The organism is Stenotrophomonas maltophilia group sp. RNC7 (assembly GCF_030910085.1).
Classification (GTDB): Bacteria; Pseudomonadota; Gammaproteobacteria; order Xanthomonadales; family Xanthomonadaceae; genus Stenotrophomonas; species Stenotrophomonas sepilia.
On sequence record NZ_JAVFVN010000296.1, the window covers coordinates 56,089 to 104,493 of the forward strand.

A 48,405-nucleotide genomic window follows, 5' to 3' on the forward strand; every position below is an offset into this window, starting at 1 on the left:
CACTGTCGGACTGAACGATGGACGCCACCGAGGCCGCTCGACTGGAAGCAGAACGCCTGCACCGTGCGAACGTCGCGGCCGGCGGAGATCCGACCCGGCCTTTAGTGTTTGCGCTTCAGGAGGCCTCAAATCGCGGCTTGGATGTGTACGCGCTGCGAGAAGGAGACCCACAGCTTAAGGGAGGCAAAGCCACGTTCGACTGTCAGGCTGGAGGCATCCTCTACGAGGATCGTGGATCAGACTTCGAGCGCGCGTTTTTGATTGCACACGAACTCGGCCATGTCGTGCTGGAAGGTGGCACGCTCGATGTGGTGACGGTGGATGTCGAGCCCGACCGATCGCTGGAAGACGCACCGGTGGGCGTCGATCGTGTCCTTGACTACGGGGCGCGTGAGCGACGTGAAGTGAAGATGGACCTCTTCGCGCGCGAGTTCCTGCTGCCGCGTCCTGTGTTGCGCGAGTTGCATGTCAACGAAGGACTGACATCCGACGCGATCGCGATGCGCTTCGGCGCGCCGCTCGCTGTGGTGCAGCAACAGTTGCTTGATGCACTGCTGCTGCCAGCGGCCGAAGAGCCGAACCCCGTAGGCGCCGGCGCCGTGGCAGCTCCGCTCACCCCAGACCCCACGCAGGCTCAGGCGGCAGCACATCGTGGCTTGGCGTTTCAGCTGCAGGCAGGGCCGGGTACGGGCAAGACGCGGACGCTTGTTCGTCGCATCGAAGGGTTGCTTGCGGACGGCGTCGATCCCACCACGATCCTGGTACTCACCTTCTCCAACAAGGCGGCCAATGAACTGTGCGAGAGGATTGCCGCGAGCAATCCTCTCGCGGCGGCGGCGATGTGGATCGGCACATTCCACGCATTCGGGCTGGACATCGTTCGCCGCTTTCACGACCGACTGGCGCTGCCGCCGGACCCACGATTGATCGACCGGACGGAGGCCATTGAACTCCTGGAGGACGAGTTTCCGCGGCTCGACCTGAAGCACTATCGCAACCTCTGGGACCCGGCCCTGGATTTAAGCGACATGCTGAGCGCGATCTCGCGCGCCAAGGATGAGGTTGTCGATGCAGCAGGCTATCGCGCCCTCGCGCAGTCGATGGCGGATCGAGCAGGGACCGACCAGGACGCGAAGGTTCGTGCGCAGAAGTGCCTGGAGGTCGCCACGCTCTTCGAGGCGTACGAACGGCTGCTGACCGCGCGCCAGCTGCTGGACTTCGGTGACCTGGTCGCGCTGCCGGTTCGTCTTGTCGAGGGCAGCGCCGAGGTAAGGGATGCCCTGCGTGCTCGCCATGAGCATGTACTGGTAGATGAATACCAAGATGTCAACCGCGCCTCGGTCCGGCTCCTGAAGGCCATCGTCAGCGACGGCCGCAACCTGTGGGTTGTCGGCGATGCACGCCAATCCATCTACCGCTTCCGCGGCGCCTCTGCGACGAACATCGCGCGCTTTGCGATCGACTTCCCCGGCGCGCAGGCCGCACAGCTGGGCGTCAACTATCGCTCCGACGAACGGATCGTCGATGTGTTCACCGAGTTCGCGCGCGGCATGCAAGCATCCGCCGGTGCGTTGCCGCTGAACCTGCAGGCCGACCGCGGCTCCACAGGAGAACGGGTTGAGCTTCGCGTTGCCGGGTCGGCTGACGATGAAATCTCCGCGCTTGCCGCGTCGATCACGGCCCTGCACGAGCAGGGCATTGCCTATGGTGGCCAGGCGGTGCTGTGCGCGTCCAATGCGCGCCTGAACGCCATTGCAGAAGGTCTTGAGGCCCGGGGCATTCCCGCGCTGCACTTGGGCAGCTTGTTCGAGAGGCCGGAAATCAAGGATCTGCTGGCCTTGCTCTCGCTGGCGACCGACCCGCGGGCGGCCGCGATGGTGCGCGTGGCAACCATGGCTCGGCACCAAATGCCCTTGAAGGATGTCATGCGGGTCATTGAGCGGCTGCGGACGACGAATCCAGCTTCGCTGGATTGGTTGGCAATACATGCCGGAGTGGATGGCCTGACAGACTGCAGTCGAGAAGCGCTATCTCGCCTGTCCGCGCTCTTTGCAGGTGTGAACGCATCGACTGACCCCTGGCTCTTACTTGCTGGATGGACGATTGATGGTCTCGGACTCGCGAAGACGCTTTATTTGGCTGGTGATCCGCAGAGTCGCATGCAAAGTCTGGCTGTCTGGCAGTTCTTGAACTTCTGTCGCCGGCAGCCAAGAGGCCAAGGCATGCCAGTGGTTCGCCTGCTTGATCGCGTCAGGCGGTTAGTTCTGCTCGCTGAGGATCGTGGATTGAGCCAGTTGCCCCGCAGTGCCGAGAACATCGAAGCAGTGCGCTTGATGACCATCCACGGAAGCAAGGGGCTGGAGTTCGATGTCGTTCATTTACCTGGCATGGTAACGTCCGGCCTACCGCGCAACAACGTGCCGCCGCGTTGTCTTCCTCCGGACGGTCTGATCCATGGTTCGGAGGGGCTGACCGGCATCGAGGCGGTGAAGGCCGGCCACGACGAGGAAGAAGAGTGCTTGTTCTTCGTAGCGCTTTCGCGAGCGCGCGATAGGCTGCAGCTGTATGCCTACGCCAGGCAGGCAGATGGTCGTACGCGTAGCGCCTCCAAGTTTATCGCCCCGATCGACCGACTCCTTGTTCGTCCGGTACCGGTGCCGTTGCAAGCCGGCTCGACATCGACGGGCACCCCGCTCGCCATCACATGGCAAGGGCGTCCCCAATGGACCGACATCCAGGTCAACCTCTTCGAGCGGTGCCCGCGCCGCTTCTTGTACACGCACGTGCTGAGGCTTGGAGGTCGACGAACTGAAACCGCATTCATGAAGATGCACAACGTCGTGAGCGACGTGTTCGATTGGTTGAAACGGGAGCACGAGACGACAAGTCCCACGGTCGACGAGCTGGCTGCACGCTTCGAGGAGGCCTGGTGCTCCAAGGGTGCGACAGAGCATGGATATGCGGAGGACTACCGCCGCATCGGCAAGCGGCTCGTCGATTTCCTCATCGAGAGCCGGAATCGTGACGTGGCCGCGCCGGCGCCACCGATCTCGCTGGGTTGGGCCGAGGGCGAGATCCTCGTAACCCCGGATAGTGTAGCTCACGGAGCCGGTGGCCGGGTCACGGTGCGGCGCGTCATGACGGGCAAGCAGCGCTCGAACGCCTTCGATGATATTGAGTACACAATTCTCCAACTCGCCGCCGTCCAGGCTTATGGACCACATGCGCAGGTCGAGGTGACCTACCTTACCAGCGAAACCATCCAGCCGATGGAAATCACGTCGCGCAAGCTGGAATCCAGGCGCGAGAAGCTGCAGGCCTTCCTTCAGGCAATGCAGGCCGGGCAGTTCCCCTCTAAGCCCGAGGCTCGTAGCTGTCCGCGCTGCCCGCACTTCTTCCTCTGCGGCGAGTTGCCCGGAGGGGGGTGGGTACAAGAAAAACTCTGATCGACCTTTCCGGTCTGCCGCTGGGCTGCGATTGACCAAGTAAGGGGCTAGAAAACCTGCAATCCCGCAGATGACGGCTCCCTATGAGGCAATCAAATGCAAACCCAGACCACCAGCGGTGATGACCGCTTCGATGTCGAAGATGTTGCTGCGGCGATCCGCGAAGGCCGCAGCCTGCGGCCAGCAGCGCTCTACCGGATCGTCGTCTTGGACGACCAGCTCCACGAACGTCACGTCGATCTCTCCGATCCGGTGCCGACCGGGCGCCAGATCCTTCAGGCCGCCGGATCGCGCCCGGCCGATGAGTACAGCGTTTATGCGATTTTGACCTCTGGCGAGTTCGAGGACCTGCGTCTGGACGAAACCTACGATCTGCGCGGCCGCGGTGCGGAACGTTTCGTCATCTTCCAGACTGATCGCGCGTTCAAGTTCACGATCGATGACCGGCAACTGGAGTGGGGCAAGCCCAGCATCAGCGGCCGCGTGCTCAAGGCGCTGGCCGGTGTCCCACCAGAGACCTACGACGTCTATCTCGAAGTGCGTGGCGGGGGCCAGGACATTCTGATCCGCGACGGCGACCTGATCGATCTGGGTAAGCCGGGCATCGAGCGCTTCATCACGCTAATCCGTGACACCACTGAGGGGCTGCTCACGCTGCCCGAAGCGGACCAGCGCTATCTGAGCAGCCATGGCGTGGCTTTCGAGATGGTGAGCGACGGCGCGCACACGGGCGTCATCTTCAAGCAGTTGCCGCTGCCCTCCGGAAAGCTCAACCACGCCACGGCCGATGTGCTCGTTCTCCTGCCGCCGGGCTATCCCGATGTTGCGCCGGACATGTTCTATTGCGACCCGTGGCTGACGCTGCAAAGCGTTGGGCGCTACCCGACCTGCGCTGACCAGGCCCACGCGTTCCAGGGCCGCAGCTGGCAGCGCTGGTCGCGCCACAACACAGCGTGGCGCCCGGGCATCGACGGCCTGCACACTATGCTCAAGCGCATCGAGCACGCCCTGGCGGAGGCGAAGTGATGTCGCCGGCCGCTCTGGACATCGTCCTGCTGGAGCCGCACGAGGCGGCCCTGCGCTTGCTGCTGCAAAGGGAAAACGGTGCCGAGGCGTCCGCCTACGTGCTGTTCGGCAAGGCTGACATCTCGGCAGACCCCTGGTCGGGAGTGCCTCGCACCAGATTGATCTCGCACGAAGTCATCCCCGTCGCGGCCGATGAAATGGTCTCCGCATCGCCTGTCCATGTCACATGGTCCACCCGAGGCTTCATGCGCATTCTCGGCATCGCGAAAGAACGGGGCTTGGTTGCGGGCCTGGTACACACGCATCCGAACGCGGCAGCGTTCTTCTCCGACCAGGATGACCGAAACGAGTCGGAGCTGGCCCGGACGACGTTCAACAAGGGCGTTTCCGGCCTAGCCAGCATGGTGTTCGGCCGCGATGACGCCATCGCGGGCAGGCTCTGGACTGCCCCCGGCAAGACGGTCATGGCATCCTCGATCTCGCTGGTAGGAAGCCAGATCAAGATCGCGCGCAAGGTGGCTGCGGCTGACGAAGATCAATTCCTGGCGCGGCAGGCCGCGCTCTTCGGCCAAGGGTTCAATCCAGTCGTGCGCGGGCTGCGGGTGGGTGTCGTAGGGGGCGGCGGCACGGGCAGTGCTGTCGCGATGCTATTGGCGCGGCTGGGCGTCGGCTTTCTGGGGCTGATGGACAAAGACACCATTGATGTCACCAATCTCAACCGCGTGCATGGCTCGCGCACCGCAGATGTGGACGCCGGCTTGGCCAAGGTGGACATCCTCGCGCGCGAGATTCGCGCCGCGGGTCTCGGCACCCAGGTCGTCACCAAAGACGAGTGGGTCGGCCATCCTGATCTGCGCGATCTGCTGCGCTCCTGCGACGTGCTTTTCGGCTGTACCGACGACCATCAGGGGCGGCTGACGCTTAACCGCTTGGCGCACTACTACGGCATCCCGCTGATCGATGTGGGCCTGCGCATGCGCGCGGCACGCAGCGGCGCGGACTTCGACATGACGGGGCGCGTGTCGACGATTGGGCCCGGCAAACCTTGTCTCATGTGTCTGGGAGTAGCCGATCCGCGCCGCGCTGCGGCCGAAGGACTCCGGCGCAGCGACCCGGCCGAGTTCGAGCGGCGTAAGGCGGAAGCCTATGTGGACGGCGGCGGCGACCCGGCGCCTGCGGTGGTCACGTTCACCACGGCCATCGCCTGCGCGGCCGTCGATGAGCTCATTCAGGGACTGACCGGTTTTCGCGGTCCTGCGGGCATGTCGCACAACAGGATTCGCCGCTTTGACCGCGTAGTGGATCGCACCATGACCTGCCGACCCTTGGCGTCTTGCCCGGTTTGTGCCAGCCAGGCGAGCTGGGGACGCGGCGATGTCAACCCATTTCTTGGGGTGATCGGATGACCATGAAGCGACTTATCGCGCGAGCGCTGCGCCGGCTCGGGTGGCTGCAGTACAACCTGCTCGTTTACCCGGTTGCGCAGCATCCGGGCAATAATGCCGTGCCGCCGGGAGAGCTGTGGCTGGTCATCGACACCGGCGTCAAGAAGTGGGCTTGCATGAGCTGCCCCGGCGGTTGTGGCGTGCAGATATCACTTTCCCTTAACCCGGATCGACGACCCCGGTGGTCTGTCGAAACAGACTTCTGGGGGCGACCAACCATGTCGCCCTCCATCCACCAGCATCGGGCATGTTCCTGTCACTTCTGGGTAAAGAAGGGTTTGATCGAGTGGTGCCGGTAGAGACCCACCCGGCACCATGTCCGGCCGATACGCAATCGACGCTGTCGTCGGCAAAGGTGCAGCCTTTGCCAAGCTCCGGGAGAAATCCACCATCCGCTGGTCGACTGCTGTTTAATATCAGATTCCGAATATTCGTCCTTGCGGTTCAGTGACTCCAACTCATACGAGCTCTTGATTGCATCGTCAGGCTTTGGCGGTGCGCTCATAGAAGTGGCTGCCGATCTGCCATTCGAGCTGGCGCACCGCGCGGCGCCTCGGCCTCGTAAAACCGACGGGTATGGTCATCCTTGACCGCCAGCAGCCGGACATAGGCCGACCACAGCAACCTGAAGACCAGGGCCAGTTCGGAGAGGTCAAATTTCCGAGACAGCGTCTTGGAAATTGCCTCAAGGGGGTAAGCGGCAAAGAAGCGCCGCATGTTTTCCAGGTTGTCCGGGCTGAACCCGCGCCCAAAGCGCGCCGTCAGACCGGCGGACAACCGCGCCATCAACTGCTCGCCGTAACCAGCCCGCCGCCTGCCTTTCTGCTCGGCTTCCACGATCCGGCGGCCAATCTCCCAATAGCTGGTCGTCATCAGCGCATTGACACTGCCCGCCGCTGCTTGGCGCGCGGCATCCAGCAGTTCCACGATGCCGCCCTGGATGCCAGCATATCCAGCCCCGGTAAGGCGGCGGATTCCCCACTGCTGCGGGCGTCTTCCTTGTCATGCTGTCACCTCCATAGAACGGGACGCCCCGGTAATCGCCAGCCGCCGATTCGCCACCAGCTCGGCGGCATCTCGCACCGGCTTGTCCTCGGTATGTACGTAGTGCATAAACATCGCAACGGTCTTGTGACCTGTGAGCTTCATGCCCACTTTGGTTGGCACGCCTGAGTTGGCAATGTCGGTCGTCGCTCGATGGCGGATGCCGTGCGTGCCGACGTGCGGCACGCCCGCGGCCTTGAGCACGCGCTTCCAGCCGCCATAGTGTTCGCCATGCGTCAGATGCCGGGCCGGGTCGTTGGGCGACGGCAGGACGTAGGGGGAGCCCTCCCGGCGCGGCGCCGTCGAAAGCAGCCGATAGGCTTCCTCGCTCATGGGTTTGGAAATGCCGCCGGTCTTGCTGTCGGGCCAGACGACGCGGCGCTTTTCCAGATCAACCCAGCCCCATTCGAGCGGGCAGATTTCGGAGCGGCGGGCGGCAAACTCGAATTGCAGGCGGATCGCCAGCGGGATGACGTAGTTCTCCAGTCCCTCGGCTTCCAAGTGCTCTAGGTGACGGAAGATCCGCACCAGTTCATCGTCCACGATGAGCCGGGTTTCCTTGCCGGGCGGAAACATCGGGACGTGGCGGCACGGGTTTGTGCCGTCCGGGCGCAACCCCCACACTTCGGCCAGGTTGAACATCTTGCGCAACACGCCGAAGGTGCGGTTCGCCTCGGCCGGCTTGTGGGCCAGCTTCTTCATCAGCGCGGCCACGTCCGGGCGCTTCACGTCCTGCACCTTCATCCGGCCCATGATCGGGATGATGCAGCGGTCGATGACGCCCTGATAGCCGCGCTGCGTGCTGGGCTTGTTGCGCTGCTTGGAGTAGTCCTCCATGAAGGTGTGGCAATACTCCTTCATGGTCTGTGCCTTGCGGGCGGCGGCCTTAGCCGCGCTGGGGTCGCCGCCCCGGCGCACCTCGGCCAGCCACTCCTGCGCCATGACACGGGCCTGCTCGACGGTCAGTTCGCCGTACTGGCCCAGGGCCGGCTTGCGGCGCTCGCCGGCGTTCGTCCGGTACTGGAGCATGAACACCTTGCGGCCGGCCGGGGTGATCTTGCACAGGAAGCCGGGCACCACGGTGTCCCGCAGTTCGATGGCCTGCGCCTGGGGCTTGGCGGCATCGACAGCGGATTTGGTGAGTTTGATTCTTGCCATGATGACTCCTCGGAAACCTCGGTTTCCAAGAGCCACATGGGAGCCACGCGACCGGAAGCCGGGTCAAGTTTCGGAAAGCACCGGCATATGATGGACGCGCCTAAGTCCTTGATAAACCTGCTGTAGCGGGCCTGGGCGCAGTCCAGCGAAGTGCCGGGCTGGAGTCATCGTCAAACAAAAAAAGACCTGCATCTCTGCAGGTCTCGAAAGATGGTGGCCGAAGACGGAATCGAACCGCCGACACGGGGATTTTCAATCCCCTGCTCTACCAACTGAGCTACTCGGCCAAACTGTGTGGCAACCACGATCAACCGTGATTGCCGAAAAAAAGACCTGCATTTCTGCAGGCTGTCGAACGTGGTGGCCGAGGACGGAATCGAACCGCCGACACGGGGATTTTCAATCCCCTGCTCTACCAACTGAGCTACTCGGCCACGTAGTTCATTGCAGCGAGGTCGCTGCCAAGGACGCGCATATTACGGAGGTCAGCCGCCTACGGCAAGCATTTTGGCAAAAAACCTTCACATTGCCGTCTGCGCAGGCGCAAGTACTTGATCCGCCGTCGCGGAGCGGGGGCGCGCTGGATGCCGATTCAACCGGGCGCGGCGGCGCGGTGATCATCGCGTGCGGCGGAATTCAGCGGGCCACGGTGATCGACAAACGCGGCGTGGCGCGGCCTGCGCGTGGACGGCACCGATACCGGACATGGAACGCTGTTTTCGTGACCGCCATGGGGGAACGCTGCAGCGTAGTGTCCGCGTTCCTTTCCTGATGCTGGCAACAGCAGAGACCGTCGTCATGTCCGACTCATCGACCACCGCCCGCATCGTGCTGGCGTCGCGTCCGCAGGGGGCGCCCACCGCAGCCAATTTCCGCCTGGAGCAGGCCGCGCTGCCGCCCTTGGGCGACGGCGAGGTGCTGCTGCGCAATCGCTACCTCTCACTGGACCCGTACATGCGTGGACGCATGGATGAGGGACCGTCGTATGCCGCGCCGGTGGCAGTGGGGGCTGTGATGGAAGGCCAGACCGTGGCCGAGGTGGTGCAATCCAGGGCCGAGGGGGTCGCAGTGGGCGAACGGGTGCTGGCGCCGGGCGGGTGGCAGACCCACGCCGTGCTGCCGGCCAAGGCGCTGGGCCGCCGCCTGGACCCGGCCGGGCTGCCGTTGAGTACGGCGCTGGGGGTGCATGGCATGCCGGGCTTCACCGCCTACTCCAGCCTTCATGAAATCGCCCGCCTGCAGCCGGGAGAGACGCTGGTGGTGGCCGCCGCAACAGGGCCGGTCGGCGCGACCGTGGCGCAGTTGGCCAAGCTGCAGGGCGCGCGCGTAGTGGCTATCGCCGGTGGCGAGGCCAAGCGTGCCTATCTGCAGACGCTGGGCGTGGACGTGGCGCTGGATCATCGCGCGGCTGATTTTGCCGAGCAGCTGCGCGCGGCGGTACCTGCGGGTATCGACGTGTACTTCGAGAACGTCGGGGGCCATGTACTGGACGCGGTGCTGCCGTTGCTCAACGACTTCGCCCGCATTCCGGTGTGCGGCACCATCGCCACCTACAACGATCGTGGTGTCGCGCAGCCTGGCCCGGACCGCCTGCCGGCGCTGTTCAGCCAGATCCTGCGCCAGCGCCTGATCGTGCGCGGTTTCATCGTGCACGACTTCAAGCACCTGTGGCCGGATTTCGAGCGCGAGATGCAGCAGTGGCTGCGCGAGGGCCGCATCCAGTACCGCGAGGATGTGGTGGAAGGGCTGGAAAATGCACCGGAGGCGTTCTTCGGGCTGCTGCAGGGGCACAACTTCGGCAAGCTGGTGGTGAAGCTGGACTGAGGGCTTGGCCGGTGCCGGACAAGGTCGGCGGCTTGCGGGTCGCGTCAGCCGTTGGCGACCTTTTCCCGGCGCAGCAGTTCGCGCTTGCGTGCCACGCCCCAGGCATAGCCGGACAGGTCGCCGTCGCGGCGCACCACCCGGTGGCAGGGCACCGCCACGGCCAGCGGATTGCTTGCGCAGGCGCGTGCCACCGCGCGGCTTGATCGCGGCGCGCCGATACGCGCGGCGATTTCGGCATATGAGGCCGTCTGTCCGCGCGGAATCTGCTGCAGCGCCTGCCATACACGTTGCTGGAACGCCGTGCCGCGGATGTCCAGCGGCAGCGTGGCGCCTCGCGAGGGATCCTCGACCAGGCCCACCACCTGTGCCACCAGTTGCTCATAGCCGCTGTCGGCCCCGACCAGTTCGGCCTGGCGGAAGCGGGGGGGGGGGGGGGGGGGGCCCCCCGGCGGGGCGGGGCCCCCCCCCCGCCCGCCCCCCCCCCCCGGCCCGCGCGGCCCCCCCCCCCCCCCCCCCCCCGGGCCCCCCCTGTGGCCCCGCGCGGGGGCCGCCCCCCACTCGTCGGGCCGGGGGCCGGGGCGGCGCCTGCCCCGCCCCCCCCGCTTCCGGATCGTCGCCGAGCAGGATCGCGACCACGCCGGTGGCACTGCTGGCCACCAGCACGCTGCCCAACGAACTTTCGGCAAGCGCGAAGTGGATGACTTCGCCGCGACCACCGGCACGCCATTGCTTCGGCGTCATGCCCAGCAGCTTCGGCGCGTTCTCGTAGAAGCGTCCGCTGGAGCCGAAGCCGGCATCGTGGAAGGCGTCGGTGATGCGTTCCTTCTGCTGAAGTTCGCTGCGCAGGCGATCGGCGCGCAGCGCTGCAGCGTACTGCTTCGGGGTCAACCCGGTCGCCTGCTTGAACAGGCGATGCAGCCGGGTCGGGCTGCAGCCGGCGATGGCGGCCAACGCCTGCAGCGAGGGCTCGTCGAGGCTGGCCTGCAGATGGCGGCAGACCCGTTCGACGCGGGCATCGGGAGCGGTGGTGGCGGTGCTGTCCATGGATGGATTCTGGCACGTGCCGGTTCTACGGAAACTCCGTTTCCTGCACCGGGTCGGGAGGCCCGGAAACGGAGTGTCGGCAGGCGAGAGGCGCGGCATCGTGGTGGCCACTCCACAACCGGTACCACCCTCATGCGCCTGAACAACAAGATCGCCCTCATCACCGGTGCCAGTGCTGGCATCGGTCGCGCCAGCGCGCTGCGCTTTGCTGCCGAAGGGGCAAAGCTGGTGCTCAATGCACGACGCCCACAGCCGCTGCAGGTGCTGGCCGAGCAGATCCGCGCCGCCGGTGGCGAGGTGGTGGTGCATGCCGCGGACGTGGCTGATCCGGCCACGGCACCGGCGCTGGTGGAACTGGCCCAGCAGTCATTCGGTGGGTTGGACATCGCGCTCAACAATGCCGGCATGCTCGGGCCCGGTGCACCGGCAGCAGAGTTCCCGGTGGATGCGTGGCGCGAGGTGATGGCCACCAATCTCGATGCCGCCTTCCACGCCGCACGCGCCCAGTTGCCGGCGTTGCTGGCACGCGGCGGTGGCTCGCTGGTGTTTGTCGGCACCTTCGTCGGCCACACCGTCGGCTTCCCGGGCATGGCGGCCTATGCGTCGAGCAAGGCGGGGCTGATCGGCCTGAGCCAGGTGATCGCGGCCGAATACGGCGTGCGCGGCGTGCGCAGCAACGTGCTGCTGCCCGGTGGCACCGATACCGAAATGGGCCGGCAGGCCGCACCGACCGGCGATGCCCGCGACTTCGTGCGCTCGCTGCATGCACTCAAGCGCATGGCCGAGCCGGAAGAGATCGCCAATGCGGCGTTGTTCCTGGCCAGCGATGAAAGCAGCTTCGTTACCGGTACCGCAATGCGCGTTGAAGGCGGCGTGTCGATCACCCGAACCTGAGCGCCGTCACGTGCGAGGCGAGTAGCGGATGCCGCTGCTGGCCATGAATCCCTTCGGGTCGAACCGGGCCCAGGCCTCGCCCCAGCTGAAGCGGGCGTGGCCGCCTGCCAGTTTGCGCCCCAGTGCCGTGGCCAAGGTGCGCCGCATGAAAGCCACTTCGGCATCGATCGCGGCCTGGGTCGGCCAGCCTTCTTCCAGTGTCGCATCAGGCAGATCGACACCCATCGTCACCCTGTCGAGCTGTTGCCCGTGGAAGCACAGGCTGATGCCAGCGGGTGCACCGCCCAGGCTGAGCCGGTGCAGGCTCAGCCAGACGTAGCCGGTGCCGACATCGCGCTCGCCATGCGTCAGCGTGGCGAAGGCGATGCGCGCCTCCTGCAGTGAGAGGCTGGGACAGATCAGGTTCGGCAGCGTGCCGAGCTGGATGCTGCCGTCGGTTGGATTGAAGTTCATCGGCACGGTGGGCGCCGCGTGCTGGGCGGGCGGGGGCATGGGTGTCCGCGGAATTCGTGCTGCATCGGATTCTGGGCGTGCGTTCACCGTCGCAGCAAGTGGGTTCGTGCACACGCTGTTGGCGCGGGACTGACCTGTGGATTACCCGCCGGCCTCTAGCGTGGGGCAGAACGTCGGCCTGATGCCGATGAGGGAGCAATCAGATGAACGAGCCAGACAAGGATCAGGACCCGAAGCAGGGCATCCAGGAAAGCCGCCAGGACCGGAAGCAGGACAACGTGGCGAAGCAGCGGCTGGGCCAGTGCGACCAACAGGTGCGTGATGCGCATTCGCGCAGCCCGCGCCGCAAGGATGGCGGCCAGGAACCCGGCTAGGCGGATTCCAGACAAGAAAAAACCCGTAGATCGCCAGGATCTACGGGTTCTTCTGATTAGTGGTGGAGCCAAGGAGGATCGAACTCCTGACCTCGTCATTGCGAACGACGCGCTCTCCCAGCTGAGCTATGGCCCCACGGCAAGGCTGCAGTGTAGCGCTGCCTGCCGGGCTTGCCAAGCACCGGGCAGGGACGACGCAAGGCCTGGATCCACCGCCGTGCAGGCCGGATTCGGGCCAGTGCTTGGCGCAGCAGGGCGAATTCGACAGAGACCAGGCGTTGCGCAAGGCAATGCCGGGGGCGGCAGCAATGAGCAGTCGTTCCGCGAAGCCGTGGCGCCGTAGAAGTAAAGGCGAGAGCTGGTTTCGCAGCGCGCATGCGGGCGACTTGCGAGGGTCGATGTCGCGCTGACCCGGCTGCCAGGAGCTTCGGGGTCAGATCCGTTTTCCTTGGGAGAACGGAGCTGACCCCAAGGTGGTGCCGGCGGACTGTGCCGAAACCGCTTGTTTCGCCGGGTTCGGGTGCCGCGCAACGAAATCGTAACAATTTGGGGGATAATGGCCGCTTGCGCAGTTTTCCCCCTTTTTGCCGCCCGGCTCGCGCAGGCCGCACGGACGCCTCCTCAGAGCATTCCATGCCCTCCCATTCCGATTCCCGCCGCCTGTCGGGTCTGTCGTCTTCCTTCGCTTCCTTCCGCCGCCATCCGCTGGCCCTGGCCTGTGCCGGCCTGGCCCTGGTCGGCAGCTTCGGTGCCGCCGCGCAGGACAGCGCGCCGACCCCGACCGGCCTGGACACGATCACCGTGACCGCCGAACACCGTGAGCAGAACCTGCAGGAAGTGCCGGTTTCGGTGGGCGTGGTGCAGGGCGAGCGCATGCGCGACTTCACCGCCGGCGGCGACGACACCCTGCTGGCACTGTCCGGCCGCGTGCCGAGCCTGTATGCGGAAACCACCACCGGCCGCATCTTCCCGCGCTTCTATATCCGTGGCCTGGGCAATATCGACTTCTACCTGGGTGCCTCGCAGCCGGTGTCGATCATCCAGGACGATGTGGTGCTGGAGCACGTGGTGCTGAAGTCCAACCCGGTCTATGACGTGGACCAGGTGGAAGTGCTGCGTGGCCCGCAGGGCTCGCTGTTCGGCCGCAACACCACCGCCGGCATCGTCAAGTTCGACACCCTGAAGCCGACCCAGGACTACACCGGCCGGGTCAGCGCCAGCTACGCGACCTACAACAGCGTGTCGATCGACGGCGGCTTCGGCGGCCCGATCAACGACATCGCTTCGTTCCGCGTGTCGGCGCTGTACCAGCACCGCGATGACTACGTCGACAACACCTACAAGGGCCCGAGTGCCGACGGCACGGTCAGCCCGAAGAAGAACGCGATGGGCGGCTTCGATGACCGCAACGTACGCGCGCAGCTGCTGCTGACCCCGAGCGACCAGTTCTCGATCCTGGCCTCGGCCCACGCCCGTGACTACGAAGGCACCTCGACCTTGTTCCTGCGCGGTGCGCTGACCAAGGGTTCGAACAAGACCGACGTGCCGCGCGACCAGGTCGCCTACGACGAAGCCGACAACAACCCGCAGGCCTACAAGACCTACGGCGGCTCGGTGAAGGCGCGTTACGACTTCGGCGCGATCGACTTCACCTCGATCACCGCCTACGAGACCACCTCCGGTTACAGCCGTGGCGACACCGACGGTGGCGCCGCGGTGAACTTCCCGGTGAACGGCGTGCCGAACGGCTACGGCCAGTCGATGGGCCGCATCCGTGACCTGGACCAGTGGACCCAGGAATTCCGCCTGGCCAGCCATGACGACAGCGCGTTGCAGTGGCAGGCCGGTGCCTTCTACTTCAACGGCAGCGACACCACCGACTTCTACCAGCGCGCCTGGTTCCTGCAGGGCGCGGCCCGCAACCCGAACAACTGGGTGCGCCTGCGCAACAAGAACACCTCGTGGGCCGGCTTCGGCCAGCTGAGCTATGCCTTCACCGACAAGTTCACCGTCACGGCCGGCCTGCGCCAGACCCGGGACGAGAAGCACACCCGCCTGCTGAAGACGGCTGACACTGCCGCTGGCGTGGTCACCTACAAGGGCCGCACCGACGTCAAGATGTCCGACACCACCCCGAGCTGGGATCTGAGCGCGATGTATCAGATCACGCCGGACGTGAGCGTCTATGCCAAGGTCGCCCGCGGCTTCCGCGGCCCGACCATCCAGGGCCGCTCGGCCGTGTTCAATGCCGACTTCACCACCGCCGATTCCGAGACCATCCTGTCCTGGGAAGCGGGCGTGAAGAGCAGCCTGTGGGACAACCGCCTGCGCTTGAACGCCACCGCGTTCACCTACACCGTCAACGACATCCAGCTCAACGGCAACGATTCGGACGGCAACGGCGTGCTGTTCAACGCCGACAAGGCCAAGGCCTATGGTTTCGAAGCGGACATGGAGCTGCGCCCGATCCCGAACCTGACCCTTAGCGCCGGCCTGAGCCTGCTGCACAGCGAGATCAAGGACAAGCGCGTCTACGCGCAGGTCTGCGGCCTCAACGGCCAGGTGGTGTGCACGGTGAATGACCCAACCATCAAGGTCGGTGCCAACACCTTCGCGCAGATCGACGGCAACCCGCTGCCGAACGCGCCGAAGTACAACGTCAACCTGGCCGCCCGCTACGACTTCCCGGTCAGCGACGCGGGCACCATGTTCGTCTCCACCGACTGGAACAAGCAGGGCTACACCAGCTTCGTGCTGTACGACAGCAAGGAGTTCAACTCCAAGGGTGATTTCGAAGGCGGCCTGAAGATCGGCTACTCGGGCAACTACGGTGCCTACGAAGTGGCGCTGTTCGCGCGCAACATCACCAACGAGAAGAACCTCAAGGGTGTGATCGAGAACTATATGGCTGCGGTCTACAACGAACCGCGCACCGTCGGTGTCTCGCTGAACATGAACTGGTAAGGCGTTGCCACGGTGGCGGGTCTTCACGCCATCGCACTGCTGGAATGCAAAGGGCGGCCCGGTGATCCGGGTCGCCCTTTTTCATGGCCTTCGACGGTAGCCGGATCGCAATCCGGCGCCGTGCTCGGCGCTTCAACGTGCCGGCAGCAGCGCCTGCAGCCGCGACTCCAGCTCCTGCTGGCGCCAGCCCGCCAGTGCGGCCGGCCATTGGCGGCGCTCCAGGTAGCTTTCCAGATGCTTGCGCGAGGCCAGCACGCCATCCGGCAGGCCCAGCTCGCGGCTGCGCTCGGCAACGGCGTCCTGCAGCCTCTTCAGTGCCTGCTTGTTGGTGTCGTTGGCGGGCAATGCCAGCGGTGCCTCGGCCTCATCGGCCAGCGGCGTGTCCAGCGCCTGCCACACCGCGCCAGCGAGTTTGCGCGGTGCCTTCGGGAACTGTTCAAACAGCGTGGCCAGCGCGGCGGCATCGGCCGGTGGCGTGCGTGCCAGCGTGGCGGCCAGTTCGTTGTCCAGGATCCAGCTGCGCGGGCGGTCGCTGCTGCGTGCCTGCACATCACGCCAGCGCAGCAGGCGCAGCAGGCGGCGCTGCGCGGGAGCATCGAGAAACTGCGCTGAGCGCATCGCCAGATGCGGCCAGCGGTCCTCGTCATTGGCGACGCTGGCCAGCAGGCGCTCGCCGTCGTCGTGCAGCCACTGCTGGCGGCCCAGCGCCTGCAACTTGGCATCGATGGCGTCATGCAGCGCGAACAGGTGCTCAACGTCGTCGGCGGCGTACTGCAGCTGCGATTCCGAGAGCGGACGGCGCATCCAGTCCGAACGGGTTTCGCCCTTGGCCAGCGCCACGCCGGTGATCTCCGCAACCAGCTTCTGGTAACCCATGCCGCCACCGATACCGGCCAGCGAGGCACCGATCTGGGTGTCGAACAGCGGTCGCGGCAACACGCCGCAGGCCCACTTGAAGGCGACCAGATCTTCGCTGGCGCTGTGCATCACCTTGATGATCGATTCATCGGCCAGCCAGGGCGCCAATGCTTCGGTCATGCCGGGAATCAGCGGATCGATCAGCAGGATGTCCTGCCCGACCGCCATCTGCACCAGAGCCAACTGCGGCCAGAACGTGCGTTCACGGATGAATTCGGTGTCCAGGCCGATGCGGGCCGGACGCTGCTGGAAGTACGCATCCAGCTCGGCGGGGGTGGTGATCCAGGTTGCCACGGGTCAGGGCCTACTACTCGGGTTTGCTCAGGCAGGGGAGAATAGCCTAACGTCGGTCCGCGTCCGTGCCGAAGGAGATCCTGCTTGCGTTTTCCGCTGTCGTCCGTGCTGTGCACCGCTCTGGCCGTGGCCCTGGCCGGTTGCACACCGTCGCCCTCGGCGACACCGGAGCCGGGGCCGGCTGCTGGCGAAGACGCGCGGCCGCAGGAAGGCTCACTGGCGGAGCCGACACCGGGGGCCGGGCAGGGCAGCGTCACCATTGCCGGTGAGGATGCCACCGAGGACGTGCAGCGGTGGACACCGCCACGGGTCGACCGGCAGGGCCGCAGCGTCGCCCAGCTGCGCCGCGCAGCCGAGAAGGCGTTCAGCGAAGGGCACCTGTACGAAGACGCCGACGCGGCGGTTCCGCTGTGGCTGGCGGTGCAGGAGGAAGACCCGGATGACCGCCTCGCCCGCAGCGGCCTGCAGCGTGCTCGCCAGCGCCTGCAGCAGCAGGCCGATGCCCTGCTGGTTCGGCCACTGCGGCAGCGCGAGGCGCTGGCCGAGGCGAGTCGCCAGGCGCTGGTGCTGCTGACCCTGGCGCCGAAGGATGAGAAGGTGCGCGCGCTGCAGGGCCGGGTGGAGCTCGCCCAGCGCGTGGTGGCCTATAACCGTGCTGGCGAGGAAGACCTGCGGTCGGGGCGGATCGGTGAGGACGGTGACGGTGCGATCGGCAACTTCCGTGAAGCGCTGGCTCTGGACGAACACAACAGCCGGGCGCGGCAGGGCCTGGCGGCGGCCGAAAGTGGCCTGATCCGCCGGGCCGAGGACGCCGCGCGCGTGCGCGACTTTGCCAGTGCGGGCACCTGGCTGGCCGAAGCCAGCAAGGTCCGTGACTCGTCACCGACCATTGCCGATGCCTTCGAGCGCATCGAGCAGATCCGCGCCGCCGCGCTGCTGCAGCTGCGTGATGAGGGCCTGCGCGAGCTGGCGACGCCGCAGGGGCTGAAGCCGGCGCGCGAAAAGCTGGCCGAGGCCCTGCGCATCGCCTTGCCGGGGGATGCGGTGGTGGCCCAGCTGCGCGAACGCATCGATCTGGCCACCCATTACGGCAGCTTCCGCCCGGGTCAGGTGTTCAGCGACGCGATGCGTGATGGTGGGCGCGGTCCGCAGATGGTGGTTGTGCCGCATGGCGGCTTCCAGATGGGCGCGGGTGATGCCGAGCCCGGCTCCACCGACGCCGAGCGCCCCTCCCATTACGTTCGCTTTGACCGCGGCTTCGCGATGGCGATCACCGAGGTTACCGTCGGCGATTTCGAGCGCTATGTGAAGTCGACCAATGCACGACCACGTGCGACCCGGCGCGGCCACTCGGTGGTCTATGACGAGCGCAGCGGCAATTTCATCCGCCGTAGCGGCGTCGACTGGCGTTCGGATTACGATGGCGCGCGCGCACTGGGCAACTCGCCGGTGATGCATGTCAGCGTGCGGGATGCCGAGAACTACGCGGCATGGCTGTCCGAGCAGACCGGACGCAGCTACCGGCTGCCGAGCGAGGCCGAATTCGAATATGCGCTGCGCGCCGGGAGCAGTGGCCGCTACCCCTGGGGAGACGCGGGTACGCCGCCGCCGGGCAGCGGCAATTTCACCGGCAGCAAGGACGTCTCGCCTTCGGGTCGGCACTGGCACAACGCTTTCATCGGCTATGGCGATGGCTGGTGGGGACCGGCGCCGGTGGCCAGTTTCCAGGCCAATGCTTTCGGCCTGCACGACATGGCCGGGAATCTGAGCGAATGGGTGGCCGACTGCTGGCACGCCAGCTACCGGCGTGCGCCGTCCGACGGTGTCGCCTGGTTCAACCCGGGCTGCCGGTCACGGGTGATCCGGGGCGGCAATTGGGCCAATGCGCCCGAGCAGACCCGTGCGGCCTGGCGGCAATCGCAGGATTCGGACACCACCAATGCGCGCATCGGCTTCCGTCTGGTGCGCGGCATCTGAGCGGCATCGGGCTTCACCCGCTGCTGGCGTCCGCGCACTAAGATTGCGCCGTGCCCGCCAGCCGGCGGGGTCTGCTGGAAGACCACCGATGCGCAACGATCCCTTTTCCCGCTCGCCCCAAGGCCCGCAGCGACGCGGCCTGTTCGGCAACATCCGCTGGTGGGTGCTGCTGCTGGCGGCGGGCTATGCGGTGTTCTACTGGTTCTCCAATCGCACCGTCGATCCCTACACCGGCGAGAAGGTGATGATCGACAGCAGCCTGGATGCGCGCCAGGAGACCGCGCTCGGTCTGCAGGCCTACCAGCAGATCCTCTCGCAGGAACGGCCGATGGATCCGAATGCGCCGATCGCGCGCGATGTGCGCGACATCGCGCAGCGCCTGATCGCCAAGGTCGATGTGGTGGAGACCGCGCTGGCAAAGGAGCACGGCGTGCAGCCGGCGCATTTCGCGCGGGATTTCCAGTGGGAAGTGAATGTGATCCCGTCCGAGCAGGCCAATGCGTTCTGCCTGCCGGGCGGCAAGATGGCGGTCTACACCGGCCTGGTGCCGGTGGCGCGTACGCGTGATGCGATGGCGGTGGTGATGGGCCATGAGATCGCCCACGCGCTGCTGCGCCATGGTGCGCAGCGGATGGCGCAGCAGAAGCTGACCCAGATCGGGCAGATGGCCGGTGCCGCCAGCGGCATGGATGCGCAGCAGCAACAGATGATGATGTCGGCGATGGGCTACGGCTATCTGCTGCCCTATGCGCGCAGCCACGAGACGCAGGCCGACGAAGTGGGGCTGATGCTGGCCGCAGCGGCGTGCTTCGATCCCCGCGAGGCAGTGCCATTGTGGCAGCGCATGGGCCAGGCCAGTGGCGGCCAGGCGCCGCCGGAGTTCGCCTCCACCCACCCGAATCCGGGCACCCGCATCCAGAACCTGCAGGCACTGATGCCGAAGGCGCTCGAGTACCGGCAGAAGTTCTGCGAGCAGGCAAAGTAGGGGGGTGTTCGTCAGGGCTGCGCCCTGCACCTGCCGAAGCCAGAGCAACAGCAACAGCAACAGCAACAGCAACAGCAACAGCAACAGCAACAGCAACAGCGTGCATTCCGTGGGGTGGCGGGGTGGGTCCGGTTGCGGGGGCCGCTGCAAGTCCCCCTCCGGGGCCCGGCCCAGCCGCGGGCGGCTGTGCGTTCGGGCGCTTGCGAAGCAGTGCTTCGCAAGCAAAGCGCCCTCACCCATGTAAGCTCGGTCGCCGCATCCATGCGGCTCACGCCCCCGCAACCGGACCCACCCCGCCTTCGACAGATTTCTGCTGCTGTTGGTAGGTGTCGACCTTGGTCGACACGGTAGATCCATGCGATGCGTGGATGCTTTTCGATCTCGATTTGAAATATTCGATTCCGATGGAGAGTCATCCAGCATGGCGTGGATCTACACGATCGCGGAAAACTGTCAGAGGTGGGGCGGTGTCGGAGTGCGGGGTGTCAGCCGCATGGGCCCGAGGCATGCCTCGGGCGGGTTGGGCAGGACGCCCAACCCCGGTCTGGCCGTGTGCGCAGGAAAGCGCACACGAGCAAGCGGCTGCCAAGCCTACACGGACGTACTTGCGGCGTCCCCGCACTCCGACACCGTCCCGCCAACCCACGGATAGCCCGCTTTTGACGTTGACGTTGATTCTGCGGGTGCAGGGCTGCAAGCCCTGCCGGCCCCCTAGAACGGAGTCGCGGACTCGAACGCGAGTGTTTCGCCCGTCACCGGATGGGTGAACCGCAGGCTGCGCGCATGCAGGTGCACGCGTTGCGCCGGTGCCGCGCCATACAGGACATCACCGACGATGGGATGGCCGAGGCTGGCCGTGTGCAGGCGCAGCTGATGGCTGCGGCCGGTGATCGGTTCCAGCTCCACGCGGGTACGCTGCGCTTCCACCTCACGCGCCATTACGCGCCAGCGCGTCAGCGCCGGCTTGCCGCGTTCGTGATCGACCATCTGCTTCGGCCGGTTCGGCCAGTCCACAATCAGCGGCAGATCCACGTCGCCGGCATCGCCTTCAAGCAGTCCCTCCACGATCGCTTCATAGCGCTTGCCAACCCGGCGCTGCTCGAACTGCATCGACAACGCCGCCTGCATGTCCTTGCCACGCGCATGCAGCAGCAGCCCGGAAGTCACCTGGTCCAGGCGGTGCACGGTCAACGCATCCGGGTACAGCGCCTGCAGGCGCGCGACGACGCAGTCCTGGTTCTCGGCGCTGCGGCCGGGCACGGACAGCAGGCCGGCGGGCTTTTCAGCCACCAGCAGCGCGTCGTCGATGTAGTGCAGGTGGATCATGCGGTTCCAGGAATTCCAAATGAAAACGGGGAAGCCGAAGCCTCCCCGTCTTCTGCGGTGAGCGTACCGACCAACGGTCGGTACCCACCATCGCGGTGGAGGTACCGGCCGTGGCCGGTACCGCCTGCATCAGCCCAGCAGGTGGGCGACGCCGGCGCGCTCTTCTTCCAGCTCGGCCAGGGTCTTGTCGATGTACTTCTGGCTGAAGTCGTCGATCGGCAGATCCTTGACCAGGGTGTACTTGCCGTTCTCGGTGGTCACCGCGAAACCGAAGATCACGCCTTCCGGAATGCCGTAGGAACCGTCGGACGGCACGCCCATGGTGACCCACTTGCCGTTGCTGCCCAGCACCCAGTCACGCACGTGGTCGATGGCGGCATTGGCGGCCGAAGCGGCCGAGGACGAGCCACGGGCTTCGATGATCGCCGCGCCGCGCTTGCCGACGGTCGGGATGAACGTGTTGGCGTTCCACTCCTGGTCGTTGATCGCATCGGCGATCGAGGCGCCGTCGGCGGTGGCGAAACGGTAGTCCGGGTACATGGTCGGGCTGTGGTTGCCCCACACCACCAGCTTCTCCATGCCACCGACCGGCTTGCCGAGCTTGGCCGACAGCTGGCTCAGCGCGCGGTTGTGGTCCAGGCGCAGCATGGCGGTGAAGTTCTCCGGCTTCAGGTCCGGAGCCGACTTCATCGCGATGTAGGCATTGGTGTTGGCCGGGTTGCCGACCACCAGCACCTTCACGTCACGGCTGGCGACCTTGTTCAGCGCGGCGCCCTGGGCGGTGAAGATCTTGGCGTTCTCCAGCAGCAGGTCCTTGCGCTCCATGCCCGGGCCACGCGGACGTGCGCCGACCAGCAGGGCGATGTCGGCGTCCTTGAACGCGACTTCGGCGTCATCGGTGCCAACCATGCCGGCCAGCAGCGGGAACGCGCAGTCTTCCAGCTCCATCATCACGCCCTTCAGGGCGGCCTGGGCCTTGTCGACCGGCAGTTCCAGCAGCTGCAGGATGACCGGCTGGTCCTTGCCCAGCATTTCGCCGGAGGCGATGCGGAACAGCAGGGCATAACCGATCTGGCCGGCGGCGCCGGTCACGGCAACACGAACGGGTGCTTTCATGGGGGTTTCCTCTTGCTTGCAAGCGTTTGATGGGGCGCCGCGGGCATGGCCACGCAGGCCGGGCGGGCGGCGGGGAACAGGGAAACGGCCACCCGTGGGTGGCCGTTTCGAAAGGGGGTCAGGCGGCGAGGTGCTTGTTCCACTCCGCGACGCGGTCGGCCTGGGCGGCCAGCACGGCGTCGACGTCGCCTTCCAGGGTGATCGAATGGATCACGTCGCCCTGCTTGACCGAATCGACGATGGCCTGGCCTTCCAGGACCTTGCCGAAGACGGTGTGGCGGCCGTCCAGCCAATCGGTCTTGATGTGGGTGATGAAGAACTGGCTGCCGTTGGTGTTCGGGCCGGCGTTGGCCATCGACAGCGAGCCGACCTCGTGCTTCACGCCATTCTTCTCGTCTTCGAACTTGTAGCCCGGGCCGCCGGTGCCACGACCCTGCGGGCAGCCGCCCTGGATCATGAAGTCGGCGATCACGCGGTGGAAGATCAGGCCGTCATAGAAGCCGTGCTTGACCAGGTTCACGAAGTTGGCCACGGTCAGCGGCGCCTTGTCGGCGAACAGCTCGACCTTGATCGGGCCCTGGGTGGTGTCGAAAGTGGCGATGAGGGACATGAAGATCCTTGGTGCAAAGGGGGAATGCGTCTAGCCACCTAGTTTACACCTGCCTCGTGGCGGCGGTGCCTTCGACCATCGGTGGAGCCCCCGCCTTCAGCCAGGGGAAGGGAGCCGAGGGGCCGTCCTGGCGACCTCGGCCGAAGCGGTGGACAGCCAGCTGAATGGGCCGTTTGGCCGGCGTGAAATCCATCTTTTCGCGAATCGTCAAGTTCGACGTATAATGTTGGACTTCTTTTTCCAAATCCGGCGCCGACTGGCCCCCTTTCGTATGTCCATCGAAAATCTTCGCAACATCGCCATCGTCGCCCACGTCGACCATGGCAAGACCACCCTGGTCGACCAGCTGCTGAAGCAGTCCGGCACCCTGTCCGAGCGCACCGTCCTCGCCGAGCGCGTGATGGACAGCAACGACCAGGAAAAGGAACGCGGCATCACCATCCTGGCCAAGAACACCGCCATCACCTGGGAAGACAAGAAGACCGGCATCAAGAACCGGATCAACATCGTCGACACCCCCGGCCACGCCGACTTCGGCGGTGAGGTCGAGCGCGTGCTGTCGATGGTCGACACCGTGCTGATCCTGGTCGATGCGATGGACGGCCCGATGCCGCAGACCCGCTTCGTGACCCAGAAGGCCTTCGCGATGGGCTTCAAGCCGATCGTCGTGGTCAACAAGGTCGACCGTCCGGGCGCCCGTCCGGAGTGGGTGATCGACCAGGTCTTCGACCTGTTCGACAAGCTCGGTGCCACCAACGAGCAGCTGGACTTCCCGATCGTCTACGCCTCGGGCCTGAACGGCTACGCGGGCCTGGAAGACACCGTGCGCGACGGCGACATGACCCCGCTGTACGAAGCGATCATGCAGCACGCGCCGAAGCCGGAAGTGGACCCGGAAGGCCCGTTCCAGATGCGCATCAGCCAGCTGGACTACAACAACTTCGTGGGCGTGATCGGCATCGGCCGCATCCAGCGCGGCACCCTGAAGAAGAACATGCAGGTCGCGGTCATCGACCGTGAAGGCAAGAAGCGCAACGGCAAGGTGCTGCAGGTGCTGGGCTTCATGGGCCTGGAGCGCATCGAGCAGGATTCGGCCGAGGCCGGCGACATCGTGGCCATCTCCGGCATCCAGGAGCTGACCATCTCCGACACCATCTGCGCACCGGACTTCCCGGAAGCCCTGCCTGCGCTGACCGTCGACGAGCCGACCATCTCGATGACCTTCCAGGTGAACAATTCGCCGTTCGCCGGCAACAAGGACCTGTCCGGTGGCAAGTTCCTGACCAGCCGCCAGATCAAGGACCGCCTGGACCGTGAAAAGGTCCACAACGTGGCCCTGAAGGTCGAGCAGCTGGAAGACGCCGACAAGTTCCTGGTCTCCGGCCGTGGCGAACTGCACCTGTCGGTGCTGATCGAGAACATGCGCCGCGAAGGCTACGAGCTGGCCGTGTCGCGCCCGGAAGTGATCATCAAGGAAATCGACGGCCAGCTGATGGAGCCGATCGAGCAGCTGGTGGTGGACATCGAGGAAGTGCACCAGGGCGGCGTGATGGAAAAGCTGGGCACCCGCAAGGGCCAGTTGAAGAACATGGAATCGGACGGCAAGGGCCGCGTGCGCCTGGAGTACCAGATCCCGGCGCGTGGCCTGATCGGCTTCCAGAACGAGTTCAAGACCCTGACCCAGGGTTCGGGCCTGCTGTTCCATGTGTTCGACCACTACGGCCCGAAGGAACAGGGCGCCATCGCCAAGCGCATCAACGGCGTGATGATCGCCAATGCGCCGGGCGTCACCCCGGCCTACTCGCTGGGCCCGCTGCAGGAACGCGGCAAGCTCTTCGCTGCCGAAGGCGACAACGTGTATGAAGGTCAGCTGGTCGGCATCCACTCCAAGGACAACGACCTGACCGTCAACGCGATCAAGACCAAGCCGCTGACCAACATGCGCGCTTCCGGCAAGGACGATGCGATCCAGCTGACCCCGGCGATCAAGTACTCGCTGGAACAGGCCCTGGACTTCATCGAAGACGACGAGCTGGTCGAGATCACCCCGAAGGAGATCCGCCTGCGCAAGAAGTTCCTGACCGAGAGCGACCGCAAGAAGGCTTCGCGCGGCGGCTGAGCCAGCACCCCGTGAACCAGAGCGGCTACAACCCGGATCCACACCGGCATCCGGGTCTGCACGTCATCGCCCTGCTCGAAGCGAGCAAGGCGATGCTGGCGCTGTTGGCCGCCACCGGGCTGGAAGTGCTCGGACCGCAGCCGCTTCGGCACGGCATCATGGTCCTGATCCGGCGTTTCAGCCTGGATCCGGACCATGGCACCCTGCCCTCGCTGCTGCATATGATCAACCCCGACGCGGTCCACCTGGCCGCGGCAGGGATGATCGGCTACGGCCTGCTGCACCTGGTCGAAGCCTGGGGCCTGTGGCGGGCCAAGGCCTGGGCCTCCTGGCTGGGCTGCCTGACTGCCTCGCTGTACCTGCCCTTCGACATCTTCGCGATCATCCGCCACCCCGGCTGGCCGTCGTGGACGATCCTGGCGATCAACCTGATCGTGGTCTACGTTCTCGCCCGCGACCTGCGCAAGCGCCACCGCTGACCACCGGCTACACTGGGGATTGGAGCCGACCAAGCCGCCCCATGCGCCCGTCCTTGCCGCCTCTGCTGACCTGCCTGCTCGCCGCGCTGCCTGCGCTGCTTTCGGCTGGCTGCAGCCCGGCCACGCCCAGCGCGCATGCGGCCGAACCTGCGAGCCGCAACGTGCCGTTCCCGTACGCTGAAACCGATGTTGCCGACCTGCAGGCGCGGATGACCGCCGGTGAACTGGACAGCACCACCCTGACCCAGGCCTACCTGCAGCGCATCGCCGCCCTGGATCGGGCCGGGCCCCGCCTGCGCGCGGTGATCGAGCTCAACCCCGATGCCCTGAAGGAAGCCGCGGCGCGCGACCGCGAGCGCCGCGATGGACGCCTGCGGGGCCCGCTGCACGGCATCCCGGTACTGCTGAAGGACAACATCAACGCTGCGCCGATGGCCACCAGTGCCGGCTCTCTGGCCCTGCAGGGGTTCCGCCCTGACGATGCGTATCTGGTGCGGCGCCTGCGCGAGGCCGGGGCCGTGGTGCTGGGCAAGACCAATCTCAGCGAATGGGCCAATTTCCGCGGCAACGATTCGGTGTCCGGCTGGAGCGCGCGCGGTGGCCAGACCCGCAATCCCTATCGCCTCAGCCACTCGCCTTGCGGCTCCAGCAGCGGCAGCGCGGTAGCGGTCGCCGCCAACCTGGCCAGCGTGGCGATCGGCACCGAAACCGACGGCAGCATCGTCTGCCCTGCGGCGATCAATGGCATCGTCGGCCTCAAGCCGACCGTTGGCCTGGTCAGCCGCGATGGGATCATCCCGATTTCCTTCAGCCAGGACACTGCGGGGCCGATGACACGCAGCGTCGCCGACGCTGCCGCCGTACTGACCGCAATTGCCGGCCGCGATGATGCCGACCCGGCCACCGCAACCATGCCCGGCCGTGCGGTGTACGACTACACCGCGCGGCTGGATCCGCAGGGACTGCGTGGCAAGCGCATCGGCCTGCTGCAGACGCCGCTGCTGAAATACCGCGGCATGCCGCCACTGATCGAACACGCCGCCACCGAGCTGCGTCGGGCCGGTGCCGTCCTGGTGCCGGTGGAGCTGCCCAACCAGGGCGCCTGGGCCGACGCCGAACGCAAGGTGCTGCTGTACGAGTTCAAGGCCGGGCTGGAGCGTTACTTCAGCGCCCACCGCGCTCCCCTGCACAGCCTGGCCGAATTGATCGCCTTCAACCAGGCGCACAGCAAGCAGGAACTGGGCCTGTTCGGCCAGGAACTGCTGGTGGAAGCCGACGCTACCGCCGGCCTGGCTGACCCCGCCTATATCCGCGCACGCAGCGATGCGCGCAGGTTGGCGGGCCCGGAAGGCATCGATGCCGCCCTCGCCGCCCACCAGCTCGACGCCCTGGTCGCGCCGACCACCGGCGTGGCGTGGCCGATCCGCAGCGAAGGCGACGACTTCCCCGGCGAGAGCTACAGTGCCGCCGCCGTCGCCGGCTATCCCAGCCTCAGCGTGCCGATGGGCCAGATCGATGGCCTGCCGGTCGGCCTGCTGTTCATGGGCACCGCCTGGAGCGAGCCGAAGCTGATCGAGATGGCCTACGCCTACGAGCAGCGCACGCGCGCACGGCGCCCGCCGCACTTCGATACCGACACGCTGATCGACGCCGGCGAGCCGTGATCGTGTTTCTGTAGAGCCGAGCCCACGCTCGGCTTCAACGGAAAATCGAAAGCAGCCGAGCATGGCTCGGCTCTACAGCGGCTGGTCGGGCTCCGCTGGCACGATTGCCGCCTCACCGTCTTCAGCCCCCGGCGAACGCACATCTGCAGTACGTGCACGTGGACCACGCGGCATGTCCAGCTCGTCAGCATGCTGCAGCCGCGCACGCAGCTGCGGCAGCGACTGCGGATGCTCACGCGCGAGGAAATCGAGCATGCGCTCGCGTACCAGGCAACGCAGGTCGAACGCGTCGCCGGAGCTGCGCGCACTCACCAGCAGCCGCACCTGGATCGCACGCTCGCTGGTTTCGGTCACCTGGGTCACGCAGACCCGGCCATCCCACAATGCCTCACCCCGGCAGATGCGCTCCAACTCAGCGCGGATCGCCGCGATCGGGGCACGATAGTCCAGCCACAGAAACGCCGTACCGAGCAGATCGGCGCTGCGCCGGGTCCAGTTCTGGAAGGGGTTCTCGATGAACCAGGTCAGCGGCACCACCATCCTCCGCTCGTCCCAGATGCGTACCACCACGTAGCTGCTGCCGATCTCCTCGATGCGTCCCCACTCGCCTTCGACGATCACCACATCGTCCAGCCGGATCGGCTGGGTCACTGCAATCTGCAGGCCGGCGATCAGGTTGCCGAACACCGGCTTTGCGGCGATACCGGCCACCAGGCCGATGAGGCCCGCCGAGGCCAGCAGCGCGGTGCCGATCTTCTGCACCATGGGAAAGGTCAACAGCACCAGCGAAGCACCCAGCACGATGATGCCGCCCATCAGCACACGGCTGAGCACCCGCGTCTGGGTCTGGATGCGGCGCGCTTCCAGATTATCGGAGACATCGATGGGATGGCTGCGCAGGATGGCCCGCTCACCCGCTGCCACTGCGCGTACCAGCAGCCAGATGAAGCAGGCGGTCAGTGCGATATGCAGCACCCGTTGCAGGTTGCCCAGAAGGGGATCCTGCAGTGGCGTGGCCTGCAGTGCAGGGATCAACAGCAGCAGCGGCCATGCGGTGGCCATTGGCAGCCCGAGCACACGCCCGATGCGCGCGCGCCGCCGATCACGCCCTTTCAGCCGGTGGTAGATCCACAGGATCAGCCACGCGCCGATGCCGCCCACTACTGCTGCCAATCCCAACGGCCATGCGTAGGCCTGTGCGCTTTGCCAGTGCACCGTTGCCACCTCCACTCGAACAGCCAAGCAGACAGCCTCGCGCATGGGGCATGAGCGTCACGTCAGCCGTTCGTAAGCAGGGTGTTGGTGGGCAGGGCTTGCAGCCCTGCACCTGCCCAGAAGCCGAAGCAACAGCAACGGCAACAGCAACAGCCGAAGCAGAAGCGGGTTTCCTGTGGGATGGCGGGGTGGGTCCGGTTGCGGGGGGCGCTGCAAGTACCCCTCCGGGGCCCGGCCCAGCCGCTGGCGGCTGCGCGTTCGGGCGCTTGCGAAGCAGTGCTTCGCAAGCGAAGCGCCCTCACCCATGTAAGCTCGGTCGCCGCATCCATGCGGCTCACGCCCCCGCAACCGGACCCACCCCGCCTTCGACAGTTCCCGCGGCTGTTGGTGGGTGCCGACCGTTGGTCGGCACGGGGTCAGATCCCGTTGCTGCGCAACGGGCTCCTACCCCATTTTCAATATTGATATCTGACAGAAAAATCGTGTCGACCCAAGTCGACACCTACCAACAGCCGCCATTACCAGTGGATCCACGCCATGCGTGGATGATTCATTCGATATCTGACAGATGTGCCGACCAACGGTCGGCACCCACCAACAGCGCACGACATCTGTCAGAGGCGGGGCGGTGTGGGTGGGCAGGACCGTTGGCGCCATGGATGGGTTTACGGCGTGTCCTGACCACCCACGCCACCCCGCCACCCCACGGAATGCCGCTTCGGCTTTTGCCGTTGCCGTTGATTGCAGCAGGTGCAGGGCTGCAAGCCCTGCCGAAAACCCCTTACCGCACTTGCTCCTGCTTGCGCACGATCGCCATCGCGATCTCCAGCGACTGCTCGTAGTTCAACCGCGGGTCCACCGTCGAACGATACGCACGCTCCAGGTCGCGCTCGGTCAGTTCGCGCGCGCCGCCGATGCACTCGGTCACGTCCTCGCCGGTCAGTTCCAGATGCACACCGCCCAGGCGCGTACCGGCGGCCGCATGCAGATCGAACGACATCTCCACCTCGCCACGCACGTTGTCGAAGCGGCGTGTCTTGAAACCGTTGGCGGTGCTTTCGGTATTGCCATGCATCGCATCGCACACCCACAGCACGCGGCGACCATCACGCTTGACCGCGTCCAGCAGCGGCGGCAGTTTCTCGGCGATCTGCGTTGCGCCCATCCGATGGATGAAGCTCAGGCGGCCCGGCTCGTCATGTGGGTTGAGCACATCGATCAGGCGCAGCAGCTGGTCCGGTGTCACCGACGGGCCCACCTTGATCGCAATCGGATTGCGCACGCCACGCAGGTACTCCACGTGCGCGCCATCGAGCGCGGCCGTGCGCATGCCGATCCACGGGTAATGCGTGCTCAGGTTCAACCAGCCCTGCTGGCGCGGCACCTGGCGGGTCAACGCCTGCTCGTAGGGCAGCAGCAGCGCTTCGTGCGAAGTGTAGAAGTCGATGCGGTTGAGGTTGTGCACGCGGGCCCCGGCCAGGGTCTCCATGAAGTGCACCGCATCGCCGATCGAGGCCACCATCTTCTGGTACTCGGCCGCCAGCGGCGAGTGGCTTACCCACTCCAGGTTCCAGTATTCGGGGTGGTGCAGGTCGGCGAAACCGCCGTCGATCAGCGCACGCACGAAGTTCATCGTCATCGCCGAATGCGCGTGGGCCTGCAGCATCCGCTTCGGGTCCGGCAGGCGCGCCGCTTCGGTGAACGCCGGTGCGTTGATCACATCACCGCGGTAGCTGGGCAGGGTCACGCCGTCGCGGGTCTCGGTGTCGGCCGAGCGCGGCTTGGCGTACTGGCCAGCGAAGCGGCCCACGCGGATCACCGGCTGGCGCAGGCCGTGCACCAGCACCAGGCTCATCTGCAGCAGTACCTTCAGGCGGTTGGAGATGGTGCCCGATTCGCAGTCGCTGAAGTTCTCGGCGCAGTCGCCGCCCTGCAGCAGGAAGCGCTTGCCTTCCTGGGCCTCGGCCAGCTGCTGCTTCAACGCCAGGATCTCCCACGAGGTGACCAGCGGCGGCAGCCGCTTCAGCTCGTGCAGAGCGGCGTCCAATGCCACCGGGTCCGGGTAGGTCGGCATCTGCAGCGCGGTCTTGCCACGCCAGCTCTCCGGCGACCAGGCAGCGCCAGCAGTGGTCGCGGCGGGATCGGAGACGGGCGGAACGGCGGACAGGCTCATTGCAGACTTCCGGGGTGGGGGGCGGTCATGGTCGCAGAGCCAGCCGCCGACGCAAAGGCCCATCCCCACCGCCCCGGCCACCTGAACGGCAGGGAAAGGCCAACGCCAGCAGCCAGATCCAGCATGGCCAGCCGCACGGGACAGGCGCATGATCTGTTACGGAGTAACACTTCCACGTCATGGACCGGCCCCTTCCACACCCAGCCGCCCCCTCTCTCACCATGAAGCCCTCACCCCTCGCTACCGGCATTGCCTTCGCCCTGGCCTTGGCCAGCCTGCCCGCCTTCGCCGCAACGACCGACGACACCTCTTCCTCCGTCAAGGATCTGGACGCAGTCACCGTCCACGCCCAGCTCGACCAGGCCCGCAACGCGCTGTCGCCGGACATCGGCAGCAGCCAGTACCAGATCACCGCCGAGGACATCCAGAAGCAGCCGCTGGGTGCCTCCGCGCCGCTCAGCCAGGTACTGCTGCAGGCCCCGGGCGTGGTCCAGGATTCCTATGGCGGCGTGCACGTGCGCGGCGACCACGCCAATCTGCAGTACCGCATCAATGGCGTGCTGCTGCCCGAATCGATCTCCGGCTTCGGCCAGACACTGGATGCACGCACCATCAAGAGCATCCGCCTGATGGATGGCGCGCTGCCGGCGCAGTTCGGCGAGCGCACCGCTGCAGTGGTCGACATCAGCACCCGCAATGGCGCCGAGCTCGGCAATGGCGGCAGCGCCGGTCTGACCGCAGGCTCGTTCGGCAAGATCAATCCGAATGCCTCGTGGTGGGGCAACCAGGGGCGATGGAGCTGGTTCCTGACCGGCAACTACGACCAGAACGAGGTTGGCCTGGAGAGCCCGACCCGCTCGCGCAAGCCGCTGCACGACGACACCCACCAGGGCAAAGCGTTCGCTGACCTCACCTACCTGGTCAACGAGAACACGCGCCTGAGCGTGTTCGCCGGCTTCGCCAACAATCGCTTCCAGATCCCGGTCAACCCCGGGCAGACCCCGCAGTTCGGTTACCTGGACACCACCACCTTCGACTCCAGCCAGCTGGATGAAACCCAGCGCGAGACCACCCGCTTCGGCATGCTCGTGCTGCAGGGCGCGCTGGGCAGCACCGCCTACCAACTGTCAGCCGGGCAGCGCTACAGCGATGTGGCGTTCAACCCGGATGTCATCGGCGACCTGGTATTCAGTGGCGTCGCCTCGCAGGTGCAGCGCAGCAACCGCGCCAACACGCTGCAGGCCGATTTCTCCACCCCACTGGGCAGCGACCACACGCTGCGCTATGGCCTGTATGGCAACTACGAGAACGCGCGGGCCAGCAACAGCAGCTGGGTGTTCCCGGTCGATGACGCCGGCCAGCAGTCCAGCACCACGCCGCTGCTGATACCTGACCACAGTGCCTTCCATGCCAGCACGCTGGCGTTGTACGTGCAGGATGAATGGAAGATCGGCGACGACTGGACCGTCAACTACGGCCTGCGCGGAGATCGCTACAAGGCCTTTGGCCACACCGAGGGCCAGCTCAGCCCCCGCGTGGGCGTGGCCTGGAATGCCAGCGACAGCACCACCGTGCATGCCGGCTATTCGCGCTACTTCACGCCACCGGCCAGTGAGCTGATCGCCAGCAGCGATATCGCGCTGTACGACGGCACCACCAACCAGCAGCCGAGCGGCGGCAACAACACGCCACTGGCCGAGCGCAGCGACTACTACGACATCGGCGTGTCGCAGCAGGTGGGCGAACACCTGACCCTGGGCCTGGATGCCTATGACCGACGCGTCGCACGCCTGCAGGACGAAGGCCAGTTCGGTGCCGCCTACATCTATTCGACGTTCAACTACCGCCGCGGCCATATCCATGGCCTGGAGTTCAGTGCCGACTACAGCGACGGTCCGTTCAGCGCCTACGTCAACGCGGCGTACAACAAGGCCATCGGCACCCAGGTCGTCACCGGCCAGTACAACCTCGATCCGGACGCGCTGGCCTATGTGGCCAACCATTGGATCCACCTCGACCACGACCAGAAGCTGACCTCATCGGGCGGCTTCAGCTACGCCTTCGCCGGCCACAACCGGGTCGGCGCCAACTACGTGTTCGGTAGCGGCCTGCGTTCGGACATCGAGGGCGTGCCCAACGGCGGCGAGCTGCCGTCCTACCTGCAGGTGAACCTCAGCGCCGGGCATGACTTCAATGCCGACAGCGGCCATCCGCTGCATGTGCAGCTGGCGGTCATCAATGCATTGGACCGCAGCTACCAACTGCGCGATGGCGGTGGCGTCGGCGTGTTCGCCCCGCAGTGGGGACCGCGCCGTGGCGCCTACCTGAGCCTGCAGCAGGATTTCTGAGGACGCCAGGGTGCCTGGGGTCGGACCCTCTTTCCGCAGGAGAGGGCTCCGACCCCGCCTTAGTTCAGCGCTTGACCTTGCGCAGCGACACCACCAGCGCCCACAGCGCCAGCAGCACGAACCACACGCCCGACCACATCGGCATGGTCAGGCCCAGGAACGTCCAGTCGATATTGCCGCAGTTGCCGGTACCGGTCAGCACCGTGCGGAACACTTCCAGCGGCCCCATGGTCTCGCGCAGGAAGCTCAGCGGCGGGCCGCAGGTCGCACCCATCTCCGGTGGCAGCATCTGCACGTAGACGTGGCGCGCAGCGATGCCTACGCCGACCGCGGCGGCAATGAAGGCGAGCACGCCGTAGGTTGCCCGGCCAGGACGGTTGGAGGGCCCGTGCAGTGCACCGATCAGGAACAGCAGGCCCAGCGCGGCGAACGCCAGCCGCTGGAAGATGCACAGCGGGCACGGCTCCAGGCCCATCTTCAGCTGCAGGAAGATCGCGTAGCCCAGCAGGCCCGCGCAGATCAGGAAGCCCAGAAGGAACTGGGCGCGGAAGGGCCAGCGCAGTGGATTCATCGTCAACGCTCGAATGGATCAAGGCGCCAAGCGTAACCGAGAGTGCGCGCCATTCGAACCGCCACAGGTGACGCCTGTCGGAACGGTGCGGGTCAGATCCCGCAGAAACGCAAAAGCCCGGCAGAGGCCGGGCTTTCGCTGTGTCGCGTTGGAGCGGTCCGATTACTCGGCCACTTCCTCGGCCACGACCGGACGGTCAACCAGCTCGACGTAGGCCATCGGCGCGTTGTCGCCAGCGCGGAAGCCGCACTTCAGCAGGCGGAGGTAGCCGCCCGGACGGTTCGCGTAGCGCGGGCCCAGGATGGTGAACAGGTTGCCCACGGCTTCGTTGTCGCGCAGGCGGGCGAAGGCCAGACGGCGGTTGGCGACGGAGTCGACCTTGGCCAGGGTGATCAGCGGCTCGGCAACGCGGCGCAGTTCCTTGGCCTTCGGCAGGGTGGTCTTGATCAGCTCGTGCTTGAACAGCGAGGCGGCCATGTTCTTGAACATCGCTTCGCGGTGGGCGCTGGTGCGGCTGAACTTACGGCCAGACTTCTGGTGACGCATGGTGATATTCCTTGGTTAATGATGAGGCTGTGCGGATCGTTGTCGCCATCCTGGCGTTGCTGCGCGGACTGCGGATGGTCCTGGCCGCCCGTCCTGGACGACCTGCCCGCGAACCTGGGGTTCGTCGTGGCATGTTGTGTTGCGTTGAAGGCCCCACCGCGAACGGTGGAGCCTTCAGGCATTGCCGATATCAGCCCAGCATGCCGTGGCTGGCGACGCCGGCCGGCGGCCAGTTCTCCAGCTTCATGCCGAGCGACAGGCCGCGCTGAGCCAGCACTTCCTTGATCTCGGTGAGCGACTTCTTGCCCAGGTTCGGGGTCTTCAGCAGCTCCACTTCGGTCTTCTGGATCAGATCGCCGATGTAGTAGATGCTTTCAGCCTTCAGGCAGTTGGCCGAACGCACGGTCAGCTCCAGATCGTCGATCGGGCGCAGCAGCACCGGATCCACGCCGTTGTTGGCCGGCTTGGCCGCACCGCGGTCGCGGTGGGTGAAGTCACCGAACACCGACAGCTGGTCGCTGAGGATGTCGGCGGCGGTGCGCACGGCTTCCTCGGCGTCGATGGTGCCGTTGGTCTCGATATCGATGACCAGCTTGTCCAGGTCGGTGCGCTGTTCGACACGCGCCGCTTCCACGGCATAGGCGACACGGCGGACCGGCGAGAACGAGGCATCCAGGACCAGGCGGCCGATGGCACGGGTTTCTTCGTCCGGACGACGACGCGCGGCAGCCGGCTGGTAGCCGAAACCACGTTCGATCTTCAGACGCATGTTGATTGCCGTGTCCTTGGTCAGGTGGCAGATCACATGGTCGCCGTTCAGGATCTCCACATTGTGGTCGACCTTGATGTCGGCAGCGGTGACAACGCCCGGGCCCTGCTTGGACAGGGACAGGGTGGCGCTGTCGCCGGAGTGCATACGGATGGCCACGTCCTTCAGGTTGAGCAGGACTTCAAGCACGTCCTCCTGCAGACCTTCGACCGTGGTGTACTCATGCAACACGCCGTCGATTTCGACTTCCGTGATGGCGAAGCCCGGGATGGACGACAGCAGCACGCGACGCAGGGCGTTGCCCAGCGTATGCCCGTAACCCCGCTCCAAAGGTTCGATAACGACCTTTGCACGGGTGTCGGTAAGGCGTTCGATCTGCGGACCGCGAGGACGCAGAACCTGGTTGGCGGTAACCGTCATGTTGCGGGTTCTCCTAGTGAACCCCCGGCCGTCGCCGGGGGCTCTCCAATGTGAATTACTTCGAATACAGCTCGACGATCAGCGCTTCGTTGATGTCCGCAGGCAGATCCGAACGATCCGGAACAGCCTTGAAGATGCCGGTGAACTTGCCGGAATCCACTTCAACCCACGACGGGCTCAGGTCATGCTGGGCGGCGACGGTCAGGGCTTCCTGGACGCGCAGCTGCTTGGCAGCCTTTTCGGACAGAGCGATGGCGTCGCCAGCCTTGACCTGGTACGAAGCCAGGTTGACCGACTTGCCATTCACGGTGACGCCGCGGTGCGACACCAGCTGACGGGCAGCCGGACGGGTCACGGCGAAGCCCATGCGGTAGACGACGTTGTCCAGGCGGGTTTCCAGCAGCTGCAGCAGGTTCTCGCCGGTGTTGCCCTTCTTGGTCGAGGCCTTCTTGTAGTAGTTGCGGAACTGACGCTCCAGCAGGCCGTAGATACGCTTGACCTTCTGCTTTTCACGCAGCTGGGTGGCGTAGTCGGACAGCTTGCCCTTGCGGGCAGTGGCGCCGTGCTGGCCGGGCTTCTGCTCCAGCTTGCACTTGGAGTCCAGCGCACGCGCCGGGCTCTTCAGGGACAGGTCGGCGCCTTCGCGGCGGGCGAGCTTACAGGTAGGACCGATATAACGAGCCATTTCTTATCGCTCCCTTTAGACGCGACGCTTCTTCGGCGGACGGCACCCGTTGTGCGGGATGGGCGTCACGTCGATGATGTTGGTGATCTTGTAGCCGACGTTGTTCAACGAACGCACGGCCGACTCACGGCCCGGACCCGGGCCCTTGATGCGGACTTCCAGCGACTTCACGCCGTAGTCCAGCGCAGCACGACCGGCCTTTTCAGCCGCCACCTGGGCAGCGAACGGGGTCGACTTGCGCGAACCGCGGAAGCCAGCGCCACCGGAGGTCGCCCACGACAGAGCGTTGCCCTGGCGGTCGGTGATGGTGACGATGGTGTTGTTGAACGAAGCGTGGACGTGGGCAACGCCGTCGGTGACGACGCGCTTGATCTTCTTCTTGGTCTTAGCAGCGGGCTTAGCCATTTCTCAGTCCCTTACTTCTTGATCGCCTTGCGCGGACCCTTGCGGGTGCGGGCGTTGGTACGGGTGCGCTGGCCACGCAGCGGGAGGCCACGACGGTGACGCAGGCCGCGGTAGCAGCCCAGGTCCATCAGGCGCTTGATCGCGATGCCGATCTCACGGCGCAGATCGCCTTCCACGATGTACTTGCCGACTTCGGCGCGCAGGCGCTCGATTTCCGGCTCCGACAGATCGCGGATCTTGGTGGTCGAAGCAACGCCTGCGACTTCGCAGACCTTCTTCGAACGGGTACGGCCGATGCCGTAAATGCTTTGCAACCCGACCCAGACGTGCTTCTGGGCTGGCAGGTTGACGCCTGCAATACGCGCCATGACGCGGTTCTCCAGCTGAGTGATGGCCGACAGCGCGCCTCGGGCACGCCAATCCGGCAGGATGGATCAAAAAAGTGAACTAGCGATACTAACAAGATTCCGGTTTACATGGAAGCCCGTGAAACCATTGGTTTCATGAACCCGGCCTGGGGAGTGTGCCCAGGCTCCGGCGCCGGATGGGGTTGGACCTGGGGTTTCCCCCGGGGCCGCCCGCGCTACTCCAGCGCGGGACCACCTCATCACACCCCCACCCGGAACCGCTGCGGGGGCCGCCCTTCGTTTGTGTGGCCGGAGTCCGCGAAGCGGAGGGACCATCACGTCAGGAAGACGAAAGTATAACAGGCCTGTCAGCCGCGGGCAAAACCGCCGCGGTTGCCGCCCTTCAGGTTGGCCTTCTTCAGCAGGCTCTCGTACTGGTGGGACATCAGGTGTGCCTGCACCTGGGCGATGAAATCCATCACCACCACCACCACGATCAGCAGCGACGTGCCACCGAAGTAGAACGAGGCATTCAGCTGCGTGCGCATCAGTTCGGGCAGCAGGCAGACGATCACCAGGTAGGCCGAGCCGGCCGCGGTCAGGCGGGTCAGCACGCCGTCGATGTAGTCGGCGGTGGCCTTGCCCGGACGGATGCCCGGAATCAAAGCGCCCGACTTCTTCAGGTTGTCGGCGGTTTCCTGCGAATTGAACACCAGCGCGGTATAGAAGAACGCGAAACCGGTGATCAGCGCAGCGAACACGATCATGTGCAGCGGCTCGCCCGGGCCCAGGGCATTGGCGACCTTCTGCAGCACCTGGCCGAAGCTGCTCTGGTTGGCAGCCTGGCCGGACCACATCGCCAGGGTGGCCGGGAAGGCCAGCAGGCTCGAGGCGAAGATCGCCGGGATGACGCCGGCCATGTTGAGCTTCAGCGGCAGGAACGAGGTCTGGTTCATGTACGCGTTGCGACCGCCCTGGCGGCGCGCGTAATTGACCGTGATCCGGCGCTGGCCACGCTCCACGAACACCACGAAGAAGGTGAAGGCGAGCACGACAATGGCGATCAGCAGGAGCTGGATGAACTGGATGTTGCCGTCGCGGTAGGCGTCGAAGGTGTGGATGACCGCACCCGGCAGGCCGGCGACGATACCGGCGAAGATGATCAGCGACACGCCGTTGCCGATACCGCGTTCGGTGACCTGCTCACCGACCCACATCAGGAACATGGTGCCGGCAGTCAGTGCGACCACCGCGGTGAGCACGAAGCCCATACCGGGGGCGTACACGACCGGAGCGCCCGACGGCGAAACCTGCCCCTGCAGGGCCAGCGCGATCGAACCGCCCTGCACCACTGCCAGCAGCACGGCGCCGATGCGCGAATACTGGGTGATCTTGCGGCGGCCGGACTCACCTTCCTTCTGCATCGCCTTCAGGGCGGGGAAGATGTGCACGGCCAGCTGCATCACGATCGATGCCGAGATGTACGGCATCACGTTCAGCGCAAAGATGCTGAAACGGTGCAGGGCGCCGCCCGAGAACATGTTGAACATGTCCACGATGCCGCCGCCCTGCTGTTGCATCATGGCAAGCATGGCATCGGGATTGACGCCCGGCACCGGCACGTAGCAGCCGATGCGATAGACGATCAAAGCCCCGACGACGAACAGCAAACGTTGGCGAAGTTCAGTGAACTTGCCCATTCCGCCCGCGAGGTTACCGATGCCAGCTTGCGCCATGATTTTCTTACTCCGTTACGCTGCCGCCGGCAGCTTCGATCGCAGCCTTGGCACCAGCCGTGGCAGCAATACCCTTCAGGGTGAACGCCTTGGTCACTTCGCCCTTGACGACGACCTTGGCCTTCTTGGCAGTGCTCGGGACCAGCTTGGCAGCACGCAGGGCGGCGAAGTCGATCTCACCGGCCGGCAGCTTGTCCAGCGCGTACAGCAGCACTTCAGCGGTGTCCTTGGCGATCGGCGAACGGAAGCCGATCTTCGGCAGACGACGCTGCATGGGGGTCTGGCCGCCTTCGAAGCCAGCCTTGATCTTGCCGCCACCCTTGCGGGCGAACGAACCCTTGTGGCCGCGGCCGGCAGTCTTGCCCAGGCCCGAGCCGATACCGCGGCCGACGCGGGTGCGCTCGGTGCGGGCGCCCGGTGCCGGGCTCAGTTCATTGAGACGCAGAGTCATGGTCGATTACTCCTCAACCTGGACGAGGTACTGAACCTTGTTGATCAGGCCGCGCACCTGCGGGCTGTCCTTCAGTTCACGCACATCGTTGAGCTTGTTCAGGCCCAGGGCACGCACCGACAGGCGGTGACGCGACTGGGTGCCACGCAGGCCACGCACCAGGCGGACCTTCACAGTCTTGTTGGACTCATTAGCCATGGTTGAGTTCCTCCACCTTCTTGCCGCGCTTGGCCGCGATGCGGGCCGGCGACTGCGCAGCAGTCAGGCCCTTCACGGTGGCGCGCACCAGATTGATCGGGTTGCGCGAACCGGTGGCCTTGGCCAGCACGTTCTTCACGCCAACGGCTTCCAGCACGGCGCGCATGGCACCACCGGCGATGACGCCAGTACCTTCCGAAGCCGGCTGCATGAACACGCGGGCTGCGCCGTGACCATCCTTGATGGTGTGCCACAGGGTGCCGTTGTTCAGGTCAACGCTGACCAGGTTCTTGCGGGCCTGTTCCATCGACTTCTGGATGGCGACCGGCACTTCGCGGGCCTTGCCATAACCGAAACCGACCTTGCCTTCGCCGTCGCCGACAACGGTCAGGGCGGTGAAGGTGAACTGGCGGCCACCCTTGACGGTCTTGCTGACGCGGTTGACCGCGACCAGCTTTTCGATCATGCCGTCGTCGATCTTTTCTTCGCGGTTACGGTCGCGATCGCGACCCCGCTGCTGACGCTCTTCTGCCATGTTGATTCCTTGGTTGTTTGGGTATGTACGGCTCGGGGCCGCTTATGGTTGTGGAGTGACGCATTGTTCCGGTGGGCCGCTGCAGAAGAGCGGCGCCGTCCAGCCTCGCTCAGGCTGGCGAGCAGGTGGGCAGGAGGCCATCGGCCCCCTGCCCTGATCCCTTAGAACTGCAGGCCGGCTTCGCGGGCGGCTTCTGCCAGGGCCTTGATGCGGCCGTGGTAGCGGTAGCCCGAACGATCGAAGGCAACCTTCTCGATGCCGGCGGCCTTGGCGCGCTCGGCAACGATGCGGCCGACCTTGGCAGCGGCATCGGCGTTCTTGCCGTTCTTCAGGCCTTCCTTGACGTCGGTCTGGGTGGTGTTGGCGGCAGCCAGCACCTTCGAACCGTCAGCGGTGAAGACCTGGGCGTACAGGTGCTGGCCGGTGCGCAGCACCGACAGGCGGGCGACGCCGAGCTCACGGATGTGGGCGCGGGTCGACTTGGCGCGACGCAGGCGGGCGATGTTCTTGTTCATGATGTTTTTTCCTTGAAAGCGGAAGCGCCTAATTAGGCCTTCTTGGCTTCCTTACGGATGATGACTTCGTCGGAGTACTTCACGCCCTTGCCCTTGTACGGCTCCGGCTTGCGGAACGCACGGATCTTGGCGGCGACTTCACCGACGACCTGCTTGTCAGCGCCCTGGACCAGGATCTCGGTCTGGGTCGGGGTGGAAATGGTGATGCCTTCCGGCGCCACGAACACGACCGGATGCGAGAAACCGAGCGACAGGCTCAGATCCTTGCCCTGCATGGCAGCACGGTAACCCACGCCGACCAGCTCCAGCTTGCGCTCGAAGCCTTCGGACACGCCCTTGACCATGTTGGCCAGGATCGCGCGCACGGTACCGGTCAGCGCGACCAGGTCGGCGCTCTCGGTGCTCAGGGTGGCAACGCCGCTGTCGACGTTGATGGCAATACCGGCCGGCTTGACCAGCGACAGGGTGCCCTTCGGGCCCTTGACGGTGATGCTTTCCGACTGGACGTTCAGTTCGACCTTACCCAGGGTGACGGGCTTCTTGGCTACGCGGGACATAGTTCTACTCCTTTCGCCTTAGGCCACGAAGCACAGGACTTCGCCGCCGACGCCCAGCTGGCGCGCCTGCGCATCAGTCATGATGCCCTTGGAGGTGGAAATGATGGAGATGCCCAGGCCATTCATGACCTTCGGCAGCTCGCTCTTGCCGCGGTACTGGCGCAGGCCCGAACGCGAGAAGCGCTTCAGGGTCGCGATGACCGGCTTGCCTTCGAAATACTTCAGCACGATTTCCAGCTCGGACTTGTTGTTTTCCAGCTGGGTCACGCGCAGGTCGGTGATGTAACCCTCGTCCTTCAGGACCTGGGCGATCGCAACCTTGATCTTGGACGACGGGGCTTTCACCGTCTGCTTGCCAACCGCAGCCGCATTCTTGATGCGGACCAGCAGGTCGGCGATGGGATCAGTCATGCTCATATGAGTACCTTTGAGTGCACCGATATCCGCTTTCGCGAAAATCTGTTGTCTCCTGGAAACGGGCCAGGTCCCTTGATGCAGCGGGCCGGGGCCCACTCCTACAACCCCGTTTGCGCAGGGCAAGACGCGGGAGTATACGCCAAAAGAGCCCGACTTGCGCCGGGCTCTTCGGGTTTTTTCCCAGAAAGGAAGCTGAACGCCTCCCTCCCCGGTTCAGAAGCCCCCGAGGGGGCTCCTGATCGCAGGGCCGGCTGGGATTACCAGCTGGCCTTGCGCAGGCCCGGGACGTCGCCACGCATGGTGGCTTCGCGCAGCTTGTTGCGGCCGAGGCCGAACTTGCTGTACACGCCACGCGGACGACCCGACAGCTCGCAACGGTTGCGCTGGCGGCTCGGCGACGAATCGCGCGGCAGCTTGGCCAGCTTGGTTGCGGCGTCGATCTTCTCTTCGTAGGTCGCGTCCACGGAGGACACGATCTTCTTCAGAGCCGCACGCTTCTCAGCGTACTTCTTGGCCAGCTTTTCCCGCTTGATGTCGCGGTTGACCATGGAGGTCTTTGCCATTTCGGTTTCCTCGACAGATCAGTTACGGAACGGGAACTTGAACGCTGCCAGCAGCGCCTTCGCTTCCGCGTCGGTCTTCGCAGTGGTGGTGATGGCGATATCCATACCGCGGATCGCGTCGACGGCGTCGAAGTCGATTTCCGGGAAGATGATCTGTTCCTTCACACCCATGTTGAAGTTGCCGCGGCCGTCGAAGGAACGACCGGAAACACCACGGAAGTCGCGCACGCGCGGCAGCGAGATGTTGATCAGGCGGTCCAGGAACTCGTACATCTTGTGGCGACGCAGCGTGGTCTTGCAGCCGATCGGCCAACCATCACGGATCTTGAACGACGCAACCGAGATACGCGACTTGGTGACAACCGGCTTCTGGCCGGAAATCTTGGTCATGTCCGCGACGGCGTTTTCCAGGATCTTCTTGTTGGTGGCAGCCTCGCCGACACCCATGTTCAGGGTGACCTTGACGAGCTTCGGTACTTCCATCGGATTGGTGTAGCCGAACTGCTTCATCAGCGCCGGCACCACTTCTTCCTTGTAGATCTTTTCGAGACGGGAAGTCATCTTCACATTCCTCAGGCGTCGAGCGCCTCACCGCTGGAGCGGAACACACGCAGTTTGCGTCCATCCTCCAGCACCTTGAAGCCAACGCGTTCGCCCTTGCCCGAAGCCGGGTTCAGCACGTTCACGTTGGAGATATGGATCGAAGCTTCGCGCTCGACCACGCCGCCGGCAACACCTGCCTGCGGGTTCGGCTTGGTGTGGCGCTTGACGATGTTCACGTTGGCGACGACCACGCGGTCGCCGTCGACGCGGACGACTTCGCCCTGCTTGCCCTTGTCCTTGCCAGCGTTGACGACAACCTGGTCGCCCTTCTTGATACGGTTAGCCATGATTATCTCCTGTCGCTCACAGCACTTCGGGAGCGAGCGAGACGATCTTCATGAACTTCTCCGAACGAAGTTCACGGGTCACCGGCCCGAAGATACGGGTACCGATCGGCTCCTGCTTGTTGTTCAGCAGGACGGCAGCGTTGCCGTCGAAGCGGATCAGCGAACCGTCGGCGCGACGCACACCCTTGCGGGTACGCACCACGACGGCGTCATACACTTCACCCTTCTTGACCTTGCCGCGCGGAATCGCATCCTTCACGGTGACCTTGATGATGTCGCCGATACCGGCGTAACGGCGCTTGGAACCACCCAGCACCTTGAAGCACATCACCTGCTTGGCACCCGAATTGTCCGCGACGTCAAGGTAGCTCTGCATCTGGATCATGATTCAGACTCCTTATTCAGCCGCACGCGTGATGACTTCCACCACGCGCCAGTTCTTGGTCTTGGACATCGGAGCAATCTCGGTCACGCGGACGACGTCGCCTTCCTTGCAGGCGTTGTCGGCATCGTGGGCGTGCAGCTTGGTCGAGCGCTTGATGTACTTGCCGTACAGCGCGTGCTTGACCTGACGCTCAACCAGGACGGTAACCGTCTTGTCCATCTTGTTGCTGACGACACGGCCTTCGACCGTGCGCAGCGTCTTCTTTTCAGTATTGTCGCTCATAGCGGCCATCCTTACTTCGTGCTGCCGAGCAGGGTCTTGACGCGAGCAATCTCGCGACGGACCCGGCGAATGTCGTGGGTCTTCGGCAGCTGGCCGGTGACCTGCTGCATACGGACAGAGAACTGTTCCTTACGCAGGTCGATCAGGTGGGCCTTGAGTTCGTCAGCCGACTTTTCACGGAGAGTTTTGATATCCATCAGCGCACCGTACGGGTCACGAAAGTGGTGGTGACCGAGAGCTTGGCGGCGGCCAGGCGGAACGCCTCGCGAGCCACTTCCTCGGAAACACCCTCGATTTCATAGATCATGCGGCCGGGCTGGATCTGGGCCACCCAGTATTCCACGTTACCCTTACCGGAACCCATTCGGACTTCGATGGGCTTCTTGGTGATGGGCTTGTCGGGGAACACGCGGATCCACATCTTGCCGCCGCGCTTGACGTAGCGGCTGATCGAGCGGCGGGCCGCTTCGATCTGACGCGCGGTCAGCTGACCGTGTGCGGTTGCCTTCAGGCCGTATTCGCCGAAGCTGACAGCGTTGGCGCTCCAGCTCAGGCCATCGTTACGGCCCTTGTGTACCTTGCGGTACTTGGTTCGCTTGGGTTGCAACATTGTCGTTACCTCGCTTCACGGGCCGGGCGCTGACGGTCACCACGGTCGCCGCGATCGTGACGATCGTTGCGCGACGGGGTGTCGTCCTGCTTTTCCTGGCCAACCTGGGAGAAATCGAAGACCTCGCCCTTGTAGATCCAGACCTTGATGCCGATGATGCCGTAGGTCGTCTTGGCTTCAGCGAAGCCATAGTCGATGTCGGCACGCAGGGTGTGCAGCGGCACGCGGCCTTCGCGGTACCACTCCGAACGGGCGATTTCTGCACCGTTGAGGCGGCCACCAACGTTGACCTTGATGCCCAGGGCACCCAGGCGCATCGCGTTGCCGACCGAGCGCTTCATTGCACGGCGGAACATGATGCGACGCTCCAGCTGCTGGGCGATCGACTCGGCAACGAGCTGCGCGTCCAGTTCCGGCTTGCGCACTTCGGTGACGTTGATGTGCGCCGGGACGCCCATCATCTCGCTCACTTCCTTGCGCAGCTTCTCGATGTCCTCACCGCGCTTGCCGATCACCACGCCCGGACGGGCGGTGTGGATCGTCACGCGAGCGGTCTTGGCCGGACGCTCGATCAGGATCTTGCTGATGCCGGCCTGAGCCAGCTTCTTGCGCAGCATGTCGCGCACTTTCAGGTCGGCTGCCAGGTAACCAGCGAACTCGGCCTTGTTGGCGTACCACTTGGAGTTCCAGTCCTTGGAAATGCCGAGGCGGATACCAATCGGATGAACTTTATGACCCATGGTCTTTTCCTTATCCGCTTACTTGGCGGCGCCCACAACCACAGTGATGTGGCTGGTGCGCTTGAGGATGCGGGTACCGCGGCCTTTCGCCCGCGCCATGAAACGCTTCAGGGTCGGACCTTCATCAACCATGATGGTCTGAACCTTCAGCTCGTCGACGTCGGCGCCCTGGTTGTTCTCGGCGTTGGCAATTGCCGACTCCACCACCTTCTTGATCAGGTGGGCAGCCTTCTTGTCCGAGAACTTCAGCAGGTTGACCGCACGTTCGGCCGGCAGACCGCGCACCTGGTCAGCGACCAGACGAGCCTTCTGCGGGGAGATGCGCGCAGTGCGCAGGATGGCTTTCGCTTCCATTGTCATCTCTCCTTACTTGCCCGACTTCTTGTCACCACCGTGACCCTTGAAGGTCCGGGTGATGGCAAATTCGCCGAGCTTGTGGCCGACCATGTTCTCGTTGACGAGAACCGGGATGTGGTTCTTGCCGTTATGCACGGCAATGGTGATGCCTACCATGTCAGGCAGGATCATCGAACGGCGCGACCAGGTCTTGATCGGCTTCTTGCTGCCCGCAGCGGCCTCCACCTTCTTGACGAGGTGGTGATCGACGAACGGGCCCTTCTTGAGTGAACGTGCCATGGTCGATTAGCCCCTACGATCGCGGACGATGAACTGCTGAGTGCGCTTGTTATGGCGCGTCTTGTAACCCTTGGTCGGGACACCCCACGGGGTGACCGGATGCGGGTTACCCTGGCCAGCCTTGGCCTCACCACCACCGTGCGGGTGGTCAACCGGGTTCATGGCAGCACCACGAACGGTCGGGCGGACGCCGCGCCAACGCTTGGCACCGGCCTTGCCCAGCTTTTCCAGGCTGTGCTCGTCGTTGCCGACTTCGCCGATGGTGGCGCAGCACTCGACCGGAACCTTGCGCATTTCACCCGAGCGCAGGCGCAGGGTGGCGTAGATGCCTTCACGAGCCACCAGCTGCACGGCCGCACCAGCGGCGCGAGCGATCTGAGCGCCCTTGCCCGGCTTCAGTTCGATGCAGTGGATGGTGGTGCCGACCGGGATGTTGCGCAGCGGCAGGGTGTTGCCGGCCTTGATCGGGGCGTCCGAACCAGCGATCACCTGATCACCAGCCTTCAGGCCCTTCGGGGCGATGATGTAGCGACGCTCACCGTCGACGTAGCACAGCAGAGCGATGTGGGCGGTGCGGTTCGGATCGTATTCGATGCGTTCCACGCGCGCCGGGATGCCCAGCTTGTTGCGCTTGAAGTCGATGATGCGGTAGTGCTGCTTGGCACCACCACCGACGTGACGCACGGTGATGCGACCGTGGTGGTTACGACCACCCGAGCGGCTCTGCGACTCGACCAGCGCGGCGTGCGGAGCACCCTTGTGCAGGTCGGGGGTGACCACGCGCACGGCCGAACGGCGGCCGGGGGAGGTGGGCTTGAATTTCATCAATGGCATGGGATGTACCTCAGGCCTTGGCCGTTACATCGATCGACTGGCCGTCGGCCAGGCGAACGTACGCCTTGCGCCAATCGCCGCGGCGGCCAGCACGGTTACGGAAGGACTTGTTCTTGCCCTTGACGTTGACCACGTTGACGGCTTCGACCTTGACGTCGAACAGCTGCTCAACCGCGGCCTTTACATCGGCCTTGGTGGCTTCGTTCGAAACTTCGAAGACATACTGATTGGAGAGTTCCTGCAGGCGCGCGGTCTTTTCCGAGACACGCGGGGCACGCAGCACGCTGAAGATTTTTTCGTTGCTGTTCATGCCAGCCACTCCTCGACCTTCTTGACCGCGTCAGCGGTGATGACGACCGTGTCGGCACCCACCAGCGAGACCGGGTCCAGACCCTGCACGTCACGCACCTGCACGTACGGCAGATTGCGGGCGGACAGGTACAGGTGCTCGGACGCTTCCTCGGTGACGATCAGCGGGCGCTTGCCCACTTCCAGGCCGGCCAGCTTGGCGATCAGACCCTTCGTGCTGGTGGCTTCGACGTCGAAGGCCTCCACGATGGTCAGACGGCCCTGACGGTTCAGCTCGGACAGGATCGCGCACATGGCGGCACGGTACTGCTTGCGATTGACCTTCTGCTCGAAGCTGCGCGGCTTGGCCGCGAAGGTGACACCGCCGCCGACGAAGATCGGAGCCGTCAGTGCGCCATGACGCGCGCCGCCGCCCTTCTGCTTCTTCGACTTCTTGGTGGTACCAGCCACTTCGGAGCGAGTCTTCTGTGCCTTGGTGCCGGCGCGACCGGCGTTGCGGTAAGCAACGACGACCTGGTGGACCAGATCTTCGCTGAAATCGCGACCGAACACGGCTTCGGAGACCGAGACCTTGTTGTTGCTACCCGTGATAACGAGTTCCATCGTCATCTCTCCTTATGCCTTGCTCGCCGGACGGACGATCACATCGCCACCCGCCGCGCCCGGAACGGCGCCGCGAACCGCGATCAGACCGCGCTCGACGTCGACCTTGACCACTTCCAGGTTCTGGGTGCTCTGCTGCACCGCGCCCATGTGGCCCGACATCTTCTTGCCCGGGAAAACGCGACCCGGGGTCTGGCGCTGACCCAGCGAACCCGGCGCGCGATGCGACAGCGAGTTACCGTGGGTTGCATCGCCCATACGGAAGTTGTGGCGCTTGATGGTGCCCTGGAAGCCCTTACCCTTGGTGACACCCTGGACGTCGACGATCTGGCCGACTTCGAAGATGTCCGCCTTGACTTCGCCGCCAACGGCGAAATCGCCGAGCTGCGCGTCTTCAACGCGGAATTCCCACAGGCCACGACCCGCCTCCACCTTCGCCTTGGCGAAGTGGCCGGCTTCCGGCTTGTTGACCAGGGCAGCGCGACGCGCGCCGACGGTCACCTGCACGGCGCTGTAGCCGTCGGTTTCGACGGTCTTGATCTGCGCGATGCGGTTCGGGGTTGCTTCGATCAGGGTCACCGGGATGGAGCGGCCATCTTCAGTGAACACGCGGCTCATGCCGGCCTTGCGGCCCACGAAGCCCAACGAATACTTCTTCGTCATGGTCGTAGTCCTCAGGTCAGCTTGATCTGAACGTCGACGCCGGCAGCCAGTTCGAGCTTCATCAGCGCGTCCACGGTCTTGTCATTCGGGTCAACGATATCGAGCACGCGCTTGTGCGTGCGGGTCTCGTACTGGTCACGCGCGTCCTTGTCGACGTGCGGGGAAACGAGAACGGTGTAACGCTCGATCTTGGTCGGCAGCGGGATCGGGCCACGCACTTGCGCGCCGGTCCGCTTTGCCGTTTCAACGATCTCGCTGGCCGAACGGTCGATCAGACGATGATCGAACGCTTTCAGCCGGATCCGGATCTTTTGGTCCGCCATGGCGGTAGGTTCCTTCGTTAAAAGAGCGACAGACAAAGCCTCTGGGTTGCTTTGCCCCATGAAATTCCTGAATACGGACGGCCCGCAGTCCTGCAGGCCGCCAAGGTCAATCCATGGACCTCAAAAACGTAGGCAGACCAGTTACCCGGCCTGCCCAGACGTAGAAGCATAATGGCACGCAAGGCAGCTGTCAACAGTCGCCTGTTGACGCCGCCTGAATGGCATTGACCCTTCCTGGTCCGGGGAACACAAGGCACATCCTGTGCCTGCTTTCCCATTTGATACGCCCCGATGCCCTACCCAGGCAACATCGGGGCGCAGATACTACCAGATTACTCGATGATCTTCGAGACCACGCCGGCGCCGACGGTACGACCGCCTTCGCGGATGGCGAAGCGCAGGCCTTCGTCCATGGCCACCGGGTTGATCAGGGTGACTTCCATCTTGACGTTGTCACCCGGCATCACCATTTCGACGCCTTCCGGCAGCTTGGCGGCGCCGGTGATGTCGGTGGTGCGG

52 protein-coding genes, 3 tRNA genes and 2 pseudogenes (1 of these 57 only partly in view) are annotated in these 48,405 nt (G+C 65.0%); 14 read left to right on the forward strand and 43 right to left on the reverse strand.

The features are described 5' to 3' along the window. The 4 genes from RCF13_RS04840 to RCF13_RS04855 all read left to right on the forward strand — a co-directional run. Positions 1–14, forward strand: the end of a protein-coding gene (locus tag RCF13_RS04840; protein ID WP_023082436.1) for a hypothetical protein. It extends 580 nt beyond the left edge of the window; 14 of the gene's 594 nt are visible here — the last part of the coding sequence; the start codon falls outside the window, past its left edge; the stop codon is at positions 12–14. Between the two features lie 3 nt (positions 15–17). Next, a complete protein-coding gene (locus tag RCF13_RS04845) occupies positions 18–3,446 on the forward strand; it encodes a UvrD-helicase domain-containing protein (RefSeq protein WP_033948206.1) in 3,429 nt (1,142 codons plus the stop codon). Between the two features lie 96 nt (positions 3,447–3,542). Further along, positions 3,543–4,472, forward strand: a complete 930-nt coding sequence (locus tag RCF13_RS04850) for a multiubiquitin domain-containing protein (protein ID WP_019184000.1) — start codon at positions 3,543–3,545, stop codon at positions 4,470–4,472. Beyond that, on the forward strand, positions 4,472–5,878 hold the full coding sequence (locus RCF13_RS04855) for a ThiF family adenylyltransferase (protein WP_033948202.1): 1,407 nt from the start codon (positions 4,472–4,474) through the stop codon (positions 5,876–5,878). Before RCF13_RS04850 ends, RCF13_RS04855 begins: the two co-directional genes overlap by 1 nt. 540 nt (positions 5,879–6,418) lie before the next feature. Here the strand turns inward: RCF13_RS04855 and RCF13_RS04860 are convergent. From RCF13_RS04860 to RCF13_RS04875, 4 genes are all read right to left on the reverse strand, one after another. Continuing rightward, positions 6,419–6,844, reverse strand: coding sequence for a DUF1016 N-terminal domain-containing protein (locus RCF13_RS04860; RefSeq protein ID WP_052151340.1), 426 nt, complete (start codon positions 6,842–6,844; stop codon positions 6,419–6,421). A gap of 75 nt (positions 6,845–6,919) precedes the next feature. Then, complete coding sequence (locus RCF13_RS04865) at positions 6,920–8,119, reverse strand: site-specific integrase (RefSeq protein ID WP_033948200.1); 1,200 nt, start codon at positions 8,117–8,119, stop codon at positions 6,920–6,922. A gap of 211 nt (positions 8,120–8,330) precedes the next feature. Then, a tRNA-Phe gene (locus tag RCF13_RS04870) sits at positions 8,331–8,406 on the reverse strand. 71 nt (positions 8,407–8,477) lie between these two features. Continuing rightward, positions 8,478–8,553 (reverse strand) — tRNA-Phe (locus RCF13_RS04875). 364 nt (positions 8,554–8,917) lie between these two features. Between RCF13_RS04875 and RCF13_RS04880 the strand changes: the two genes are divergently transcribed. Beyond that, positions 8,918–9,943: an NADP-dependent oxidoreductase gene (locus RCF13_RS04880; RefSeq protein ID WP_134969004.1), complete on the forward strand. Its 1,026-nt coding sequence runs from the start codon at positions 8,918–8,920 to the stop codon at positions 9,941–9,943. Positions 9,944–9,987: 44 nt separating this feature from the next. Here RCF13_RS04880 and RCF13_RS04885 read toward each other — a convergent pair. Both RCF13_RS04885 and RCF13_RS04890 read right to left on the reverse strand, forming a co-directional pair. Further along, a pseudogene (locus tag RCF13_RS04885) lies at positions 9,988–10,365 on the reverse strand (methylated-DNA--[protein]-cysteine S-methyltransferase); the annotation flags it as partial. Further along, complete coding sequence (locus RCF13_RS04890) at positions 10,322–10,987, reverse strand: helix-turn-helix domain-containing protein (protein WP_308140903.1); 666 nt, start codon at positions 10,985–10,987, stop codon at positions 10,322–10,324. The gene RCF13_RS04890 and the pseudogene RCF13_RS04885, both read right to left, overlap by 44 nt. Positions 10,988–11,119: 132 nt before the next feature. Here RCF13_RS04890 and RCF13_RS04895 point away from each other — a divergent pair, with 132 nt between their 5' ends. Further along, entirely contained in the window at positions 11,120–11,881 is a 762-nt protein-coding gene (locus RCF13_RS04895; protein WP_134969002.1) for an SDR family oxidoreductase, read from the forward strand. A 6-nt stretch (positions 11,882–11,887) separates the two neighbouring features. On the opposite strand, the gene RCF13_RS04900 is transcribed toward RCF13_RS04895, so the two are convergent. Next, the gene (locus RCF13_RS04900; RefSeq protein ID WP_134969001.1) at positions 11,888–12,373 is read right to left on the reverse strand and encodes a hypothetical protein; all 486 of its coding nucleotides are present in this window, start codon (positions 12,371–12,373) and stop codon (positions 11,888–11,890) included. 164 nt (positions 12,374–12,537) lie between these two features. On the opposite strand from RCF13_RS04900, the gene RCF13_RS04905 reads away from it, so the two are divergent. Further along, entirely contained in the window at positions 12,538–12,708 is a 171-nt protein-coding gene (locus RCF13_RS04905; protein ID WP_181357906.1) for a hypothetical protein, read from the forward strand. 60 nt (positions 12,709–12,768) lie between these two features. On the opposite strand, the gene RCF13_RS04910 is transcribed toward RCF13_RS04905, so the two are convergent. Then, positions 12,769–12,844 (reverse strand) — tRNA-Ala (locus RCF13_RS04910). A gap of 497 nt (positions 12,845–13,341) precedes the next feature. On the opposite strand from RCF13_RS04910, the gene RCF13_RS04915 reads away from it, so the two are divergent. Beyond that, positions 13,342–15,672, forward strand: coding sequence for a TonB-dependent receptor (locus RCF13_RS04915; RefSeq protein WP_061478069.1), 2,331 nt, complete (start codon positions 13,342–13,344; stop codon positions 15,670–15,672). Between the two features lie 132 nt (positions 15,673–15,804). Here RCF13_RS04915 and rnd read toward each other — a convergent pair whose 3' ends face one another. Next, positions 15,805–16,884 carry a ribonuclease D gene (gene rnd / locus RCF13_RS04920; RefSeq protein ID WP_231352218.1) on the reverse strand — a complete coding sequence of 360 codons (1,080 nt, stop codon included), beginning with the start codon at positions 16,882–16,884 and terminating at the stop codon, positions 15,805–15,807. An 84-nt stretch (positions 16,885–16,968) separates the two neighbouring features. Here rnd and RCF13_RS04925 point away from each other — a divergent pair, with 84 nt between their 5' ends. Together RCF13_RS04925 and RCF13_RS04930 are read left to right on the forward strand one after the other, a co-directional pair. Then, positions 16,969–18,861, forward strand: a complete 1,893-nt coding sequence (locus RCF13_RS04925) for a formylglycine-generating enzyme family protein (RefSeq protein WP_005417788.1) — start codon at positions 16,969–16,971, stop codon at positions 18,859–18,861. Between the two features lie 88 nt (positions 18,862–18,949). After that, positions 18,950–19,846 (forward strand): M48 family metallopeptidase, encoded by an 897-nt coding sequence (locus tag RCF13_RS04930; RefSeq protein ID WP_134969327.1) that lies wholly within the window; start codon positions 18,950–18,952, stop codon positions 19,844–19,846. A gap of 711 nt (positions 19,847–20,557) precedes the next feature. Here RCF13_RS04930 and RCF13_RS04935 read toward each other — a convergent pair. The 3 genes from RCF13_RS04935 to RCF13_RS04945 form a co-directional block, all read right to left on the reverse strand. Then, positions 20,558–21,172, reverse strand: a complete 615-nt coding sequence (locus tag RCF13_RS04935) for an RluA family pseudouridine synthase (protein ID WP_134968401.1) — start codon at positions 21,170–21,172, stop codon at positions 20,558–20,560. A gap of 129 nt (positions 21,173–21,301) precedes the next feature. After that, a complete protein-coding gene (locus RCF13_RS04940; protein WP_005415428.1) occupies positions 21,302–22,288 on the reverse strand; it encodes a malate dehydrogenase in 987 nt (328 codons plus the stop codon). A gap of 118 nt (positions 22,289–22,406) precedes the next feature. After that, on the reverse strand, positions 22,407–22,898 hold the full coding sequence (locus RCF13_RS04945) for a peptidylprolyl isomerase (protein WP_005408225.1): 492 nt from the start codon (positions 22,896–22,898) through the stop codon (positions 22,407–22,409). A 271-nt stretch (positions 22,899–23,169) separates the two neighbouring features. On the opposite strand from RCF13_RS04945, the gene typA reads away from it, so the two are divergent. From typA to RCF13_RS04960, 3 genes are read left to right on the forward strand one after another with little or no spacing between them, the layout of a single operon-like run. Then, positions 23,170–25,017 (forward strand): translational GTPase TypA, encoded by a 1,848-nt coding sequence (gene typA / locus RCF13_RS04950; RefSeq protein WP_061480552.1) that lies wholly within the window; start codon positions 23,170–23,172, stop codon positions 25,015–25,017. A gap of 11 nt (positions 25,018–25,028) precedes the next feature. Next, positions 25,029–25,496 (forward strand): DUF2127 domain-containing protein, encoded by a 468-nt coding sequence (locus tag RCF13_RS04955; protein ID WP_061480553.1) that lies wholly within the window; start codon positions 25,029–25,031, stop codon positions 25,494–25,496. Between the two features lie 41 nt (positions 25,497–25,537). Then, positions 25,538–27,160: an amidase gene (locus tag RCF13_RS04960; protein ID WP_061480554.1), complete on the forward strand. Its 1,623-nt coding sequence runs from the start codon at positions 25,538–25,540 to the stop codon at positions 27,158–27,160. Between the two features lie 72 nt (positions 27,161–27,232). Here the strand turns inward: RCF13_RS04960 and RCF13_RS04965 are convergent, their stop codons facing one another. Together RCF13_RS04965 and RCF13_RS04970 are read right to left on the reverse strand one after the other, a co-directional pair. Next, on the reverse strand, positions 27,233–28,420 hold the full coding sequence (locus RCF13_RS04965; protein ID WP_265329929.1) for a mechanosensitive ion channel family protein: 1,188 nt from the start codon (positions 28,418–28,420) through the stop codon (positions 27,233–27,235). Between the two features lie 736 nt (positions 28,421–29,156). Continuing rightward, positions 29,157–30,548 (reverse strand): 3-deoxy-7-phosphoheptulonate synthase class II, encoded by a 1,392-nt coding sequence (locus tag RCF13_RS04970; protein ID WP_061480555.1) that lies wholly within the window; start codon positions 30,546–30,548, stop codon positions 29,157–29,159. Positions 30,549–30,769: 221 nt separating this feature from the next. On the opposite strand from RCF13_RS04970, the gene RCF13_RS04975 reads away from it, so the two are divergent. After that, a complete protein-coding gene (locus RCF13_RS04975) occupies positions 30,770–32,896 on the forward strand; it encodes a TonB-dependent receptor (RefSeq protein ID WP_134968404.1) in 2,127 nt (708 codons plus the stop codon). Between the two features lie 64 nt (positions 32,897–32,960). On the opposite strand, the gene RCF13_RS04980 is transcribed toward RCF13_RS04975, so the two are convergent. The 29 genes and pseudogenes from RCF13_RS04980 to RCF13_RS05120 all read right to left on the reverse strand — a co-directional run. Beyond that, positions 32,961–33,467, reverse strand: coding sequence for a disulfide bond formation protein B (locus tag RCF13_RS04980; protein WP_111201470.1), 507 nt, complete (start codon positions 33,465–33,467; stop codon positions 32,961–32,963). Between the two features lie 162 nt (positions 33,468–33,629). Beyond that, positions 33,630–34,013, reverse strand: a complete 384-nt coding sequence (rplQ, locus tag RCF13_RS04985; RefSeq protein ID WP_005408217.1) for a 50S ribosomal protein L17 — start codon at positions 34,011–34,013, stop codon at positions 33,630–33,632. A gap of 190 nt (positions 34,014–34,203) precedes the next feature. Then, positions 34,204–35,202 carry a DNA-directed RNA polymerase subunit alpha gene (rpoA, locus tag RCF13_RS04990; protein ID WP_005408216.1) on the reverse strand — a complete coding sequence of 333 codons (999 nt, stop codon included), beginning with the start codon at positions 35,200–35,202 and terminating at the stop codon, positions 34,204–34,206. A gap of 55 nt (positions 35,203–35,257) precedes the next feature. Next, positions 35,258–35,887, reverse strand: a complete 630-nt coding sequence (gene rpsD / locus RCF13_RS04995; protein WP_004145446.1) for a 30S ribosomal protein S4 — start codon at positions 35,885–35,887, stop codon at positions 35,258–35,260. Positions 35,888–35,902: 15 nt separating this feature from the next. Next, positions 35,903–36,292, reverse strand: coding sequence for a 30S ribosomal protein S11 (gene rpsK / locus RCF13_RS05000; RefSeq protein ID WP_004145443.1), 390 nt, complete (start codon positions 36,290–36,292; stop codon positions 35,903–35,905). A gap of 11 nt (positions 36,293–36,303) precedes the next feature. Then, entirely contained in the window at positions 36,304–36,660 is a 357-nt protein-coding gene (gene rpsM / locus RCF13_RS05005) for a 30S ribosomal protein S13 (protein ID WP_004154500.1), read from the reverse strand. Positions 36,661–37,007: 347 nt separating this feature from the next. Continuing rightward, a complete protein-coding gene (gene secY, locus RCF13_RS05010; RefSeq protein WP_005415420.1) occupies positions 37,008–38,375 on the reverse strand; it encodes a preprotein translocase subunit SecY in 1,368 nt (455 codons plus the stop codon). Positions 38,376–38,382: 7 nt separating this feature from the next. Further along, positions 38,383–38,826: a 50S ribosomal protein L15 gene (rplO, locus tag RCF13_RS05015; RefSeq protein WP_004154498.1), complete on the reverse strand. Its 444-nt coding sequence runs from the start codon at positions 38,824–38,826 to the stop codon at positions 38,383–38,385. A gap of 6 nt (positions 38,827–38,832) precedes the next feature. After that, positions 38,833–39,024, reverse strand: coding sequence for a 50S ribosomal protein L30 (rpmD, locus tag RCF13_RS05020; protein WP_005408214.1), 192 nt, complete (start codon positions 39,022–39,024; stop codon positions 38,833–38,835). Then, entirely contained in the window at positions 39,017–39,559 is a 543-nt protein-coding gene (gene rpsE, locus RCF13_RS05025) for a 30S ribosomal protein S5 (protein WP_005415419.1), read from the reverse strand. Before rpsE ends, rpmD begins: the two co-directional genes overlap by 8 nt. Before the next feature lie 161 nt (positions 39,560–39,720). Then, entirely contained in the window at positions 39,721–40,074 is a 354-nt protein-coding gene (rplR, locus tag RCF13_RS05030; protein WP_004154495.1) for a 50S ribosomal protein L18, read from the reverse strand. A 32-nt stretch (positions 40,075–40,106) separates the two neighbouring features. Next, positions 40,107–40,631, reverse strand: a complete 525-nt coding sequence (gene rplF, locus RCF13_RS05035; protein ID WP_049416175.1) for a 50S ribosomal protein L6 — start codon at positions 40,629–40,631, stop codon at positions 40,107–40,109. 18 nt (positions 40,632–40,649) lie between these two features. Then, positions 40,650–41,048 carry a 30S ribosomal protein S8 gene (gene rpsH, locus RCF13_RS05040; RefSeq protein WP_005408210.1) on the reverse strand — a complete coding sequence of 133 codons (399 nt, stop codon included), beginning with the start codon at positions 41,046–41,048 and terminating at the stop codon, positions 40,650–40,652. 257 nt (positions 41,049–41,305) lie between these two features. Then, positions 41,306–41,611, reverse strand: coding sequence for a 30S ribosomal protein S14 (rpsN, locus tag RCF13_RS05045; RefSeq protein ID WP_005408209.1), 306 nt, complete (start codon positions 41,609–41,611; stop codon positions 41,306–41,308). 18 nt (positions 41,612–41,629) lie between these two features. Further along, positions 41,630–42,172: a 50S ribosomal protein L5 gene (rplE, locus tag RCF13_RS05050; RefSeq protein WP_005415416.1), complete on the reverse strand. Its 543-nt coding sequence runs from the start codon at positions 42,170–42,172 to the stop codon at positions 41,630–41,632. An 11-nt stretch (positions 42,173–42,183) separates the two neighbouring features. Further along, positions 42,184–42,501: a 50S ribosomal protein L24 gene (rplX, locus tag RCF13_RS05055; RefSeq protein ID WP_004154490.1), complete on the reverse strand. Its 318-nt coding sequence runs from the start codon at positions 42,499–42,501 to the stop codon at positions 42,184–42,186. Between the two features lie 16 nt (positions 42,502–42,517). Then, on the reverse strand, positions 42,518–42,886 hold the full coding sequence (rplN, locus tag RCF13_RS05060; RefSeq protein WP_010483978.1) for a 50S ribosomal protein L14: 369 nt from the start codon (positions 42,884–42,886) through the stop codon (positions 42,518–42,520). A 12-nt stretch (positions 42,887–42,898) separates the two neighbouring features. Then, the gene (gene rpsQ, locus RCF13_RS05065; RefSeq protein ID WP_004154489.1) at positions 42,899–43,168 is read right to left on the reverse strand and encodes a 30S ribosomal protein S17; all 270 of its coding nucleotides are present in this window, start codon (positions 43,166–43,168) and stop codon (positions 42,899–42,901) included. Between the two features lie 11 nt (positions 43,169–43,179). Next, positions 43,180–43,365 carry a 50S ribosomal protein L29 gene (gene rpmC, locus RCF13_RS05070; RefSeq protein ID WP_004154487.1) on the reverse strand — a complete coding sequence of 62 codons (186 nt, stop codon included), beginning with the start codon at positions 43,363–43,365 and terminating at the stop codon, positions 43,180–43,182. Next, a complete protein-coding gene (gene rplP, locus RCF13_RS05075; protein ID WP_004154486.1) occupies positions 43,365–43,778 on the reverse strand; it encodes a 50S ribosomal protein L16 in 414 nt (137 codons plus the stop codon). The genes rpmC and rplP overlap by 1 nt, the downstream gene beginning before the upstream one ends. A gap of 5 nt (positions 43,779–43,783) precedes the next feature. Beyond that, positions 43,784–44,518, reverse strand: a complete 735-nt coding sequence (rpsC, locus tag RCF13_RS05080) for a 30S ribosomal protein S3 (protein WP_005415414.1) — start codon at positions 44,516–44,518, stop codon at positions 43,784–43,786. Between the two features lie 18 nt (positions 44,519–44,536). Continuing rightward, positions 44,537–44,872: a 50S ribosomal protein L22 gene (gene rplV, locus RCF13_RS05085; RefSeq protein WP_004145348.1), complete on the reverse strand. Its 336-nt coding sequence runs from the start codon at positions 44,870–44,872 to the stop codon at positions 44,537–44,539. Between the two features lie 12 nt (positions 44,873–44,884). After that, positions 44,885–45,154, reverse strand: a complete 270-nt coding sequence (gene rpsS, locus RCF13_RS05090; RefSeq protein WP_005415413.1) for a 30S ribosomal protein S19 — start codon at positions 45,152–45,154, stop codon at positions 44,885–44,887. A 6-nt stretch (positions 45,155–45,160) separates the two neighbouring features. After that, on the reverse strand, positions 45,161–45,988 hold the full coding sequence (gene rplB / locus RCF13_RS05095; RefSeq protein ID WP_004145339.1) for a 50S ribosomal protein L2: 828 nt from the start codon (positions 45,986–45,988) through the stop codon (positions 45,161–45,163). 10 nt (positions 45,989–45,998) lie between these two features. Beyond that, positions 45,999–46,298, reverse strand: a complete 300-nt coding sequence (rplW, locus tag RCF13_RS05100) for a 50S ribosomal protein L23 (RefSeq protein WP_004145338.1) — start codon at positions 46,296–46,298, stop codon at positions 45,999–46,001. Further along, on the reverse strand, positions 46,295–46,900 hold the full coding sequence (rplD, locus tag RCF13_RS05105; RefSeq protein WP_005415412.1) for a 50S ribosomal protein L4: 606 nt from the start codon (positions 46,898–46,900) through the stop codon (positions 46,295–46,297). The genes rplW and rplD overlap by 4 nt, the downstream gene beginning before the upstream one ends. Positions 46,901–46,912: 12 nt before the next feature. Next, positions 46,913–47,563 (reverse strand): 50S ribosomal protein L3, encoded by a 651-nt coding sequence (gene rplC, locus RCF13_RS05110; RefSeq protein ID WP_004145336.1) that lies wholly within the window; start codon positions 47,561–47,563, stop codon positions 46,913–46,915. A gap of 11 nt (positions 47,564–47,574) precedes the next feature. After that, on the reverse strand, positions 47,575–47,886 hold the full coding sequence (gene rpsJ / locus RCF13_RS05115) for a 30S ribosomal protein S10 (protein WP_005408208.1): 312 nt from the start codon (positions 47,884–47,886) through the stop codon (positions 47,575–47,577). A 332-nt stretch (positions 47,887–48,218) separates the two neighbouring features. Continuing rightward, a pseudogene (locus RCF13_RS05120) lies at positions 48,219–48,405 on the reverse strand (elongation factor Tu); the annotation flags it as partial.

Bases quoted from the DNA above. Each gene is read 5' to 3' on its own strand.
- RCF13_RS04915 (WP_061478069.1), top strand. From the start codon at position 13,342: ATGCCCTCCCATTCCGATTCCCGCCGCCTGTCGGGTCTGTCGTCTTCC.
- rplN (WP_010483978.1), bottom strand. From the start codon at position 42,886: ATGATCCAGATGCAGAGCTACCTTGACGTCGCGGACAATTCGGGTGCC.
- rpsC (WP_005415414.1), bottom strand. From the start codon at position 44,518: ATGGGTCATAAAGTTCATCCGATTGGTATCCGCCTCGGCATTTCCAAG.
- rplR (WP_004154495.1), bottom strand. From the start codon at position 40,074: ATGAACAAGAACATCGCCCGCCTGCGTCGCGCCAAGTCGACCCGCGCC.
- RCF13_RS04865 (WP_033948200.1), bottom strand. From the start codon at position 8,119: ATGGCAAGAATCAAACTCACCAAATCCGCTGTCGATGCCGCCAAGCCC.
- RCF13_RS04845 (WP_033948206.1), top strand. From the start codon at position 18: ATGGACGCCACCGAGGCCGCTCGACTGGAAGCAGAACGCCTGCACCGT.
- rpsQ (WP_004154489.1), bottom strand. From the start codon at position 43,168: ATGAGCGACAATACTGAAAAGAAGACGCTGCGCACGGTCGAAGGCCGT.
- RCF13_RS04880 (WP_134969004.1), top strand. From the start codon at position 8,918: ATGTCCGACTCATCGACCACCGCCCGCATCGTGCTGGCGTCGCGTCCG.
- rpsK (WP_004145443.1), bottom strand. From the start codon at position 36,292: ATGGCTAAGCCCGCTGCTAAGACCAAGAAGAAGATCAAGCGCGTCGTC.
- secY (WP_005415420.1), bottom strand. From the start codon at position 38,375: ATGGCGCAAGCTGGCATCGGTAACCTCGCGGGCGGAATGGGCAAGTTC.
- RCF13_RS04930 (WP_134969327.1), top strand. From the start codon at position 18,950: ATGCGCAACGATCCCTTTTCCCGCTCGCCCCAAGGCCCGCAGCGACGC.
- rpsN (WP_005408209.1), bottom strand. From the start codon at position 41,611: ATGGCAAAGACCTCCATGGTCAACCGCGACATCAAGCGGGAAAAGCTG.
- RCF13_RS04945 (WP_005408225.1), bottom strand. From the start codon at position 22,898: ATGTCCCTCATCGCCACTTTCGACACCACCCAGGGCCCGATCAAGGTC.
- rplD (WP_005415412.1), bottom strand. From the start codon at position 46,900: ATGGAACTCGTTATCACGGGTAGCAACAACAAGGTCTCGGTCTCCGAA.
- rplP (WP_004154486.1), bottom strand. From the start codon at position 43,778: ATGTTGCAACCCAAGCGAACCAAGTACCGCAAGGTACACAAGGGCCGT.
- RCF13_RS04975 (WP_134968404.1), top strand. From the start codon at position 30,770: ATGAAGCCCTCACCCCTCGCTACCGGCATTGCCTTCGCCCTGGCCTTG.
- RCF13_RS04960 (WP_061480554.1), top strand. From the start codon at position 25,538: ATGCGCCCGTCCTTGCCGCCTCTGCTGACCTGCCTGCTCGCCGCGCTG.
- rpmC (WP_004154487.1), bottom strand. From the start codon at position 43,365: ATGGATATCAAAACTCTCCGTGAAAAGTCGGCTGACGAACTCAAGGCC.
- rpsJ (WP_005408208.1), bottom strand. From the start codon at position 47,886: ATGGCGGACCAAAAGATCCGGATCCGGCTGAAAGCGTTCGATCATCGT.
- RCF13_RS04850 (WP_019184000.1), top strand. From the start codon at position 3,543: ATGCAAACCCAGACCACCAGCGGTGATGACCGCTTCGATGTCGAAGAT.
- rpsH (WP_005408210.1), bottom strand. From the start codon at position 41,048: ATGAGCATGACTGATCCCATCGCCGACCTGCTGGTCCGCATCAAGAAT.
- rpsE (WP_005415419.1), bottom strand. From the start codon at position 39,559: ATGGCAGAAGAGCGTCAGCAGCGGGGTCGCGATCGCGACCGTAACCGC.
- rpsM (WP_004154500.1), bottom strand. From the start codon at position 36,660: ATGGCGCGTATTGCAGGCGTCAACCTGCCAGCCCAGAAGCACGTCTGG.
- RCF13_RS04855 (WP_033948202.1), top strand. From the start codon at position 4,472: ATGTCGCCGGCCGCTCTGGACATCGTCCTGCTGGAGCCGCACGAGGCG.
- RCF13_RS04900 (WP_134969001.1), bottom strand. From the start codon at position 12,373: ATGCCCCCGCCCGCCCAGCACGCGGCGCCCACCGTGCCGATGAACTTC.
- rplE (WP_005415416.1), bottom strand. From the start codon at position 42,172: ATGACTTCCCGTCTCGAAAAGATCTACAAGGAAGAAGTGGTGCCGGCG.
- RCF13_RS04940 (WP_005415428.1), bottom strand. From the start codon at position 22,288: ATGAAAGCACCCGTTCGTGTTGCCGTGACCGGCGCCGCCGGCCAGATC.
- RCF13_RS04980 (WP_111201470.1), bottom strand. From the start codon at position 33,467: ATGAATCCACTGCGCTGGCCCTTCCGCGCCCAGTTCCTTCTGGGCTTC.
- rplX (WP_004154490.1), bottom strand. From the start codon at position 42,501: ATGGCTAACCGTATCAAGAAGGGCGACCAGGTTGTCGTCAACGCTGGC.
- rplW (WP_004145338.1), bottom strand. From the start codon at position 46,298: ATGAACAGCAACGAAAAAATCTTCAGCGTGCTGCGTGCCCCGCGTGTC.
- rplO (WP_004154498.1), bottom strand. From the start codon at position 38,826: ATGACTCTGCGTCTCAATGAACTGAGCCCGGCACCGGGCGCCCGCACC.
- RCF13_RS04935 (WP_134968401.1), bottom strand. From the start codon at position 21,172: ATGATCCACCTGCACTACATCGACGACGCGCTGCTGGTGGCTGAAAAG.
- RCF13_RS04890 (WP_308140903.1), bottom strand. From the start codon at position 10,987: ATGGACAGCACCGCCACCACCGCTCCCGATGCCCGCGTCGAACGGGTC.
- RCF13_RS04970 (WP_061480555.1), bottom strand. From the start codon at position 30,548: ATGAGCCTGTCCGCCGTTCCGCCCGTCTCCGATCCCGCCGCGACCACT.
- typA (WP_061480552.1), top strand. From the start codon at position 23,170: ATGTCCATCGAAAATCTTCGCAACATCGCCATCGTCGCCCACGTCGAC.
- rplV (WP_004145348.1), bottom strand. From the start codon at position 44,872: ATGGAAGCGAAAGCCATCCTGCGCACTGCGCGCATCTCCCCGCAGAAG.
- RCF13_RS04905 (WP_181357906.1), top strand. From the start codon at position 12,538: ATGAACGAGCCAGACAAGGATCAGGACCCGAAGCAGGGCATCCAGGAA.
- rpoA (WP_005408216.1), bottom strand. From the start codon at position 35,202: ATGACGGTTACCGCCAACCAGGTTCTGCGTCCTCGCGGTCCGCAGATC.
- rplB (WP_004145339.1), bottom strand. From the start codon at position 45,988: ATGCCATTGATGAAATTCAAGCCCACCTCCCCCGGCCGCCGTTCGGCC.
- rplF (WP_049416175.1), bottom strand. From the start codon at position 40,631: ATGTCCCGCGTAGCCAAGAAGCCCGTCACCCTGGGTAAGGTCGAACTG.
- rplQ (WP_005408217.1), bottom strand. From the start codon at position 34,013: ATGCGTCACCAGAAGTCTGGCCGTAAGTTCAGCCGCACCAGCGCCCAC.
- rplC (WP_004145336.1), bottom strand. From the start codon at position 47,563: ATGACGAAGAAGTATTCGTTGGGCTTCGTGGGCCGCAAGGCCGGCATG.
- RCF13_RS04895 (WP_134969002.1), top strand. From the start codon at position 11,120: ATGCGCCTGAACAACAAGATCGCCCTCATCACCGGTGCCAGTGCTGGC.
- rpmD (WP_005408214.1), bottom strand. From the start codon at position 39,024: ATGGCTAATGAGTCCAACAAGACTGTGAAGGTCCGCCTGGTGCGTGGC.
- rpsD (WP_004145446.1), bottom strand. From the start codon at position 35,887: ATGGCTCGTTATATCGGTCCTACCTGTAAGCTCGCCCGCCGCGAAGGC.
- RCF13_RS04965 (WP_265329929.1), bottom strand. From the start codon at position 28,420: ATGCGCGAGGCTGTCTGCTTGGCTGTTCGAGTGGAGGTGGCAACGGTG.
- rpsS (WP_005415413.1), bottom strand. From the start codon at position 45,154: ATGGCACGTTCACTCAAGAAGGGCCCGTTCGTCGATCACCACCTCGTC.